Annotated in this window: 53 protein-coding genes (1 of these 53 cut by a window edge); 40 read left to right on the plus strand and 13 right to left on the minus strand. The window is 68.2% G+C overall.

What is annotated here, in order from left to right:
* From AC1DP3_RS15025 to AC1DP3_RS15040, 4 genes are all read left to right on the plus strand, one after another.
* On the plus strand, positions 1–1256 hold a 1256-nt coding region (locus AC1DP3_RS15025), incomplete at its 5' end, for a hypothetical protein (protein WP_477294641.1).
* A gap of 23 nt (positions 1257–1279) precedes the next feature.
* Positions 1280–1972, plus strand: coding sequence for a vWA domain-containing protein (locus AC1DP3_RS15030; protein WP_477294643.1), 693 nt, complete (start codon positions 1280–1282; stop codon positions 1970–1972).
* 116 nt (positions 1973–2088) lie between these two features.
* Positions 2089–2904, plus strand: coding sequence for a PP2C family serine/threonine-protein phosphatase (locus tag AC1DP3_RS15035; RefSeq protein WP_477294645.1), 816 nt, complete (start codon positions 2089–2091; stop codon positions 2902–2904).
* Positions 2905–3238: 334 nt separating this feature from the next.
* Positions 3239–4714 (plus strand): reverse transcriptase family protein, encoded by a 1476-nt coding sequence (locus AC1DP3_RS15040; protein ID WP_477294647.1) that lies wholly within the window; start codon positions 3239–3241, stop codon positions 4712–4714.
* Between the two features lie 834 nt (positions 4715–5548).
* Here AC1DP3_RS15040 and AC1DP3_RS15045 read toward each other — a convergent pair.
* Together AC1DP3_RS15045 and AC1DP3_RS15050 are read right to left on the minus strand one after the other, a co-directional pair.
* The gene (locus AC1DP3_RS15045) at positions 5549–5893 is read right to left on the minus strand and encodes a DUF7882 family protein (protein WP_477294649.1); all 345 of its coding nucleotides are present in this window, start codon (positions 5891–5893) and stop codon (positions 5549–5551) included.
* A gap of 250 nt (positions 5894–6143) precedes the next feature.
* Positions 6144–6491, minus strand: a complete 348-nt coding sequence (locus tag AC1DP3_RS15050) for a hypothetical protein (protein WP_477294651.1) — start codon at positions 6489–6491, stop codon at positions 6144–6146.
* Positions 6492–6757: 266 nt separating this feature from the next.
* On the opposite strand from AC1DP3_RS15050, the gene AC1DP3_RS15055 reads away from it, so the two are divergent.
* Positions 6758–7546 (plus strand): hypothetical protein, encoded by a 789-nt coding sequence (locus AC1DP3_RS15055; RefSeq protein WP_477294653.1) that lies wholly within the window; start codon positions 6758–6760, stop codon positions 7544–7546.
* Between the two features lie 127 nt (positions 7547–7673).
* Here AC1DP3_RS15055 and AC1DP3_RS15060 read toward each other — a convergent pair whose 3' ends face one another.
* From AC1DP3_RS15060 to AC1DP3_RS15070, 3 genes are all read right to left on the minus strand, one after another.
* The gene (locus AC1DP3_RS15060; RefSeq protein ID WP_477294764.1) at positions 7674–8618 is read right to left on the minus strand and encodes an aminoglycoside phosphotransferase family protein; all 945 of its coding nucleotides are present in this window, start codon (positions 8616–8618) and stop codon (positions 7674–7676) included.
* A gap of 15 nt (positions 8619–8633) precedes the next feature.
* Complete coding sequence (locus tag AC1DP3_RS15065; RefSeq protein ID WP_477294654.1) at positions 8634–9263, minus strand: AAA family ATPase; 630 nt, start codon at positions 9261–9263, stop codon at positions 8634–8636.
* A 282-nt stretch (positions 9264–9545) separates the two neighbouring features.
* Complete coding sequence (locus AC1DP3_RS15070) at positions 9546–9740, minus strand: hypothetical protein (RefSeq protein ID WP_477294656.1); 195 nt, start codon at positions 9738–9740, stop codon at positions 9546–9548.
* A gap of 320 nt (positions 9741–10060) precedes the next feature.
* On the opposite strand from AC1DP3_RS15070, the gene AC1DP3_RS15075 reads away from it, so the two are divergent.
* The 6 genes from AC1DP3_RS15075 to lacZ all read left to right on the plus strand — a co-directional run bounded on the left by AC1DP3_RS15075 (position 10061) and on the right by lacZ (position 20792).
* Positions 10061–11110: a LacI family DNA-binding transcriptional regulator gene (locus AC1DP3_RS15075; RefSeq protein ID WP_477294658.1), complete on the plus strand. Its 1050-nt coding sequence runs from the start codon at positions 10061–10063 to the stop codon at positions 11108–11110.
* A 106-nt stretch (positions 11111–11216) separates the two neighbouring features.
* Entirely contained in the window at positions 11217–14360 is a 3144-nt protein-coding gene (locus AC1DP3_RS15080; RefSeq protein ID WP_477294660.1) for a carbohydrate-binding protein, read from the plus strand.
* A 244-nt stretch (positions 14361–14604) separates the two neighbouring features.
* On the plus strand, positions 14605–15930 hold the full coding sequence (locus AC1DP3_RS15085; protein WP_477294662.1) for an ABC transporter substrate-binding protein: 1326 nt from the start codon (positions 14605–14607) through the stop codon (positions 15928–15930).
* A 74-nt stretch (positions 15931–16004) separates the two neighbouring features.
* Positions 16005–16970: a carbohydrate ABC transporter permease gene (locus AC1DP3_RS15090; protein WP_477294664.1), complete on the plus strand. Its 966-nt coding sequence runs from the start codon at positions 16005–16007 to the stop codon at positions 16968–16970.
* Positions 16954–17772 (plus strand): carbohydrate ABC transporter permease, encoded by an 819-nt coding sequence (locus AC1DP3_RS15095; RefSeq protein WP_477294666.1) that lies wholly within the window; start codon positions 16954–16956, stop codon positions 17770–17772. Before AC1DP3_RS15090 ends, AC1DP3_RS15095 begins: the two co-directional genes overlap by 17 nt.
* Complete coding sequence (gene lacZ / locus AC1DP3_RS15100) at positions 17769–20792, plus strand: beta-galactosidase, LacZ type (RefSeq protein WP_477294668.1); 3024 nt, start codon at positions 17769–17771, stop codon at positions 20790–20792. The genes AC1DP3_RS15095 and lacZ overlap by 4 nt, the downstream gene beginning before the upstream one ends.
* A 129-nt stretch (positions 20793–20921) precedes the next feature.
* Here lacZ and AC1DP3_RS15105 read toward each other — a convergent pair whose 3' ends face one another.
* Both AC1DP3_RS15105 and AC1DP3_RS15110 read right to left on the minus strand, forming a co-directional pair.
* Positions 20922–21731: an SRPBCC family protein gene (locus AC1DP3_RS15105; protein WP_477294670.1), complete on the minus strand. Its 810-nt coding sequence runs from the start codon at positions 21729–21731 to the stop codon at positions 20922–20924.
* A gap of 125 nt (positions 21732–21856) precedes the next feature.
* The gene (locus AC1DP3_RS15110) at positions 21857–22426 is read right to left on the minus strand and encodes a dihydrofolate reductase family protein (RefSeq protein ID WP_477294672.1); all 570 of its coding nucleotides are present in this window, start codon (positions 22424–22426) and stop codon (positions 21857–21859) included.
* A gap of 234 nt (positions 22427–22660) precedes the next feature.
* Between AC1DP3_RS15110 and AC1DP3_RS15115 the strand changes: the two genes are divergently transcribed.
* The 3 genes from AC1DP3_RS15115 to AC1DP3_RS15125 all read left to right on the plus strand — a co-directional run bounded on the left by AC1DP3_RS15115 (position 22661) and on the right by AC1DP3_RS15125 (position 24526).
* Positions 22661–23518, plus strand: coding sequence for an MBL fold metallo-hydrolase (locus AC1DP3_RS15115; RefSeq protein ID WP_477294674.1), 858 nt, complete (start codon positions 22661–22663; stop codon positions 23516–23518).
* Positions 23511–23906 carry a DUF2255 family protein gene (locus tag AC1DP3_RS15120; RefSeq protein WP_477294676.1) on the plus strand — a complete coding sequence of 132 codons (396 nt, stop codon included), beginning with the start codon at positions 23511–23513 and terminating at the stop codon, positions 23904–23906. Before AC1DP3_RS15115 ends, AC1DP3_RS15120 begins: the two co-directional genes overlap by 8 nt.
* 77 nt (positions 23907–23983) lie before the next feature.
* A complete protein-coding gene (locus AC1DP3_RS15125) occupies positions 23984–24526 on the plus strand; it encodes a TM2 domain-containing protein (protein WP_477294677.1) in 543 nt (180 codons plus the stop codon).
* A gap of 43 nt (positions 24527–24569) precedes the next feature.
* Here the strand turns inward: AC1DP3_RS15125 and AC1DP3_RS15130 are convergent, their stop codons facing one another.
* A complete protein-coding gene (locus AC1DP3_RS15130; RefSeq protein WP_477294679.1) occupies positions 24570–25100 on the minus strand; it encodes a hypothetical protein in 531 nt (176 codons plus the stop codon).
* A gap of 177 nt (positions 25101–25277) precedes the next feature.
* Here AC1DP3_RS15130 and AC1DP3_RS15135 point away from each other — a divergent pair, with 177 nt between their 5' ends.
* The 7 genes from AC1DP3_RS15135 to AC1DP3_RS15165 all read left to right on the plus strand — a co-directional run bounded on the left by AC1DP3_RS15135 (position 25278) and on the right by AC1DP3_RS15165 (position 30955).
* Positions 25278–25556, plus strand: coding sequence for a putative quinol monooxygenase (locus AC1DP3_RS15135; protein WP_477294681.1), 279 nt, complete (start codon positions 25278–25280; stop codon positions 25554–25556).
* A gap of 69 nt (positions 25557–25625) precedes the next feature.
* Positions 25626–26492: a hypothetical protein gene (locus AC1DP3_RS15140; protein ID WP_477294683.1), complete on the plus strand. Its 867-nt coding sequence runs from the start codon at positions 25626–25628 to the stop codon at positions 26490–26492.
* Positions 26493–26609: 117 nt separating this feature from the next.
* Complete coding sequence (locus AC1DP3_RS15145) at positions 26610–27407, plus strand: alpha/beta fold hydrolase (protein WP_477294684.1); 798 nt, start codon at positions 26610–26612, stop codon at positions 27405–27407.
* Positions 27408–27670: 263 nt separating this feature from the next.
* Positions 27671–28684: a pyridoxal-phosphate dependent enzyme gene (locus AC1DP3_RS15150; protein WP_477294686.1), complete on the plus strand. Its 1014-nt coding sequence runs from the start codon at positions 27671–27673 to the stop codon at positions 28682–28684.
* Positions 28681–29850, plus strand: coding sequence for a cystathionine gamma-synthase (locus AC1DP3_RS15155; protein WP_477294688.1), 1170 nt, complete (start codon positions 28681–28683; stop codon positions 29848–29850). The genes AC1DP3_RS15150 and AC1DP3_RS15155 overlap by 4 nt, the downstream gene beginning before the upstream one ends.
* Positions 29851–29990: 140 nt before the next feature.
* Positions 29991–30623: an acyl-CoA synthetase gene (locus AC1DP3_RS15160; protein WP_477294689.1), complete on the plus strand. Its 633-nt coding sequence runs from the start codon at positions 29991–29993 to the stop codon at positions 30621–30623.
* Entirely contained in the window at positions 30620–30955 is a 336-nt protein-coding gene (locus tag AC1DP3_RS15165; RefSeq protein ID WP_477294691.1) for an amino acid transporter, read from the plus strand. The genes AC1DP3_RS15160 and AC1DP3_RS15165 overlap by 4 nt, the downstream gene beginning before the upstream one ends.
* On the opposite strand, the gene purB is transcribed toward AC1DP3_RS15165, so the two are convergent.
* Complete coding sequence (gene purB / locus AC1DP3_RS15170; protein ID WP_477294692.1) at positions 30952–32361, minus strand: adenylosuccinate lyase; 1410 nt, start codon at positions 32359–32361, stop codon at positions 30952–30954. The two genes, AC1DP3_RS15165 and purB, sit on opposite strands and share 4 nt — an antisense overlap.
* A 40-nt stretch (positions 32362–32401) precedes the next feature.
* Entirely contained in the window at positions 32402–32908 is a 507-nt protein-coding gene (locus AC1DP3_RS15175) for a low molecular weight protein-tyrosine-phosphatase (protein ID WP_477294694.1), read from the minus strand.
* Positions 32909–33059: 151 nt separating this feature from the next.
* On the opposite strand from AC1DP3_RS15175, the gene AC1DP3_RS15180 reads away from it, so the two are divergent.
* The 3 genes from AC1DP3_RS15180 (at position 33060) to AC1DP3_RS15190 (ending at position 37482) form a co-directional block, all read left to right on the plus strand.
* Positions 33060–35795, plus strand: a complete 2736-nt coding sequence (locus AC1DP3_RS15180; RefSeq protein WP_477294695.1) for an ExeM/NucH family extracellular endonuclease — start codon at positions 33060–33062, stop codon at positions 35793–35795.
* 95 nt (positions 35796–35890) lie between these two features.
* On the plus strand, positions 35891–36142 hold the full coding sequence (locus tag AC1DP3_RS15185; RefSeq protein WP_477294697.1) for a hypothetical protein: 252 nt from the start codon (positions 35891–35893) through the stop codon (positions 36140–36142).
* On the plus strand, positions 36142–37482 hold the full coding sequence (locus tag AC1DP3_RS15190; RefSeq protein WP_477294699.1) for an alpha/beta fold hydrolase: 1341 nt from the start codon (positions 36142–36144) through the stop codon (positions 37480–37482). Before AC1DP3_RS15185 ends, AC1DP3_RS15190 begins: the two co-directional genes overlap by 1 nt.
* On the opposite strand, the gene AC1DP3_RS15195 is transcribed toward AC1DP3_RS15190, so the two are convergent.
* Complete coding sequence (locus AC1DP3_RS15195) at positions 37454–37846, minus strand: phage holin family protein (RefSeq protein ID WP_477294701.1); 393 nt, start codon at positions 37844–37846, stop codon at positions 37454–37456. The genes AC1DP3_RS15190 and AC1DP3_RS15195 overlap by 29 nt on opposite strands.
* A 63-nt stretch (positions 37847–37909) precedes the next feature.
* On the opposite strand from AC1DP3_RS15195, the gene AC1DP3_RS15200 reads away from it, so the two are divergent.
* From AC1DP3_RS15200 to AC1DP3_RS15215, 4 genes are all read left to right on the plus strand, one after another.
* A complete protein-coding gene (locus AC1DP3_RS15200; RefSeq protein ID WP_477294703.1) occupies positions 37910–39031 on the plus strand; it encodes a histidinol-phosphate transaminase in 1122 nt (373 codons plus the stop codon).
* Positions 39028–40191, plus strand: coding sequence for a thiamine pyrophosphate-dependent dehydrogenase E1 component subunit alpha (locus tag AC1DP3_RS15205; protein WP_477294705.1), 1164 nt, complete (start codon positions 39028–39030; stop codon positions 40189–40191). The genes AC1DP3_RS15200 and AC1DP3_RS15205 overlap by 4 nt, the downstream gene beginning before the upstream one ends.
* Before the next feature lie 95 nt (positions 40192–40286).
* Entirely contained in the window at positions 40287–41252 is a 966-nt protein-coding gene (locus tag AC1DP3_RS15210; RefSeq protein ID WP_477294766.1) for an alpha-ketoacid dehydrogenase subunit beta, read from the plus strand.
* A 15-nt stretch (positions 41253–41267) separates the two neighbouring features.
* The gene (locus AC1DP3_RS15215; protein WP_477294707.1) at positions 41268–42635 is read left to right on the plus strand and encodes a dihydrolipoamide acetyltransferase family protein; all 1368 of its coding nucleotides are present in this window, start codon (positions 41268–41270) and stop codon (positions 42633–42635) included.
* 159 nt (positions 42636–42794) lie between these two features.
* On the opposite strand, the gene AC1DP3_RS15220 is transcribed toward AC1DP3_RS15215, so the two are convergent.
* Positions 42795–43433, minus strand: coding sequence for a DUF2238 domain-containing protein (locus AC1DP3_RS15220; protein WP_477294709.1), 639 nt, complete (start codon positions 43431–43433; stop codon positions 42795–42797).
* Positions 43434–43553: 120 nt separating this feature from the next.
* Here AC1DP3_RS15220 and AC1DP3_RS15225 point away from each other — a divergent pair, with 120 nt between their 5' ends.
* From AC1DP3_RS15225 to AC1DP3_RS15260, 8 genes are read left to right on the plus strand one after another with little or no spacing between them, the layout of a single operon-like run.
* Entirely contained in the window at positions 43554–44507 is a 954-nt protein-coding gene (locus AC1DP3_RS15225) for a metal ABC transporter solute-binding protein, Zn/Mn family (RefSeq protein WP_477294711.1), read from the plus strand.
* Positions 44504–45331, plus strand: a complete 828-nt coding sequence (locus AC1DP3_RS15230; RefSeq protein ID WP_477294713.1) for a metal ABC transporter ATP-binding protein — start codon at positions 44504–44506, stop codon at positions 45329–45331. Before AC1DP3_RS15225 ends, AC1DP3_RS15230 begins: the two co-directional genes overlap by 4 nt.
* Positions 45328–46251 carry a metal ABC transporter permease gene (locus AC1DP3_RS15235; RefSeq protein WP_477294715.1) on the plus strand — a complete coding sequence of 308 codons (924 nt, stop codon included), beginning with the start codon at positions 45328–45330 and terminating at the stop codon, positions 46249–46251. The genes AC1DP3_RS15230 and AC1DP3_RS15235 overlap by 4 nt, the downstream gene beginning before the upstream one ends.
* Positions 46252–46261: 10 nt before the next feature.
* On the plus strand, positions 46262–46678 hold the full coding sequence (locus tag AC1DP3_RS15240) for a Fur family transcriptional regulator (protein WP_477294717.1): 417 nt from the start codon (positions 46262–46264) through the stop codon (positions 46676–46678).
* Positions 46665–47702 carry a permease gene (locus AC1DP3_RS15245; protein WP_477294718.1) on the plus strand — a complete coding sequence of 346 codons (1038 nt, stop codon included), beginning with the start codon at positions 46665–46667 and terminating at the stop codon, positions 47700–47702. The genes AC1DP3_RS15240 and AC1DP3_RS15245 overlap by 14 nt, the downstream gene beginning before the upstream one ends.
* Entirely contained in the window at positions 47695–48447 is a 753-nt protein-coding gene (locus tag AC1DP3_RS15250) for a TIGR03943 family putative permease subunit (RefSeq protein WP_477294720.1), read from the plus strand. Before AC1DP3_RS15245 ends, AC1DP3_RS15250 begins: the two co-directional genes overlap by 8 nt.
* Complete coding sequence (locus tag AC1DP3_RS15255) at positions 48437–49897, plus strand: hypothetical protein (RefSeq protein ID WP_477294721.1); 1461 nt, start codon at positions 48437–48439, stop codon at positions 49895–49897. The genes AC1DP3_RS15250 and AC1DP3_RS15255 overlap by 11 nt, the downstream gene beginning before the upstream one ends.
* Complete coding sequence (locus tag AC1DP3_RS15260; protein WP_477294723.1) at positions 49894–50565, plus strand: DNA-3-methyladenine glycosylase; 672 nt, start codon at positions 49894–49896, stop codon at positions 50563–50565. The genes AC1DP3_RS15255 and AC1DP3_RS15260 overlap by 4 nt, the downstream gene beginning before the upstream one ends.
* A gap of 15 nt (positions 50566–50580) precedes the next feature.
* On the opposite strand, the gene AC1DP3_RS15265 is transcribed toward AC1DP3_RS15260, so the two are convergent.
* Entirely contained in the window at positions 50581–55548 is a 4968-nt protein-coding gene (locus AC1DP3_RS15265; protein WP_477294725.1) for an SCO7613 C-terminal domain-containing membrane protein, read from the minus strand.
* A 326-nt stretch (positions 55549–55874) separates the two neighbouring features.
* On the opposite strand from AC1DP3_RS15265, the gene rpmB reads away from it, so the two are divergent.
* From rpmB to AC1DP3_RS15285, 4 genes are all read left to right on the plus strand, one after another.
* The gene (gene rpmB, locus AC1DP3_RS15270) at positions 55875–56111 is read left to right on the plus strand and encodes a 50S ribosomal protein L28 (RefSeq protein ID WP_477294726.1); all 237 of its coding nucleotides are present in this window, start codon (positions 55875–55877) and stop codon (positions 56109–56111) included.
* Positions 56111–56281: a 50S ribosomal protein L33 gene (gene rpmG, locus AC1DP3_RS15275; protein ID WP_005051772.1), complete on the plus strand. Its 171-nt coding sequence runs from the start codon at positions 56111–56113 to the stop codon at positions 56279–56281. Before rpmB ends, rpmG begins: the two co-directional genes overlap by 1 nt.
* A gap of 3 nt (positions 56282–56284) precedes the next feature.
* On the plus strand, positions 56285–56590 hold the full coding sequence (gene rpsN, locus AC1DP3_RS15280) for a 30S ribosomal protein S14 (protein ID WP_477294728.1): 306 nt from the start codon (positions 56285–56287) through the stop codon (positions 56588–56590).
* A gap of 150 nt (positions 56591–56740) precedes the next feature.
* Positions 56741–57448: the 5' portion of an alpha/beta hydrolase gene (locus AC1DP3_RS15285; RefSeq protein ID WP_477294730.1), read on the plus strand. 435 nt of this gene lie beyond the right edge of the window; 708 of the gene's 1143 nt are visible here — the first part of the coding sequence; it begins with the start codon at positions 56741–56743; its stop codon lies beyond the right edge, outside the window.

A 57448-nucleotide genomic window follows, 5' to 3' on the forward strand; every position in this document is an offset into this window, starting at 1 on the left:
GTTACAAGGGGATCTGTTTCCCCGAGGCGATCATCTACAACTCTGCGGACGAATTCGTCGGCTACCTGATGCCTGAGGCCAAGGGTGTGGAATTGAGCCGCTCGGTCTTCGTGCCTCAACTCCTATTGACAAAGTTCCCGAGATGGACTCGGAAGGACACCCTTCAACTCTGCCTCACGATCCTCGACAAGATCCAATACCTCAATAGTCGACGCGTGATCCTGGGAGACATCAACGCCGCAAACATCCTCGTCGTTTCTCCCACCGAGGTGTACTTCGTTGACTGCGACAGCTACCAGATCGAGGGCTACCCATGCCCGGTCGGCACGGCGCACTTTACGCCCCCGGAAGTGAGCGGCAAGGACTTCAAGACCTTCCTCCGCACGCAGGAGATGGAGAACTTCGCCATCGCAACGTTGCTCTTCATGATCATGCTCCCCGGCAAGGCCCCGTACTCGGCTGTTGGCGGAAGCACACCCGTCGAGAACATCAGAGCCGGCGCGTTCGCTTACGAAGGCGGGGACGATACGCTCCCTCCGGGACGGTGGGGCTTCATCTGGAACCACACGACGTTCAAGGTTCGGCGTGCCTTCTACGAGACCTTCAAGCGCGGCGAGCCGCACTTCGCACCCGCGAAGCGCTATTCCGCTGGCGAGTGGTCCGAGATGTTCTCCGCGTATCTGAAGAGCGCCAGCAAGATGCTGAGCAACGATGCCATGGCGATGCACATCTTCCCCACTCGGCGAAAGATGAAGATGTGCAAGGCCGACGGGTGTGAGCGACGATTCATCCCAACCGAGGAAAACCTCTACATCTTCTGCGATCAGCACCTCAAACGACCGGCGGGGTCGACCGCGTCCCGTTCGTATGGGTACCAGTCGTCTGTACCGGCGGGCTATCGAACCGTCAGCACGGCCCCACAAACTGTTCGGTGCAAAAATCCAACGTGCCAGCGAACGTTTACTCCGTCACGGAGCAGGGCCGAATATTGCAATGACTGCTGGCGGGACGTCGGGTGCCGAAAGTGCCGCTACGTCGCTGCGAAATGGATGCACGACGAGCGCAACGGTCTTTGCCGCCAATGTTATGAGGCCGAGCAGCGCCTCCCGCCGAAGCACCCGACGACCACTAAGAGCAAGGTTGCGACGCCGGCCGCGAAGAGCACCGTTGCATGGGGTGCCATTGCCGGTTGGGGTATTGCCATCACAATCGCAATCACGATCATTTCTGCCCTCGCCTCCGGCGGCGGTAACTGAACACTAGGAAGAAGGATCACCAAATGGCCGCTGAAAGCCTCATCGGGCTTGACGATCTCGTCGACAACCCAACCGCGCGCGTAGCGATCAGTCTCTGCCTCGACTGTTCCTACTCAATGTCTGGACCGTCAATCAAGGAGCTCAACGCGGGCGTCGCTTCGTTCTACAAGGCGATCAATGACGACGAGATCGCCAGGTACTCGGCCGAAATCAGCATCGTCACATTCGGCCCGGCACAGAAGGAGACCGACTTCCAGACGATCGCAACTCAGCCGCACGCGCCGGTGCTCCAGGCCGTCGGCGACACGCCTCTGGGAGAAGCGGTCCAGCTGTCTCTCGATCTGCTGGAGAATCGCAAGAAGGAATACAGAGACAACGGCATCGACTACTACCAGCCATGGCTCGTCCTGATGACGGATGGCCAACCGACTGGGTCCTCCGCCGTGTTGAACACGCAGATCCACCGGGTTCAGCAGCTCGCAGGCGACAGGAAGCTTGTTGTCTTCCCGATCGGCATCGGCGACGGCGCCGACATGTCGACGCTCAACCGGTTCGCCCCCGGCGGCCGACCTGCATTCAAGCTCCAGGGCCTCAACTTCCAGTCCTTCTTCTCCTGGCTGAGCGCCTCAGTGTCGCGCGTCTCCCAGTCGACACCGGGTGACGGCGTAGAGCTCGACGCGGCGGGAATCCAATCGTGGGCAACATTCAAGCTCTAGCAGTCGGCGAGGGCAGACCTGCGACACAAGATGTTCAACTGACGCGCGAAGGAAGCGATCTTCCGGTTGAACGCTCATGGCATGCCGCTTCGGCGCGACACCAAGGACGGTCGCACTTGGAATACGGCGTGCCCTGCCAGGACCAAGTGCTCTGCCTGCGGTTCCCGAACGGAACAGAGACTGGCGCTCTTGCCGACGGTGCGGGGTCGGTGCGGTTGTCTCACTACGGTGCGGCGGTGGTGGTCGAGGCCGCCTCTCAGCTCATCGCTCACGAATTCGACCGCATCTTCAAGGCCACCAACAACCTCGGGACTATTCGCGTCGAGATGGTCGGTCAGCTTCAGTCGKCCCTTTCGGAGGCCGCGACAACGGGTCTCGACCTGACAGACAGTGACCGCAAGCGACTAGGGTTTCCGCCCCGTGAGACCAATCCTCGCGTGGCGTGCGAAGTCCGCGACCTAGCCTCGACGCTCCTACTCGTCGCGGTGAAGGACGATCGATTTGTCGCGCTGCACTTGGGCGACGGCGTACTCGGCGCGGAGGTAATCCTGCCCAGTGGACGCAAGGTTGCACGTCCCCTCGGCCGGCCAGACAACGGCGAGTTCGCGAACGAGACGACGTTCATCACCTCGCGCAGCGCCGCAGGCGCTCTTCGCATCTACCGAGGCCGTCTTGAAACCAAGACGCGAACGATCTCCGGGTTCATCCTGATGTCCGATGGACCCGAAATGGTCCTCTATAAGAAACGCACTCGGACGCTGGCACCTGCATGCTCCAAGCTTCTTGAAGCCTGCCGGAGCCTGCCGAGCGAGGTGATGCACGAGCAGCTCGAGGTAACGCTCCGGGACGTGATTGTGCCAAGAACTCATGACGACTGCTCGCTCGTCCTTTTGGCCGCCCCRCACCCGGCAGCAGCCCACTCCGCKGCCTGAAGCGAGGGCGGGTCCCGGTGCGCTATCGTGGCCGCAACGAGGAGCACGCCTGGCTAGTCAATGTCCCTCGGCTTACGGGGGATGCGCGCATTCAGGCTGCAGACAGAGATGCATGTAGCGGGAGTAGCTACCCGTCGGGCACGACGGTTGTTCGTGCTTCGGTGTGATGGGCAATAGGAATCGAATGGAGCCCACAACGTAGCTGGGCGTGTTCCTCGCGAGAGGGAGAGGACGTGCGATGGGGGTGAATCCCGTCGTGGCTCGCCTCGCCGAGAGATCACACTCTGACGCGGAGTACCTCCGGTCAGTGGTCACCCGAGAAGCCGACCCCTATGTGACTCGACTGATCCCCAAACGGTCGGGTGGGATCCGACGCCTCGACGTTCCCGACGCGCGGATCCGAGCATTCTCCACTTGGTTTCTCCGCGAGCATCTGGAGCGCGGCACGGTGCACGACACCACMTTTGCGTTCGTGAAGGGGCGCTCCGCCCTCGCGGCGTCACGCGAACACCTCGACGCGAACACTGTCGTCCGTCTTGACTTGAGAACCTTTTTCGATTCGATCACTGAGCGATCGGTCTATTTTGTCGTCCGAGACCTCGGCTTCGAGCAGTTTGAAGCATTCTGCATTGCCCGGCTCTTGACGCGAGCATCATCGCCCGACATTCCATTCCTTCCCGGGAAATACGCACCCCAGACAGATCATGGGCGGTTCGGACCTCCCTATTTCCACCCGCACTTGGGCTTCCTTCCCCAGGGATTGCCTTCGAGTGGGATGGTCGCGAATCTCGCGTTCACCGGATTTGACTACCAGTTGCGGATGCTCGCCGCGCGCGCTGGGTTCAGGTACACCCGCTACGCCGACGACCTGATCTTCTCCTCACCGAGCTCGATCGCGAGAGAGTCCTGCGTCGGGCTCATCCGTGAGGTGGACGCGATCACGCGTTCAGGTGGATTTCGCCTCAACAAGAAGAAGACGACCATCTCTGGACGTGGATCGCGAAGGTTGGTCCTGGGCGTCGATGTCTCAGGTCCAAGCACCCGCGTTCGCTCGGGTATGCGGCAGCGGATCGAGCGCCACCTCTGGGCAATTGCTCGACACGGACTTCTCTCCCACTCGGAACACGAGGGGTTCGGCGACGCGCAAGGAATGGTGCATCACGTAAGTGGGCTGATCGAATACATCGTCGGAGTCGAGCCCCCGTACGGCTGGACATTGCGCCGCAGACTTTGGAATCTCCTCGAGCCGCACGAGGAACTGCGACGATATATTCCGTCCGGACTAGATGATCTCCCGCAGCATGCAGGTCAAGCTGGGGACGAGCGACCACCTGAGTCCGATGCTGGGACGGTTGTGTCCCGCACGACATCACGGAACTCGGTCGCTGACAACTGGGGACGCGTAGACCGGCCCTGGGATCACCGCGAGGACGCAGAACTCATTCGTCGTTATGACGAGGGGCAAGCGATCCCGGGGATCGCGGCGGCCATGGCGATCGATCAACTACAAATCGCGAGGAGGCTTATCCGGCTAACGCTTGATCCGCGCGGCGAACTCGAGGACGTCCCGAACGCAGCGCATCACGGTCGTCGGTACGCTGCGGGAGAGCGCGCCGAGATCCTGACTCGGTTCGATGCCGGACTCACGTTGCCGGTCATCGCGGGCCTATCCAAACGAACCCAGCTCGCCGTGGGCTGGCAAATCATCGAACGACGGCATCCTGAKATCCCTACACTTGCGCGCAATCGAATTCGCCGGGGCCTCGTTGGACTGAGCGCGGAGCACCTACTCCTACAAGGAGTTGGCTGAGTCGACTAGCCCACTCACCTGCGCACTGGTGGCAGTCCTCATGCTCCCGGCTCTCAGCTGCAGGGCTGGTTCTGAGTCAGACCAGCTTCCTATGGTCGATTAGAGCCGCCTGGGCCGCTGGTGGCCGTCGGGTCGAGAGAATGCAGGTCGGACAATCTAGTTGGCGGAAAACGCGGACAAACTGCTGGCGAAAGTCCTCAAAAGGCCCTCTCCTCGGACAAACTAATTGGCGGGCCGACAGGTAGCAGCTGTAGGTCTTTTGGAGTTGTCCATTTCTCAGGAGACTTGTCCGCTCGGTGTCCAATGGACATTTCGGACGCCGGCGGGAGGTCGTGGACACCGTCGAGGCAGGACCAATTGCCCGCGCATGCTGCTGCGTTTAGCGGGCCTTCATCGCGCATTCTTTCGGGCGGGCCCTACGAGATTGGCCATGGGAGAGGAGGACGACTGCCCGAGCAACGGTGTCGAGATCTGATTGCTGTCGCGTTAGACGACCGCTCAACGTCCGTCCCGAACACTAGAGAGGTGCAGCGCGGCCGGCGCCGGCACGGAGGCATATCGGGAAGCCGTTGCGCTCGCTGGGCGCGGTACGACCTCAGCTGGGGTCTGCGTTTGTCGACTCATCGTCGGCGAGACACCACGACATGCAATTGGCCGTCCGCATCCGCCAAGGCGATACCCGCCTGGACCGCTGCGGTGGATCGGACGGCGGACTGCGACGAGCAGATCCATCGTGTCGATCACGTCCCGACGCCGGTCGAGCGAATCGGCCAGTTGCACGAAGACGGCTCGCAGATCGTCGTCCGTCGACACTCCCATTCATCCATTGGTGAATTAGCCCGCCGTGACCGGGAGCCGCACCGGCTTGGAGATGTCGGCGTCTTCGGCGGGCTCGGGTACGACGTGCAGGCCGTTGAGTGAGTTGGCGGTGTACATCAGCGCCTGTATCCACGCCCTGTTGATGGCAGGCATCCTGCTGCCGTAGAACTTGTAGGTCAGTGAGACGTTCGGGTGCACCCACACCACGGTGCGACCACCGCCGACGCTGACGTCGTCCTTCCACGTGAAATAGAAGCTTTCGCCGCGACGCAACTTCGCACCGATGACCTGCTGCAGGTGCTCGAGCAGACGATCGTCGAAGTCCACCTTGATGATCGATTCGTACGTCAACTTGCCCATGCTGATCCTCCGGGTATCGGATCGGCGGGCTCCGGCCGAGGCGAGACCCAAGGGCGGATGGAGGCCGTCCTCTGAGTATCCGCCTGTTGTGCCCGGCGCGCGAGGGCTCCGCGTGCTCAATCGAACGGGCACAAGACAGGTGCGGCACGAAAGCCGTCGACACGGCCTCGCCAACAACGCTGGCGCCATCACCTTCGGGCGTCAGAGGACGGGGGCACGAGGTCCTCGCATGATCGGGGCTGACCGATCTCTAGTACCCGTCCGGCGTACCGAAGTCGTCGAGGTGGAGAATGTCGTCGGCGTCGTCCTCCGGTGTACTCCGCGGCCGAGTCAGGTGACCGATGCGTTCCTGCATGTACCGCACCGCCTCGTCATTCCCCGGCAGCTGCACCGTCCAGTTCGTCGACTCGACGACCATCGCACTGCTTCCGTTGAGCAGCAGAGCGGCGTCAACAGCATTTCCGTAGGGCCCGATCGCCCGGACGGTGACCGTATCGACGTGCGACGCTTCCCCCAGCAACCTCGCATACTCGAGTAACGAATCAGCAGCATCATCGCCCATCAGCAACGACCTCCCTGCATACGTCACGTGCTTCACGCTCAGAAGGTATTCCCCCAGCAGCGCTGCACGGTTGACCCTTGATACCTCCCAAAGGCGCGGGATGCGCAGAGCACTCACACCCAATCAGTCGGTCCAATTCGATCGGCGATCGTCCGTTCCGCGAGGGACTCAACCGACTGCCCGCACGTAATCGCCCTCGCGTGATCGCCGGTCGAGCACGCGACCGCAGACACCCGCCGGCTTCGGGCAGTGCTGCCGTCCTCGGGCTACCCGGGCGCCATGCGAGCGAGGAGAATCCACGCATGGACGATCGCATTCGTTCACGGTGGGCGGCAGCTGCCGTTACCTGCTGCGCGTTGGGGTGCGCCGGCTGCACTCCGACACCCGACGCGGTGGGCGGGCTGCCGCAGGGCGATGAGGTTGTCGAGCTGAATCCGGCCGACTTCACCGTGGACATCGACAACCCGTACTGGCCCATGAAGGCCGGCACGCGTTGGACCTACCGGGAGGTCGCGCCGGACGGAGAAGAGCTGCGCGTGACGGTGGTGGTGACAAGCGAGACCCGTGAGATCGCCAACGGGATCACGGCGCGGGTCGTGCGCGACACAGTTTTCGCCGGTGATGAGATCGTCGAGGACACCTTCGACTGGTACGCGCAGGACGCCGACGGGGCGATCTGGTACCTCGGCGAGGACACCGCAGAATTCGAGGACGGCGAGATCGTCTCACGCGAGGGCTCGTTCGAGGCGGGCGTCGACGGCGCACTGCCCGGCATCCTCATCCCCGCCACTCCGGAGCCCGGAATGACGTACCGCCAGGAGTACTACGCCGGCGAGGCGGAAGACAACGGCGAGGTCCTCACTACCCATGCGATGGCCGATGCCCCGATGGGCCACTTCACCGACGTCCTTCTCACGTGGGACACCAACGCACTCGAACCMGAGGTCGCCGAACTCAAGTTCTACGCGCCAGACGTCGGACCGGTGCTTGCCCTGGAAGCGGCCGGAGGACCAGGATCACGCGAAGAGCTGGTCGCGATCGACGAGGTCGCCGAGGGCACTGGTACGCGACCTCTAGGCGAGCCCGACTGACCCAGCGCACGCAACCTGACGGAAACCAGCGAATCTGCCCGCCTTAAGATCCCCACACGACCGCGCCTGGACCCCCAACCGAACGCCCAGCGCGGGCGGCGCAGGAGTCGGGCCGCTCGAGGGGTTTCTACTCCGAAGCGGCGTCGTTGAGGACGGTTCGGGCTATGGTGAGGCTGCTCGAGCATCGTCCGGGCATGGTTCGCCAGTAGTACGGAAAGGTCAGGACGGCGAGCGAGAGTGCCCAGGCTCGGCCGCGTAGCCATGACGGCTCGTCGACGTCCAAGGATCTGCGGAATGCGTCGCGTGCCGGGGCGTCGAGCACCCCCCACGCCGCGATGAGATCCACGGTGGGGTCGCCAACGCAGAGACCACCGAAATCGAGGACCGCGGCGAGGCGTCCCGCCCGGACGAGGAGATTCTCCGGAAGCAGGTCACCGTGGCACCAACGGGTTGCTGCTGATTCGTCGACACCGGGGAGGGCCATGGCCTGCTCCCACACCTGTAAGGCGGCATCGAGATCGAGGTCGAGCCCGGGGATCGTGCGGCATGCCTCGATGCCGCGGCGCGTGTCCACGTCTCGTGTCGCGAGCGGTTCAGCCCGGTACCAGCGGAGGACGGGATCTGCACGGGCGTCGCCGGGCACATCGACGCCTCGGAGGGCGGTGATGACATCCGCAAGGTCGAGCGCCAACTCGCGCCGGGCGGGATCGATGGGCGTCTGGGGAGCGACGACGGGTGCGAGGTCGCCGGCGATCCATCTCACTACGGACCATCGCTCGGGGTAGCCACAATCGGGCTCTCCGACCGCGACGATATCCGGCACCGTAACCGGCAGGAAAGGTCCGAGGCGCGGAAGCCACCGTGCCTCCTTGTCGATCGTGGTTGAACCTCCGCGTTGGCGCGGGAGCCTGACCAGCAGCTCATCCCCGAGCCGGAAGAGAGCGTTGCTCGAGCCCGAATGAGCCAGCCGGCGTACCGGAAGCCCCGAGAATGCCGGCACGGCGCGGTCGACGAGAGCCCGAACAAGAGGTAGGTCGATCGGGATCTCATCAGTGTGGAACGATTCGATCATTGTCACCAGTGAAGCTCACCCAGCCTGAGGACCGCCCGCTCGGCCATCCTCGGGAGCCGCTTGCAGCACGGGATGAGCGTGCTCCAACGGGGTTCGACGCGGTTCACTGGTCGCTGACGTCGCGCTCGACTCGAGTGAGCGCCAGCCGGCTTTCTCGATGACTTCGCGTGCTGTCGCAGCTATCGGCTTCTTATTCGTCGATACCAGGATGTGGCGGATGCGCTCAAGATCCGTGCGCGCGTGGTGGAGGTCCACGTAGTCGCGGAGGCGGGCACGCCAAAACTCGTTGGGCTCCCTGGCGGTGACTCGCGCCTTGAGCACGTCGATGGGCGCGGTCACTTCACACACGATGATCCTGGAACCCGGCATCGCGTCGCGAAGCTGGTGAAGCTCGTCCTGGTCTGCGACGACCGTGTCGATGATCATCTTCAGGCCGGGGAGGGCTGCATAGTTCGGCCAGATCGCTCGGAGGTTCGACATCGCGAAGTACCGCCCGGGGGAGGGGTCGATGAGGCTCAGCTGATCCATCTCGATCACGCCATGAGCGATACCCGACGCCCGCAAGTCCTCGGAAATGGCGCGAGCCAGCGTGCTCTTGCCGGAGCCTGGGGAGCCATGCAGTACCAGGACGTCGACAACGGTCATAGCTCGACGCTACTCACGGACCCCGGTACGGGAAACAGAACAACTGCAGGGAACACCGACGTGCTCGTTGAGGGATCGGTTGCGGGCGCCCGCAACGGTCCCGAATGCGTCCACTGCACGCATAGGGATCCCTTACGGGCAGTCAGGCTCTGGCTGGAGGACCGGCGACCTTTGTCGTTCCGACTTCGAGCTCTGCCTCAATGCCGGTCCCGCTGCGCGGGGTCATCGTCCTCAGATTTGCGCGACTGCATCCCAGTACGCCCCTTTTGTGTGGGTTCCTACTCACCCGACGTGGGACGGCACGAGCGACCAGAGGGACGGCGCCGCGCCAGCAGTCCGGCGCAAGATGACGTACTCGGTTTCGGGATGGTCTGCGATGAAGCGCCGCGCATCCTCGAGCGACATCGTCTCCTCGGGCACCTCGTCGCCATTCTTCTCCGACCAGGCGTTCGCGAACTGGACGCGGTATTCCATCACGGAGGCACCCTACGCCAGGGCAGCTGTCGAGGTCAGCGGACTCGGCGAACAGGGTCATCCGAGGGTCGCTCGCCGGGGTCGCGGGCTTCTTGCTGATGAGAGATGGGACGGCTCACGGCTCGATTGCAGACATCAGGCGCTGTAAGCCCGGCCGCACGCAGTGGACATTTCCCGTGTCGCATCACTGCGAGGACGTGAGTGCCATGCACAAGTCGGGTCCATTCCTCCAGTCGTCGTGATGACGCCGACCCCTATGGAACGTTGTCCATGGAGCGGTGGGGCCGCCGGTATGGTCGGACGGTGATCGAAGCGAGGATGCCATGGCCGAGCGCCGCCACCCGGTGACGCTGCAGTCTGTCGCTGAGCGGGCCGGAGTGTCGTTGAAGACAGCGTCCAACGCCGTCAACGGCACGGGCCGGATGGCGGACGACACCCGCGTCCGCGTCATGGCGGTCGTCGAGGAGCTCGGATACAAGGTCAACGTGGCCGCTCGCAACCTGACCCGCGGACGGACGAACGCCGTCTCGCTGGCCGTGCCGACGCTGAAGGCCGCGTATCTGGCCGAGCTCGCCGAAGAGGTCATCGAGGGCGCGCGGGGACTCGATCTGGTCGTCTACGTGACGACCTACCCCGACGACGGCCTACGAGGCTCTCGCACCTACCTCGAGCAGTTCAACAGCCAGCTCAGCGACGGGCTGCTCCTGTCGTTGTCCGAACACGAGGACCTGGACGCGGCAGACCTCGACGTCGACTTCCCGCTCGTGTGCCTCGGGTCTCGCAGCACCTTCGGGAATGCCGACAGGGTGAGCACTGACGAGGTCGTCGACGCCAGCACGGCGACGGAGTACCTGCAGGCCCGAGGCTCGCAGACGATCGCCGTCGTCGGCGCGCACGAGCCGTTCGACGCCGCGGTGATCTCCGCGGCCCGCGAGGGGAACGCCGAGCTGCGACTGCGCGGGATCCTCGATGCGATCACCGCCGCAGGCGGCGCCCTCGATCCCCGCCTCGTCGGAGTGACCGGCTACGACTGGAGCATCGGCTCCGGCTTCCGCGCCGCTCGAGGAATCGTCGCATCCGGCATCCCGTTCGATGGTCTGGTGTGCCTCAACGACGGTCTTGCAATCGGCGCGATCTCGGCGCTCCGCGAGAGCGGCATTCGTGTGCCCGAAGACGTTCAGGTCATCGGCTTCGACAACATCGAGGAGTCCGCGTTCCTCACGCCGCCACTCACCACCATGGACTCGCGCATCAGCTGGATCGCGCGCACAGCACTCGAGCGGCTTGTCGCTCGCATCGATGGGCACGTCCCGATCGAACCAGCTGACCTGCTCACACGGTCGCGCCTCATCGCGCGCGGCACGACACGCTGACGCGGTAGCGCTGTTGCCGTGTGGTGAGACGTCATGTATCTTGCTTGGTACAGCGCTGTACCACGGCCCGCACAAGCGAGCACCTGCGACGACGGAGGACCTCGGAATGACGACAACGGCACCCGCCATCCCGAGGATGAAGGCCGCTCTTGCGACGCTCCTCGTAGCCCTCCTGGCAATCGTCGGCCAGACGCCGGCGCCCGCCGCTGCGCTCACATCGACGACGACTGTCGCCTATACAGACAGCACCACGGTGCGCGGCACCCCGCTCAAGACCTGGTACCAGGGCGAGTGGGCGCGCAACAGCACGCACACCTGGGCGACGGGCGGTGCGCTGTTCGAGATCCCGTTCACGGGAGAGTCCTTCATTCTCTTCGGCCGCAAGGCCACCACGAACGGCACGGCCGACGTCTACGTCGACGACGTGAAGGTCGGATCCGCCAACTATCAGGGCGCCAAGTCGACCTCGACCGTCGAGATCTTCCGCTTCGCCGGGCTCGCTCCGGGGGCGCACGTGCTTCGGGTGGTCACTGTCGGCTACATCAACCACGCGAGCGTCGAGTTCACCGCGACGGTGGTGTCCGATGAGCGGCAGCTGCTTGCGGCGACGGTCGAGCGGTTCGCGGCATCCTCAGCCGAAGACTTCACCGCGGCATCCTGGGCGCCTTTCGCCAGTGCTCTGGCATCGGCCGTTGCGCTCCAAGCCGACAACGCCGCGACGAACGCGGCGCGCGCGTCTGCCCGCGCCGCGCTCGAGAGCGCGGCCGCGGCACGCGTCGAGATCGCCGGCCTCCGCGACCTCCTCACCCGCTACCAGACGCGCGTTCCGACGCAGTACACCGCTGAGTCGTGGGCACCGTTCGCGGCGGCGGTGACGTCGGCGAACGCGGTGCTCACCGATCCCGCCGCCACCCTTGCAAAGGTGGTCGCGGCGAAGAACGGACTCCAGGATGCCGCTGCCGCTCTCACCGGGATCGCCGACGTAGCCACGGGCACGATCACCAACGACCAGTTCTGGCACGACACGGCCGGCAACCCCATCTTCTCCCAGGGCGGCGGCATCTTCCGCTTCGGCGACCGCTACTACTGGTACGGGGTGCAGTACTCCGGATCGCAGAGCTACTACGACAGTCCGACGCGTACGTACACGCGTGAAGGCGAGGTCGACTTCGTCGCCGTGACGGCGTATTCGTCCGAGGACCTCGTGACCTGGACCTTCGAGAACAACGTCGCCACGAAAGACACTGCGCTCCACATCCCGACGTCGAAGAACGTGGTCGGCACCTACTTCTCCGACATGAAGACCCTCGCCGACTCAGTCTGGATCGGGCGTCTGGGCGTCGCCTACAACGAGCACACCGGGCGCTACGTCCTCTTGACCCAGTTCGAGAACCCCGACCCGAACCGCGTGAGCAACGCGGGGGTGCTCTTCCTGAGCGGTGACTCGCCCACCGATGACTTCACGTACGCCAATCTTCAGACCACCATCCCGGGCGTCTACAACAATCCGAGCAAGCCCGGATGGAACCAGGGCACGGGAGACCAGACGGTCTTCACGGACGACGACGGCGCCGACTACCTGGTCTTCTCCTACCGCGATGGCCGCAGTCGCACCTACGTCTCGCGGATCAGCGACGCGGACTCGCTGAGCCTCGAGCCGGCTGTCGAGGTGTACCGAGGAGCGGGCCGCGAAGGAAACGCGATGTTCAAGCTCGACGGGCAGTACTACATCGCCAGCTCCGACCTGCACGGATGGAACACCTCGCAGACCTACCTGATCCGCTCCCTCGAGGGGAAGATCCAAGGGTCGTACTCGGGCGTGTATGTCCTGCCCGGAACGGAGAAGGACTACAGCCACGTCACCCAGAGCGGCTTCTTCCTGACGGTGAAGGGCGCCGAGCAAGACACCGTCATCTATGCCGGTGATCGTTGGGCTGACTTCGCGTGGAATGGACTCGGTTACAACCAGTGGGTGCCACTCAGCGGCACAGGGGCAGATGTGGCGTTCAACTCACTCAGCCAATGGCAGCTGAACGCGACCACCGGCCGGTGGAACGTCGGTCCCGACAACAACTACATCCTGAACCCCGATTTCGCCGCTGACCGCGTGGCAGTGACCACCGTGACGGGTTGGACGCAGACGACGGATGCTTCCTCCTCAACCGCTGGGTTCGTCTCCAACCCGTCGCCGGGTGTCGACTCGAGCCGGTTCGCGCTGCGACTGGGGGCAGCCTCCGCCTTCTCGGGCGGCGTCTTCCAAGACAACGAGGTGCCTGCCGGGATCTATACGCTGAGCCTCCGGGTGCAGAATCCGGCGGGGCTGGATGCCGCCCAGGTCGTGGTGATGGGAGCCGACGGAGAGGCGCACGTTCTCGACCTCGCCTCCGCTTCAGGCTGGGCGAGCGCGGAACTGACCGACATCGCCCTGCCGTCCGGCACCGCGCGAGTCGAGATCCGCGCCACCGGCAGCGGGGGCCGCTCTCTCACCGTCGATGCGCTGTCGCTTCGAGCGCACCCGGTCGACACGGCAGCACTCAGCGGCGCGCTCGCGTCGGCCTCGCCACTGGCGGCAGCCGACTTCGCCGCGGCCGGATGGGTGGAGTTCGCTGCCGCCCGCGATCACGCCTCGGCGACGCTCGCCGCCCTCAGCACTCAGAGCGAGATCGACGCCGCGACGGCGAGACTCACTGCTGCACGCAGCGCGCTCGTCACGGCGATCCGCAGCATCTCAGCGGCGCCGGGGACAGTGCTCCTCCCCGTCGGGTCGGCTTTCGCTGCCGCGGGCGTAGTGGTGACCGGCAGCTTCGCCGACGGCTCGACTCGCGCGCTCCGCGTGGATGAGTTCGAGGTGCGCGGCTTCACGAGCGCTGCTCCCGGCGAACCCATCGTAACGCTGCGTGCGGCAGCGGGACTGCTGAACGCTCAGGCCGCCCCGGTCGAGGCGACCGTGAAAGTGACCGTCCTGCGCGCATGGGCCACTGGGGACACCTACCAGACCGGTGATGCGGTGGTCTTCGACGGCTCCCGCTGGGTGGCTTCATGGTGGACGCGCGCTCAGCGCCCGGGCGACGTCAACGGACCCTGGCAGCAGTACCTGAGCACGCCTGACGGAACCGCGGTGTGGACAGCATCCCGCATCTTCACCGCTGGTGACGTGGTCACACTCGGCGGCGCGACCTACCGCGCCAAGTGGTGGACGAGGGCGCAGGAGCCAGGAAGTCCCAACGGCCCGTGGCAACGGATCGGCTGAAACTACATCGCTCATGTTTCGCGAAGACATAGCGAGGATGACGTTCCACGTTGCTTGGTCGACGTGGCACTCGAGGGTGACTCACCGCAGAGACCGGGTGAAGAGCGCTGACGCTCCTCACCCCTCGAACCGAGGATTCGCCTATCGCGAATGCGACGAGCCGATGGTCACGGCCTCGTCGTCCACACGGCGCTGCTCTGCAACGCCGCACAGCACACTGACAGAGGGAAAGGTCCTCACCGAAATGAACCGCATCACCCCGTTGGGACGAATCACCCGACGCGCCACGCTCGCCGTGGCCATCGCACTGCCCATGACGCTCGTGCTGGGAGCCTGCTCCAGCGGCGGCGGCGACTCCGACTCGGGCGGCGGCGACGGCGACGAGACGCTCACGGTCTGGGCCTGGGACCCGGCGTTCAACATCTACGCGCTCGAAGAGGCCGAGAAGATCTACCAGGAGGATCACCCCGACTTCACGCTGGACATCGTCGAGACTCCCTGGGATGACCTGCAGCCGAAGCTCACCACGCTGGCGCAGTCGAGCCAGTACGACGAGCTTCCCGACATCTTCCTCATGCAGAACAACGCCTTCCAGAAGAACGCGCTGAACTACCCGGAGCTCTTCAGCGAGATCTCCGGTGACGCCGTCGACTTCTCCCAGTTCCCTGACGCCGTCACCGCGTACTCGACCGTCGAGGGCGCCAACTACGGCGTGCCGTTCGACTCGGGTACGGCTGTCACGGCGCTCCGCACCGACGTGCTCGAGCAGGCCGGCTACACGGTCGACGACTTCACCGACCTCACGTGGTCGGAGTACATCGAGAAGGCCAAGGATGTCCTCGCCAAGACGGGTCAGCCGCTGCTGTCCGGCCAGGCCGGCTCCGCGGACACGATCATGATGATCCTCCAGTCGGCAGGCGCGAGCCTGTTCGACGAAGAGGGCAACCCCACGATCACCGATAACGACGCACTCCTCGCGGCCATCGACGTCTACAAGCAGCTGGTGGACGCCGGCGTGCTCGTGGAGGTCAACTCCTGGGATGAGTACATCGGCACCTTCGTCAACGGTGCTGTCGGGGGCACGATCAACGGCATCTGGATCGTCGGATCGATCCAGTCCGCTGCCGACCAGTCCGGCAAGTGGGCGATCACCAACCTCCCCAAGCTGGAGGGTGTGCCGGACGCGACGAACTACTCGGCGAACGGCGGCTCCTCATGGGCCATCAGCTCGAACGCCGACGTCGACCTCGCGACCGACTTCCTGGCTTCGACCTTCGGCGGCTCGACCGAGCTCTACGACACGATCCTCCCGTCCTCGGGAGCCGTCGCGAACTGGATCCCCGCGGGTGACAGCGATGTCTACGCCGAGCCGCAGGACTTCTTCGGCGGCCAGGCGATCTTCGCCGACGTGGTGACCTATGGTGCCCAGGTGCCGAGCAACAACACCGGTGCCTACTACTACGAGGGGCGCGACGCGGTGAGCGCCGCGATCACCCAGATCCTCGGCGGCGCAGACCCCGAGACGGCCCTGGCCGAGGCGCAGGCCAACGTCGAGTTCGCGATGCAGTGACGCCCGTTCCGGTCGGGGAGGGASTCCCTCCCCGACCGGTCCGCGTCACCGCACCGAGGAAAGGCGAGACCCCCATGTCGACCACCGCCACGCGCGCCGAGAAGCGCGCGCTGAAGCAACCCCCGCCGCTGTACGACTACACCGGCCGGAAGAGGCCGTGGCTGTCGCAGGCCCGGCGCCGCAGCCTGACCGGATGGGCGTTCCTGCTTCCGGCATCCCTGCTCATCCTGGTGGTGAGCTTCATTCCGATGTTCCAGGCGTTCACCCTGTCGCTGCAGACGGGGCGAGGCGCGAACCTCGATTTCGCCGACCCCCTCTGGTACAACTACGAGCGCCTCCTGCAGGACGAGATCTTCTGGCTGACGCTCAAGACCACGTTCCTCTACCTGCTCATCCAGGTGCCCATCATGCTCGTGATGGCACTGGTGCTCGCGAACCTGCTCAACAACAAGAATCTGAGGTTCAAGGGCTTCTGGCGCACCGCGATCTTCCTGCCCTGCGCGGTATCGCTCGTCTCGTACTCGCTCGTCTTCCGCACGATGTTCGCGACCGACGGCTTCGTCAACGACCTGCTCCTCGGCACCGGGCTCATCGGCTCGCCGATCAACTGGCTCGGTCAGGCCGAGACGGCTCGCTTCGTGATCATCCTCGGACTGCTGTGGCGCTGGACCGGCTACAACATGGTCTTCTACCTCGCCGCCCTGCAGAACGTGGACTACTCCACGCTGGAAGCGGCCAAGATGGACGGCGCGAACGCGTACCAGTCGTTCTGGCACATCACGATTCCTCAGCTTCGCCCGATCATCGTGCTGACGGCGATCCTTTCGACCAACGGCACCCTGCAGATGTTCGACGAATCCTGGGCGCTCACCCGCGGCGGCCCTGCGTACACGAGCATGTCGGTCTCGCACTATCTCTACGAGGTGTCATTCCTGAAGAACCCCAACTTCGGCTATGCCGCAGCGATCTCGTTCGTGATCCTCATCCTCGTGGCCATTCTCGCGTTCGTTCAGATGAAGGTCGGTGACAAGCGTGATTAAGCGACTCCGGGGGCTGCCCGGCTATCTGTTCCTTTCTCTTTTCGCTCTGTTCTCCCTGTTCCCGCTGTACTTCATGGTGGTCTCCGCGACCAACACCAGTGCGGCAGTCCTCGATTCCACGCTTCTGCCCGGCGGTGAGCTCTTCTCCAACATCGCCAAGCTGTTCGAGGCGCAGGACATCGTCTCGGCCATGTCGAACTCGTTCCTGATCGCGATCGGCACCACGGTGCTCGCCCTCGCGGTCTGCTCGATCGCCGGCTACGGGTTCGAGGTCTTCCATTCGCGGGGCAAGGATGCCGTCATGGCCATCCTGCTGCTGGCCCTGATGATTCCGTTCGCGGCGACGATGATCCCCCTTTTCCGACTGTTCGCCGAGGCGGGCATGGTGAACTCCATCGTCGCGGTCATCATCCCGTCGATTTCGACGCCGTTCCTGATCCTGCTCTTCCGTCAGGCGTCGCGGTCGTTCCCGCACGAGATCATCGAGGYTGCCCGCATCGACGGCGTGAGCGAGTTCAGCATCTTCGCCCGCATCTACGTCCCCACGATGCGTTCCACCTTCGCGGCGGCGGCGGTGATCACGTTCATGATGGCCTGGAACAACTTTCTATGGCCGCGCGTGATCCTCGTCAACAACGAGGTGCAGACCATGCCCATGCTCATCTCCAACCTGAGTGCCGGCTACGTCACCGACTACGGCGTGCTGATGCTCGCGGTGCTGCTGGCGTCCCTGCCGACCATGATCATCTTTCTGATCCTTCAGCGCTCTTTCGCCGAGGGCATCACCGGAGCCATCAAGTGACATTCGACCCCACCCGACTTTCCGACCCCAGCTATTACGCCGAGAACCGACGACCCGCCCACTCCGACCATCGCTGGTTCGCCAGCGATGATGAGCTGGCCATCGGAGTGAGCCGCTATGAGCAGTCCCTGAACGGGCTGTGGAAGTTCCACTACGCCCGCAACATCGCCGGTGTCGTCGAGGGATTCGAGCAGCCCGATTTCGACACCGACACGTGGGACGACATCCCGGTGCCGGCGCACATCCAGCTGCACGGGTACGACCGACCGCAGTACGTCAACGTGCAGTATCCCTGGGACGGGCACGAGCAGCTCGCGCCGGGCGAGATACCGCAGCGCTTCAACCCGGTCGCCTCCTACGTCACGCGCTTCAGGCTCGACCGCCCCGCGGAGCCCGGTGAGCGGATCTGCGTCGATGTCAAGGGCGCCGAGAGCTCGATCGCGCTGTGGCTGAACGGCACCTACATCGGGTTCGCGACCGACAGCTTCACGCCGTCGGAGTTCGACCTCACCGATGCCCTTCTGCCGGGAGACAACGTCCTCGCCGCTCAGGTGTTCAAGTGGTCGAGTGGCTCATGGCTGGAAGACCAGGACTTCTACCGCTTCTCMGGTATCTTCCGGGATGTCGTCCTCACTCGCCGCCCGGCCGTGCACGTCGAGGATCTGAACGTCACCACGACAGTGGACGACGGGGGAGCGAGCATCGCCGTGGCGCTCAAGGTCGACGGCGCCGGGCATGTCGACGTGGAACTCGACGGCATGGGGATGCTGGAGGCCGGCGAGGACGGCATCCATCGCATCCGCCTGACAGATCCGCGGCTGTGGAGCCCGGAGGATCCCTACCTGTACCGACTCACGATCCGGGCGCATCACGCGGACGGCTCGCTCGCCGAGGTCATCGGCCAGGAGGTCGGCGTGCGGCGGTTTGCCATCGAGGACGGAGTGCTGTCCCTCAACGGCCGGCGCATCGTCTTCTTCGGAGTGAACCGGCACGAGTTCGGCCTGCAGGGTCGCGTGATGACCCGCGAGCAGACCGAGGCTGACCTGGCGATTCTGAAGTCCGCGGGCGTCAACGCGATTCGCACGAGCCACTATCCGAACAACACCTTCTTCTATGAGCTGGCCGATGAGTACGGCTTCCTGGTGATCGACGAGATGAACCTCGAGACCCACGGGGTCTGGGACCGCATCCGGCATCTCGACGCCCCCGAGGCCGAGGCTGTTCCCGGTGACGATCCGGTCTGGCGCGACCCGCTGCTCGACCGGGCAGCCAGTCTGTACGAGCGTGACAAGAACCACGCCAGTGTCGTGATGTGGTCGGTCGGCAACGAGTCGTACGGCGGCACCGTCATCCGCGACGTTGCCGACTACTTCCGTCGAGTCGATGATCGGCCCGTGCACTACGAGGGCATCCACTGGGACTCGCGCTACCCCGAGACCACTGACGTCGTGAGCCAGATGTACACCCCGGCCACAGAGGTCGAGGAGTACCTGCACGAGCACCGGGACAAGCCGTTCATCCTCTGCGAGTACGCCCACGCGATGGGCAACTCGTTCGGGGCAGTAGACCGCTACATCGACCTCGCTTATCGCGATCCGCTCTTCCAGGGCGGGTTCATCTGGGACTTCGCCGACCAGGCCATCCAGCTCGTCGACCGCTACGGGAACCGCTACTTCGGCTACGGCGGTGACGGCGGAGAGGCGCCGCACGACGACGACTTCTGCGCGAACGGCATCCTGTTCGCAGATCACAGCCCCACGCCGAAGATGCAGGAGGTGGCCTATCTCTACCAGCCCTTCCGGATCGCCGTGCACGCGGGCGAGGTCGAGATCGAGAGCCGGCTGCTCTTCACGTCCTCCTCGCAGTATGACGCCACGGTGACCCTGCGTCGGGAAGGCCGGACCCTCCGCACGGCGGATCTGCCGACGGACGTTCCGCCGGGTGCGACCGCCCGTCTTACGCTTCCGGTTTCGGTGCCCGACGTGCCGGGCGAGTACACGGTGGACGTCGCCCTTCGGCTGCGCGCGGCAACTCGCTGGGCGGATGCCGGCCATATCGTGGCGCGCGGGCAAGGCGTCTTCACGGTTGCCGACGAGAGTGCCCCGGCGACGAGACCGCCGCGACCTGAGCTCATCGAGGGCGTGCACAACGTCGGGGTGCGCGGACGGCACTTCAGCGTTCACTTCTCCCGCCTGTACGGCGGGCTTGCGTCGTACCGGTACGGGACGACCGTTGACGGCGGACGCGAACTGCTGACAACGATGCCGAAGCCGAGCTTCTGGCACGCGCCCACCTCGAACGAGCGCGGGTGGGAAGCGCCCTTCGAAGACGGGCAGTGGCTGTTGGCGAGCCGCTATGCCCGAGCTGCGGGGGAGAAGCTGCGCACCGCGCGCGTTGAGGTCGACGACGACGCGGTGACAGTGGGCTTCACCTACGAGCTGCCGACGGTGCCGGCATCCTTCTGCGATGTCGACTACCGGGTCACCGGTGACGGCCGCATCGAGGTCACCCTCTCGATGGACGTGCCGGCGGAGCTCCCCGACATGCCGGAGTTCGGCATGCAGCTGACCACGGATGCCGATCTGCATCGCCTCCGCTGGTACGGCGAGGGACCGGAGGAGTGCTACATCGATCGCCGACGGGGTGCACGACTCGACGTGTACGACAGTGACGTGAGGCGAGAGCTCACCCCGTACCTGCGCCCTCAGGAGGCGGGCAGTCGTACCGGTGTCCGGTGGGCGAGGGTGACCGACGACCGCGGATGGGGCATACAGGTGGACAGTGCTGACGGGATGGAGTTCTCAGCCTTGCCGTGGACGCCGTATGAGATCGAGAACGCCGCACATCCCCACGAACTGCCGCCGATCCACCGGACGGTGCTCCGCCCCGCGCTGATGCGACGCGGCGTGGCCGGGGACGACGCGTGGGGGGCGCGGGTCCATCCCGAGCACCAGATCCCGCGCGATAAGCCGCTGGTGTTTCGTTTCGGGCTGAAGGGGGTCGCGGGCGCTACCGGGTAGAAGCAGGCCTGACTGGGTCGAACGGTCCAAAGCCGTTTTGGACCAGCGGCTCGGGCTCGCCAACCGGGCACGCGAGGCCCGGGCCGGACGGCCCGGGCTCTCGTGTCATCCGCCGGCTGGCCCCGGGTCTCAGATGCGCCCGTCGTCGTCCATCAGCAGATCATCGCCGGATGCAGTCCGCGTCTGGCCGGGTCGTCCGGTGTAAAGGTCCGGGTCGTTCTCCTCCGCCGCGACCAGTGGGTCTGCCGCGCTCGATGTCACGACGATGTCATCCCCTGTCGTGTCATCGACCGGGGTGAGCGTCACGTCCGCGTCATCGAAGTCGACATCATCCTCGCGGCGCTTGCCGGCCGCGACTCCGGCCGCCGTGGCCGCTGCAGCAGCGAGGCCCGCGCCCGCGATGACTTTCGCCGACACCCCCGCCTTGCCGCTGTCGCCCCTCGAAGCCGCGGCATCCTCGATCCCGGGTTCCCCGACCGCGGTCCCGTCGCCGACCGACCCCCGCCACGCTCCAGTTGCATAGCCCTCGGACTCGATGAACTCCTTGAACCGGTCCAAGTCACCCTCCGCGCGGTTCTCGACCACGTGCAGCTTGTCACCCACCTTCTCGACGAGGCCTTCAGGCTCGTACTCGAGAGAAAGGTGAACCTGGGTCTGCCCACCTCCGACATCCTCGAAGGTCACCGACCCGGCGTTCGTGGCACCTTCGGTCGCTGCCCACGACACCTTCTTGTCGGGCACCTGCTCCACGATCGTGGCGTTCCACTGGCGGCGGACACCCGCGATCTCAACGACCCAGTTGAGGTTCCTGTCATCCAATTGAGTGACGGACTTGACCCCCTTCATGAAGTGGGGGAACTCTTCGAATTGCGTCCACTGGTTGTATGCAACGCTCAGCGGGACGTTGACGAGGATGCTCTTCTCAACCTTCGTGGTCATGGTGTCTCCTTCTGCTCCATGTGTCGCCTGCATGTGCGAACCTTGGAACACTAAGAAGCGCGTCTGGAATGGCGTACCCCCTTGCAATCGTCGGGGATATGCAGGAAGGTTCCGCCGCCGCCGACCTACCCCGCAGGCCGGGTGGGGCGGTACCGCATGGCAACCGCACCAGAGCGGAACTCGCGACGATCCACGAGCTCGAGCTGGATGCGCTCCCGCAGTCCGGCGAGCAGCGTCGGCCCGTGCCCGGCCAAGACCGGCTGCACCACGAACTCGTACTCGTCGATCAGTCCCAGATCTGCCAGCGCCAGGGGGAGCGTCACTCCGCCCAGCCACAGGCCCTCGCCAGGCTCCTGTTTGAGCAGCCGGATGGACTGCTCCAGGTCGCCGCGCACCAGCTCGGCGTTCCAATCCGCCTGACTCAGCGTGCTCGACACGACGAGCTTCTTCGCCCGGTCGATGGTCTCGGCGAAGGGGATCTCCCACTCCCGCATCCAGTCGGGCCAGGCGCCCGTGGTCGGCTTCCGCCACGCCGACTCCATCATCTCGTAGGTCACCCGGCCGTACAGCAGAGCATCGGCCCGTGCGATCTGGTCGGTCCAGTAGCGCATCGACTCCTCGTCCGGCGGGAGTCCTGCCTCGTGATGACAGCATCCGTCCAGCGTCACGTTGATCGAATAGCGAACCGGTCTCATCTCTGTGCTCTCCCTTGATGCGCGCGATGCGTCCATGCGTACGTCCGTGATGACGGTCGTCCGCGATTCTCCTCTCAATGGATTCGGGTGAGGATGCTGAAACTCGATCCCGCGATACCTCTCGTCGGAACWGGAACGGAGGCTCCATGACCCGCCTCGATGTCCCGTGGTGAAGGACCTGGCATCTTCGGGCCATCCACGATTGGCTGGTAGCCGGTCGAGGAGAGGAATCCGATGCTGACGCAGGTGGCGGAGGGCGTGCAGGTTCATCAGAGTGAGCTGCTCCAGAACAACACGGTCGTCGTGCAGGGCGAGTCCGGTGTGCTTCTCATCGACGCCGGACTCACAGGCTCGGAGATGACCTGCCTCGCGAATGACCTTCGCGAATCCGGTCAGCCGGTGGTGGCGGGATTCTCGACACATCCGCATTGGGACCACGTGCTGTGGCACGCCTCGCTCGGCGACCTACCCCGCTACGGCACAGCGCGCTGCGCGGCGGGGATGCGCGAACTGCGCTCGGACGGGAGGTGGAGGGCCCGGGTCGTGGAGGGGCTTCCACCGGAAATTGCCGACGACGTACCGCTGGAAGGCTTCGGCCTCATCACCGGTCTGCCGGCCGGAACGGCGGAGATCCCTTGGGACGGGCCGCGGGTCAAGATCATCGAGCAGCCGGCCCATTCGCCCGGTCATGCGGCGCTTCTGATTGAAGGATGCGGTGTCCTCGTCGCCGGCGACATGCTCTCTGACGTCTTCATCCCGATGCTCGACGACTTCGACGGCGCCAACGACCCGATTGGGGAATACCTCGTGGGACTGCGGATGCTGGAGGAGGCGGGGGACGTCGATGTCGTCATCCCGGGCCACGGTTCTGTCGGGAGAGCCGGCCAGGTGCGTGATCGGATCGAACGGGATCGCAGGTACATCGAGGCGCTGCGGGACGGGCGGGAGCCGGACGACCCTCGGATCGGTGCGTCGGCGGCCCCTGGGTGGGAATGGGTGACGGACATCCACGAAGGGCAAGTCCAGAAACTTCGCCGCAGAGCTGACCAGGCGCGACCCGGCACGAATGGAGGAGGCACACCTGATGTCTGAAACGCAGAGCGGCTGGACCCCCGACGAGCTCGAGCGAATCGGCCGCGCCGACGAACTCGAGATCTCTTCCCGTCGGCCGGATGGCACGGAGCGCCCGTTCGTCACCATCTGGGCGGTCCGGTTCGGCGACGAGCTGTACATCCGCTCCGCCCACGGCCCGGGCAACCCGTGGTTCCGACGCGCCCTGCGTGCCGGGACCGGGCGCGTCCGCGCCGGAGGCGTCAACCGTGCCGTCGCCTTCACCCGCATCGACCCGGCGGAGTCCGCCGTTCACGAAGCACTGGATGCGGCATACCACGCGAAGTACGACCGCTATCCGGCCCAGTACGTGAGCCCCGTCGTCGGACCGGCGTCGTACCAGGCCACCCTTCGCATCGACGCACGCTGACACCCTGACGCACCTCCCTCACGCGGAGGGGACGCAAGGCGCTAGGTTGAGCCGCAACCCGTTCGAGAGAGGGAAGCATGCCCAACTCCGTGCCTGCCGGCTGGTATCCCGTCCCCGGCGGAGGGAAGCGATTCTGGAACGGCAGGGAATGGACGTCCGACATCCTCGGCGCCCCCAGCCCGCAGGCGGAGTTCGCCGGCCTCTCCCCCACGCTCCCCGCGCCCGCTGCCATCGTGCCGGTGCCATCGCCGCAACCCGTCGCCTACTCGGCGCCGACCCACCCTGCCGGGTGGTATCCGGGCCCGTCTGGAATGGTGCAGTGGTGGGACGGGCGTGGCTGGGGTCCCTACGCCCCACAGCACGCACGTCCTGCGAAGGAAGTCGGCATCGCCTACGTGTTCCTCCTGCTGCTCGGCGGCTTCGGAGCGCATCGGTTCTACCTGGGCCGCCCAGGCTCGGCGATCGCACTGCTGCTGATCTGGTGGACAGGGTGGCTGCTCGCGTTCGCCGTCATCGGCATCCCGCTCATCATCGCCGGCGGCATCTGGCTGCTGGTCGACCTGTTCATCCTGCCGTCCATGGTGCGTGAGACGAACGCTCGGCGCCTCGCCCAGGTGTAGCGCGCCGCAGGCCACCGGCATCCCTCGTACCCGCGTGCTCTGATCAAGCGGGAAGTCGGATGCCCGCGTTCTCCAGCTCGATCGCGGCCAGTTTGCGCATCACCACCTCGTCACCTCGACGCCAGGCGCCCATGGCGTCGGGGTCCACCTTTGCGATGGTGGTGATCCTCTGATTGGTGAGGGCTCGAAGGGCGAGGAGATCCAGCCCGGCACCGGCGCGGAGAAGCGCCTTCGCGCGGCCGGCGCGACGTGCGAAGCGAAAACGAGTCAGCAGCCACACGACGACGATCATGAAGATCGGGAGGACCGCGATGCCGATGCCGAGCGTCAGTGCAAGCTGGTGAATGGCGTCCTGCTGACTCTGGCCCGCCTCCTCGAGGGCGTGTCCGGCTTCACCGGCTCCATCGAAGGGGACGCGGATGGCCGCACCGATCGCGAAGACATTGCCCAGCGCTTCACCGATCTCGGTCATGCGTTCGCTGAAATCCGCCCCCGCGACTTCCATGTGCTCGCCGAAAGCGGCCAGATCGTCAACCAGGCGATAGATCGTCGCACCGAACCACACCCACGCCACGATGAAAAGAACACAGGTGAGGTCGAAGAAGACCTGCCAGGCCCTGCGCGGCCCGAAGTCGGAATATAGCTTCACCGGCTCATGATTCCACGGCCGGGACGCCGCACGCGGCCGGCGGACGGGTCGTGAACCACCTCCTCTGACCGGCGGGTCTCCGTCATCGGCGAGGATGGAGGGGTGACCGCTGTTGTCCTGACCGGTGAGCTCGTCTGCGCCACCGATGACGAGGCGGCTGCCGTCGCCCGGCATCTTCCGCTCCACCTGTCGCTCACGCGCCGGGAGCAAGGATGCGAGTCCTTCGAAGTGACCCCGAGCGCCCAGCCACGCGTCTGGGTGGTGAGCGAGCGGTTCCGGGATGCCGCCTCGTTCCATGCGCATCAGGCCCGGGTCGCCGAGAGCGAGTGGGGCCGCGCTACGGCGGGAATCGAGCGTCGCTACGACATCCGAGGTCTCTGACGCGGCGGGATGCACCCGAGACCGATCTGAGCCGATCCACGCCACTCCGGGAGTGAGACGATTGGCGTGATGGACGAGCAGTTGGGGGATGAGCTGCGGTCGCTCCGACAACGGGCGTACGGGCCGAATGGCGACATCCAAGAAGATCCGATCGCACTGGAGCGACTGCGTGAGCTCGAGGCGCAAGCTGCGGCGCGCCCTTCCGTCGCGGCGGCACCGGGTCTGACTGCGGCCGCCGGCTCGGCACCGCCTGACCAGCGGTTCGCGGCAACGTACTCAGGCTCGGATGCGATGTCGGCCCACGACGGACGCGACATCGACGAGCGCAGCCTGAGCACTTTCCTGCCTGAGCAGCGGAACGAGCAGGGTGGGCACGTCGCGAGCCGTCCCGATGACGCGGGAGATACCGCCGAACCCGGCGGCTCCGACAATCCGGACGCCGCGCCAGCCGAGCCCGAGCAGGATGAACCGATGTCGATGCCCCAGCCCCGCCCGCGGCGTCGCGGCGCTCTCATCTGGGCGGGCGCCCTCACGGCGGCTCTCCTCGTCGGAGCGATCCTCTCGTATGTGGCGGTGGGCCTCACGCCGGGCAGCGTCGGCGTGCTCCAGGCCGACCCGGATGCCGCCTGGCCCGACGAATTCTCGCCCCGCGGAGCCGGTTCGGCGATCTTCGAGAAGTTCCACGGGCTGACGGTCGTGCTGGTCCCTCAGGACTGGAACGGCGGCGCTCCGTCACCGTGCCTGTTCATCCTGACCGACCCGACCAAGGGGCTCATCGGAGGAGCAGGGTGCGGCGCCGGCGACTTCGAACCGGTGACGGCGATCACGGTGACCGAGCAGATGCCGAAGTCCCTCCTCGAGGAGTTCCCGGTCGGCAGTTCACTGCAGTTCCAGCTTCGTGACGGCGAGGTGGTCGTCTTCGCCCACGGTCCGTGACCGCGAAGGCGGACGACCCGGGATGCCGGTGCTCGGGGGATGCGCCGGTCCCCCGCGCGCCTGTCAACCGCGCACCCGTATCCCCTCCCCAACGGACGACCCCGGCAGAATGGCCCTATGAGCTCGAGTGCGCTTCCCCTGACCGAGATGCCGTCCCCGCAGTACGTCATGTCGGCCGAAGGGCACCGGATCGCGACCTACACCTGGGGAGACGTCAACGCCGACACGGTCCTGTGCGTTCACGGCTTCGCATCCAGCACCCGTGACAACTGGGTCAACACGGGGTGGGTCCGCGACCTCACGCGCGCGGGCTTCCGGGTGCTCGCGGTCGATCAGCGCGGGCACGGTGCGAGCGACAAGCCGCACGATCCGCGCGACTATACGATGCCTGCGCTCGTGGGCGACCTCGTCGCCGTGCTCGACACCTACCTGCTCGACGAGGTGATGTACGCCGGATACTCGCTCGGGGGCCGCGTCGGATGGCAGCTGCTCGTCGACGTGCCGAACCGTGTCACGAGGGCTGTCCTCGGCGGCATCCCGGACGGTCGTCCGCTCGCACGGGTCGACATCGACCAGGCTCGCGCGTACGTGGAGCGCGGCATCCCGGTGCAGGACAAGGTCACCCAGAACTACGTCACCCTCGCCGAACGCGTGCCGGGCAACGACCTCGGCGTGCTCGTGGCGCTCGCCGAGGGGATGCGTCTGGGCGACGCCGACCCCGATCCGGCACGGCCCCCGCAGCAGCCGGTCCTGTTCGCGACGGGCAGCGAGGATGCGATTCTCGAGCGGTCCCGGATGCTGGCGGAGGCGACGCCGGGCGGGCGCTTCGTCGAGATTCCCGACCGGCACCACTTCAACACGCCCGGTTCTCGAGTGCTCCGGCAGGAGGCGCTCGCGTTCCTCGCCGAGTCGTGAGCGCCGGCCCCTCCCGCCGAGGCCCCGCAGCCGGCGTCAGAGCCCCGGCCGGGCTCCCGTATCCGGGCACCCCATCGACTCGGGCAACGCGGCGGCGTAGCGTGAATTCACGTAATACAAGGACCGCACCGCGCGGCCGCCCGTAGGCTGGCGATCGTGATGACCTGTCGCTGTTGCTGTCGCTGAATGCCCCCGGCATTCACTCCGACGACCAACGACAGCGTCCGCGCGTTCGATGCGCGGCCTCACCTCAAGGACACACCGTGCGATACGCGCAGAGCGTCGCCGATCTCGTCGGCAACACCCCTCTCGTCCGCCTGAACCGCGTCGCCGCCGGCATCGACGCGACAGTGCTGGCGAAGGTCGAGTACTTCAATCCCGGCGGCTCCTCGAAAGACCGCATCGCCGCCAACATCCTGGATGCGGCCGAGCGCGAGGGGCTTCTGAAACCGGGCGGGACCATCGTCGAGCCGACGAGCGGCAACACCGGCGTCGGGCTCGCGCTCGTCGCCCAGCAGCGCGGATACCGCTGCATCTTCGTCGTGCCCGACAAGGTCGCTGTCGACAAGCAGCGGGTCATGCGGGCGTACGGGGCCGACGTCGTCGTCACCCCGACCTCGGTCGAGCCCGACGACCCGCGCTCGTACTACAGCGTGTCAGACAGGCTCGTACGCGAGATCCCGGGCGCCTTCAAGCCCAACCAGTACGCGAACCAGAACGGCCCGCGCAGTCACTACGAGACGACAGGCCCCGAGATCTGGCGCGACACCGAGGGCCGCGTGACGCATTTCGTGGCGGGGGTCGGCACCGGCGGCACGATCACCGGAACAGGCCGCTTCCTCAAAGAAGCGTCGGCCGGAGAAGTGCGGATCGTGGCCGTCGACCCGGTCGGCTCTATCTATTCGGGCGGACCCGTGCACACGTACGACGTCGAAGGCGTCGGCGAGGACTTCTGGCCCGAGGCCTACGACCCCTCAGTCGTCGACGACATCCACCGTGTCAGCGACGCCGAGTCGTTCGCCATGACGAGGCGTCTCGCCCGGGAAGAGGGCCTGCTCGTCGGGGGCTCGAGCGGCATGGCGGTCGTCGGGGCGCTGCGCGCCGCGCGTGACCTCCCCGCCGATGCCGTCGTGGTGGTCCTCCTCCCCGACCACGGCCGGGGCTACCTCAGCAAGCTGTTCGACGACGAGTGGATGTCGGAGCACGGGTACTCGCCCGCTGCAGCCGCTCCGGAAGATGCGACCATGGCCGACAAGACTGCAAGGAGCACTGCGTGACCGAAGAGACGACCGCCCACCCCGCCCGCGGATTCGACAGCCTCGCCGTGCACGCCGGCCAGGCCTTCGATCCCACGACGGGTGCCGTCATTCCTCCTGTGCACTTCTCCACGACGTATGCGCAGGACGGCATAGGCGGGCTCCGCGGCGGCTACGAGTACGGACGCAGCGGCAATCCCACGCGCACGGCCCTCGAGCGCCAGCTCGCCGCGATCGAGGGCGGCCGTCACGCCTTCTCGTTCTCGTCGGGCCTCGCCGCCGAAGACGCCCTCCTCCGCGCAGCGCTCGTCCCCGGCGACGAGGTGCTCCTCGGCAGCGACGTCTACGGCGGCACCTACCGCCTGCTCACCCGGGTGCTCGGGCCGTGGGGCGTGGGCGTCCGCGTCGTCGACATGAGCGATCTGGATGCTGTCGCCGCCAGTCTCGCGGACCGCCCTGCCCGGATCGTCTGGGTCGAGACGCCGAGCAATCCGCTCCTCAAGATCACCGACATCGCGGGGCTCGCGCGGCTCGGCCACGAGAACGGGGCCCTCGTCGTCGTCGACAACACCTTCGCCTCGCCCGCCCTGCAGCAGCCCCTCGCGCTCGGAGCCGATGTCGTCGTGCACTCCGCGACCAAGTACCTCGGGGGTCATTCCGACGTGGTCGGCGGAGCCCTGGTGCTGAGCGACGACGAGCTCGCCGAGAAGGTCAAATTCCTGCAGTTCGCCGTCGGCGCGGTCTCGGGCCCGCTCGACGCGTGGCTCACCACGCGAGGCATCAAGACGCTGGGGATCCGGATGCAGCAGCACAGCCGGAACGCGGGTGCGGTGGCTGAATTCCTCTCGCGGCATGAACGAGTGGCGCGGGTGTTCTACCCCGGGCTTCCGGATCACCCGGGGCACGAGATCGCCGCCCGGCAGATGTCGGCGTTCGGCGGGATCGTCTCGCTCGCGCTCGCCGATGGTCCAGCTGCGCGCCGCTTCGTCGAGTCGACGCACCTGTTCCAGCTCGCCGAGTCGCTCGGCGGCGTCGAATCGCTCGTCAACTACCCGGACGCGATGACGCACGCGTCGGTGCGAGGCACCGAGCTGGCGGTTCCCGAGGAGGTGGTTCGCCTGTCGGTGGGCATCGAGTCGGCGGACGACCTCCTGCAGGACCTCGATTCGGCTCTCGGGGAACTCTGACCCAGGCGGAGGGGCTCGGAAGGGGCCCCGGCAGGCCCCTCGCGGGCACGACCTAGACTGGAGGCATCCCCTTCCGCTCCGTCCCGCCGAGGACAACCGTGTCGTCAACGCCTGCTCCGCGCACTTTCGAAGTGCGTCACGTGCAACTCGCGCGCGCCGTCTTCGCCGCGCTCGCGGCGATCATGATCACGTTCTCGCCCGACCACTCCGCCGCCGTCGGGATGGCGGTCTTCAGCGGCTGGGCGATCGCGAACGCCATCATCTTCTTCGTCGCGGTGTGGCTCGTGTATCCGGCGGGTGCACGCTGGCCGTCGGTGCTGCTCGGCATCGTCACGGCGATCGCCGGCATGCTGGGCGGCATCCCCTCGTGGCGCACGACCGCGCTGTTCTTCTCAGTCGTGATCGTGTGGGCCGTCCTCGCCGGGGTCATCGAGACGGCCGCCGGCATCCGTGGGCGACGCTCCGCGATCGAGGCGGACGACCCCCAGCGTCGGGGCGAAGCGCGCGATGCGCTGACCACCGGCATCCTGACCCTCGTCCTGGCTCTGAGCCTGCTCGTCGTGCCGACCCAGTACGCCCTCGAGTACTACATCCAGGACGCCGGCCAATCCTTCGTCCTCACGGGCATCACCATCGGGGTGGGGATCTTCGGCGGCTACGCGGCCATCGTCGCCGTCTACCTCGGCATCGCCGGCCTCTCGCCGCGCCGGGCGCCCGCCGACCTCACGAACACGTCGCCGGCTGCGGCATCCGATCAGGAGAAAGCGTCATGACCGACGACAAGCCCACCCGACGCGACCTCATGAAGCCCGTGCAGCTGCTCGGCCTCGCTTTCGGAGCGGCCGCATTCACGGGAATCGTGACGCTCGTGAGCATGGGCTTCTTCCAGGAGCGCACCGGTGAGGAGCTGCAGCACGTCGGCGTCATCGCGGCGATCGCGGCCGGCGTCGCCTTCATCGCGGTCCTGCTGATCGTTTCGCTGCTGCTGCTCGCGGTCGACCCTGCCCAGGTGCAGAAGCGCGTCGACAGTCCGGTGCTCCTGGACTCCGAGCCCGACGACGAGACACCGGATGCCGCGGCACCCGGTGACGGCATCCGCCCCTAGTCGCTCGGCTGCTCCGCCGAGAGCAGGTCGACGAGCTCCGCGGCGAGGCCGGTGTAGGTGGCCGGCGTGAACGCGAGCAGGCGGTCCTTCGCGGCGTCGCCGATGTCGAGACCCCGGACGAACTCCGCGAGCTCCGACGCGCCGACCCGGCGGCCCCGAGTGAGCTCCTTCAGGAGCGCGTACGGGTCGGTGATCTGCGAGCGGCCCTCGACGATCTCGGCGCGCACGACCGTCTGGATCGCCTCGCCGAGCACCTCCCAATTGCCGTCCAGGTCGGCCAGCAGCACATTCTCGGCGAGGGAGATCTCGCGAAGACCGCGCTGCAGGTTGTCGAGCGCGAGCAGCGAGTGACCGAGGGCGACGCCGATGTTGCGCTGCGTCGTGGAGTCGGTGAGGTCGCGCTGCAGGCGTGAGGTGACGAGCGTCTGCGAGAGCGTCCCGAGCAGCCCGCTCGAGATCTCGAGGTTCGCCTCGGCGTTCTCGAAGCGGATGGGATTGATCTTGTGCGGCATCGTCGAGGACCCCGTCGCGCCCTCCACCGGGATCTGCGAGAAGTAGCCGAGCGAGATGTAGGTCCAGGCATCCGTCGCCAGGTTGTGCAGGATGCCGTTCGCGTGCCGGATCCGGTCGTACAGCTCGACCTGCCAGTCGTGCGACTCGATCTGTGTGGTCAGCGGGTTGAAGCCGAGGTCGAGCGACTCGATGAATTCGCGCGACACCGCGGGCCAGTCCGCATCGGGCTCGGCGGCGAGATGGGCCGACCACGTGCCGGTGGCACCGGAGAACTTCGCAAGGAAATCGGATGCCTCGACCTGCGCCGCGATGCGCTCGAGGCGCCACGCGAAGACGGCGAGCTCCTTCCCCATCGTCGTGGGGGTCGCCGGCTGCCCGTGCGTCCGCGACAGCATCGCGGCATCCCGATGCGCCACCGACTGGGCGCTCAGCGCCGCGATGACCGCGCGGAGCTTCGGAAGCCAGACCTCCTCGACCGAGCGCTTCACCGTGAGTGYGTAGGCCGCCGAGTTGATGTCCTCGCTCGTGCAGGCGAAGTGGGTGAGCTCGGCGATGCCGTCGAGCCCGAGCTGCGAGAGCCGGTCGCGCACCAGGTACTCGATGGCTTTGACGTCGTGCCGGGTGATCGCCTCGCGCTCGGCGAGCCAGGCGATCTCGTCCGGTCCGAAGTCGAGGAAGAGCACCCGCAGGCGATCCTTGTCGGTCTCGCTGAGGGGCTGCGTGCCGAACAGCGATCGATCGGTCAGGGCGATGAGCCACTCCACCTCGACCTCCACGCGGGCGCGGTTGAGGCCCGCCTCCGAGAGGTAGTCGCCGAGGGCCTCGACGGCGGGGCGATACCGGCCGTCGAGGGGGCTGAGTGGCTGGATGCCGAGGGCCGAAGAGGTGGTCACGGGACTCCCGTCGCAACACGTCGCGTGCCGCCCTGCGCCGTCAGCCGGCGGGGCGGATCGCGGGTTCTAGCTGCCGGAAGAGCGCCCGGCTCGCGCTCTCGATCATACCGAGCACCTCGTCGAACATTCCCGGGCCCGCGTAGTACGGGTCGGGCACGTCGAGGGTGTGGGCGTTCGGGTCGAACGACATGAGGAGGGCGATCTTGTCGGCGTCCGCCTCGGTGCGCGCCCAGCCCCGGAGGATCCGCTCGTGGCTGCGGTCGAGAGCCACGACGAGGTCGTTGTGGGCGAAATCACCGTGCGTGAACTGCCGGGCGCGGTGCAGGTCTCCGTCGTAGCCGCGACGGGTGAGCGCCTCGATCGTGCGGAGATCCGCCTTCTCGCCGACATGCCAATCCCCCGTGCCCGCGCTCGTCGAGCCGACCCGGTCGCGCAGGCCCGAGGTCGCCGCGAACTCGCGGAACACGATCTCGGCCATGGGTGAACGGCAGATGTTGCCGGTGCAGACGAAGACGACGCGGAAGGGCTCCACGGCGCTGGCAGTCATGAGGACCATTCTTGCCCGTGGGATGCCGCAAGCGAAGCGCCGGGGGCGTCTATATCGTTCACACCCCGGCCACGACAAGGTCTGTTGCGGCTCACAGACTCCGCATAGCCTGGCCCGACGTGCCCGCCCCGCGGGCCAACCGGGAGGTACCGTGCGCCGTTCTGTCCGTCTGCCCGTCTTCGCCAGCGTGGGAGCCGTGGTCATCGCGTCGCTCGCGGCGGCATCCCCGGCTGCGGCAGCGGCCGCACCCGTCATCAACGAGTTCTCCGCCAGCACGGCGGGCACCGACGTCGAGTACATCGAGCTGCTGGCGGCCCCGGGCGCCGTTCTGTCCGGGTATCGCGTGCTGCAGATCGAGGGCGACGCGCCGACGCTCGGTGTCGTCGACAGCGTCCTGACACCAGGAGCGACGGACGATTCGGGGCGCGCGCTTCTCTCGCTGCCGGCGAACGCGCTGGAGAACGGCACCATCAGCCTCCTTCTCGTGACGGGGACGATTCCCGCCCTCGGAGCAGACATCGACGCGAACAACGACGGTGTCATCGACGCCGCCGGCCTCACGGTTCTCGATGCCGTCGCGATCAACGACGGAGGGGCAGGCGACCTGACCTACGGCGGTGTGACCCTCGGCGTCGCCTTTGACGGACTGGCGTTCGCACCGGGTGGTGCGTCCCGCATCCCGGACGGCACCGATACCGACACCACCGCGGACTGGGTCCGCAACGACTTCGACCTCGCCGGCATCCCGGGCAGCGCCGGCTCGCCCGCCTTCAAAGAGGCCTTCAACACGCCCGGCGCGACCAACAGCGCGGTGCCGAAGCCGGACGCGCCCGTCGGCGATGCGGACTGCACCTCGTCGGTCGTATCCATCGGCTCGGTGCAAGGAGCGGGCGCCGCTTCACCGCTGGCCGGGTCGGTCGTCCGCATCGAAGGCACCGTCGTCGCCGACTTCCAGACCACAGACCTCGACGGCTTCTACCTGCAGGACGCCGGGGACGGCAGCGCCGCCACATCGGACGGCATCTTCGTCTTCCAGCAGGACGGCGACAACGCCCCGGGCAACGGAGACGGCATCATCGACGTCTCGGTGGGCGACGTCGTCAACGTCGCGGGCGCAGTGAGCGAGTTCCAGGGCCTCACCGAGGTCACGGCCGCCGACACCGAGGTCTGCGACACGGGCACCGCCGGCCCGTCGCCTATGCCTCTGACGCTTCCGCTCGAGGACCCGGCCCGTGAAGCGGTCGAGGGGATGCTCGTCACCTTCGCGCAGCCGCTGAAGATCGCCGAGTACTTCGAGTTCGGCCGCTTCAACACGATCACCGTCGCGCCCGAGCGGCTCTTCCAGCCGACCGCGGTCGTCGAGCCGGGCTCGCCGGAGCAGCAAGCACTCGCGGCATCCAATGTCGCCGCGCAGCTCATCATCGACGACGCGCGCGGGCGCCAGAACCCCGATCCGCTCATCCACCCGAACGGACAGCCGTACTCGCTGGACAACCTCTTCCGCGGCGGCGACGTCCTCACCGGCGTCACGGGAGTGCTCGATCAGCGGGTGCGGACAGGTGACAGCCCACAGGTCTCCTCGTACGGCATCCAGCCCACCGTCGCTCCCGGCTACCAGGTCGTGAACCCGCGACCCGCGGTGCCCGAGGTGGGCGGCGACCTGAAGGTGTCGAGCTTCAACGTCCTGAACTACTTCACGACACTGGACTCCCGCGGCGCGAACTCCGCGTACGAGCTCGAGCGTCAGCAGGCGAAGATCGTCGCGGCGCTCGCAGCGATCGACGCGGACGTGTTCGGGCTGATGGAGATCGAGAACAACGGGGGCGCCGAGGTGCCGGCGGTGGCGACGCTCGCCGCGGCGCTGAACGCGCACCTCGGAGCAGACGTCTACTCGTACGTCGACACGGGTGAGGCGATCGGCACCGACGTCATCGCCACCGCCTTCCTGTACAAGACGGCGACGGTCTCGCCGCTCGGCGACCCGGCATGGAAGATCGACGACCCGAGGTGGGCGGCGAATCGCAACCGGCCCCCGCTGACCCAGACGTTCCAGGCGGCCGCGGGCGGGGAGCCGGTGACGATCAGCGTCAATCACCTCAAGTCGAAGGGATCCGGATGTGGCACAGCGGACCCCGACCTCGGCGACGGGCAGGGCGAGTGCAGCCTCACGCGGGAGAACGCCGCGGCCGCGCTGGTCGACTGGCTGGCGAAGGATCCCACCGGTCAGGGCACGGGCGACCGCACCCTCGTCATCGGCGACCTCAACTCGTACGACAAGGAGGACTCGATCGACGTCTTCACCGCAGCCGGCTACACCGACATGCTCCTGGCGTATCAGGGCGAGTACGCCTACTCGTACGTCTTCGACGGCCAGCTCGGCTACCTCGATCACGCACTCGCCGGGCCCGGCCTCGTCGCCGACGTGACGGGCGCATCGACGTGGGCGATCAACGCCGACGAGGCGCAGGTGCTCGACTACAACGTCGAGTTCAAGCCGGCATCACAGGTGACCGGCCTCTACGCGCCCGACCCGTTCCGCTCGAGCGATCACGACCCCGTCCTCGTCGGGATCGACCTCGACACCACGCCGCCGACGCTCTCGGTGACCGCGTCTCCGGAGGTCGTGTTCCCGCCCAACGGCAAGGAGCGCACCGTGACGGTCACGGTGGTCGCCGCGGATGACAGTGGCGAGGTCGCCGTCGAACTCGTCTCCGCCCAGGCATCCGGATCGAAGAAGGCAGCGGTGACCACGGTCGACGACACGACCTTCCGGGTGGTCGCGGCCAGCAAGTCGGTCTACGAGTTCACCTACCGGGCGACGGATGCCGCGGGCAACAGCACGACCGAGACGGTCCGGGTCGTCGTGGGTGCCGGGGCCGGCGGCTGACCCTTCGCTCCTCCCCATCCACTGCGAGCGGCGCGTTCTCCCGAGGTCTCGGGCGGACGCGCCGCTTCGCGGTTGGTGCCCGCCATTCTCGACGGATGGACATGCGATGGACAGGGCAGGAGATGGCCGGCGGGCTTCTCCCCGAGGCCCGGCATGCGCTCGGCGGGGTGGGCGGGGAGGTCGATCGACTGGCCGAGGAGACAGCCTGGGAGTGCCGCGCCGCGCGAGAGTTCCGCTCGGAACTTGCCGCCCTGCGCGCGCAGCTCGACAGCGTGGCGCGGACGGCCCGTGCCCTCGAGGACGAGCTGCGCGGCCTGTGGCAGCAGCTCGTGGTGGGGTCCGGCTGATGGGCGACCTCGAGATCCGCAGCGGCGGAGTCGTGGCCGTCGACACCGCGTCACTGGGCGCGGCATCCGATCGGCTCCACAGCCTCGGGAATGACCTCGACGGCGTCGCCGCGCTCTTCGGCCGGGCATCGCACCAGGTCGCCGCGATGCCGGGTTCCGACACCGTCTACGCGGAGTCGCGCGCGCTCTTCCTCGCCTCCCGGTGCTCAGCGCTCGCCGACGCCGCTCGCTCGCTGGGCGCCCGGCTTCGCGGCCTCGCCGCGGTCTACGAGGCGGTAGAGGTGCGCGCTCAGCGCGAGGCGGCGCAAGCGGCCGGTGATCTCGAAGCGGTCCAGCGCCTCGACCGGCAGCTCGTCCGGATGGAGCGCGCGCATCCTGGGGTCGGGTCGGGAGCAGCATGGGGCGAGTGGTCCCGGGGTGCCTGGTGGGCGGGAGATCTCGTTCTTCAGGCGGGCATGCTCGGGGTGGGCCTGGGTGCCCTCACCCTGGGCGGAACGACTGCCCTGCCGTCCGCGACGGCGGGCCTGGCGGGCACGATCCGCGAGCGGGAACTCGGACTCGTCCCCAGGGAGGCGCGCCTCAGCGGGATTGCGGATGCTGTGCACCTCCGCGAGCTCCCCGTGCCCGCGGCGCCGACCACGGCTCCGCCGTCGCTGGCCGTGGCTGCGGCCCGCATCCCTTCGACGGAGGCAGGCCGCATACGCGTCGAGCGCTACACGATGCCCGACGGCTCGCGGCAGTTCGCGGTCTACATCCGCGGCACGACGTCGAGCGGCTACGGCGAGCGCGACGCCTTCGACACCAAGTCGAACCTCGAGCTGTACCGGGGACAGCGGTCGGCCTCGTACGCGGCGACGCTCGCTGCTCTGAGTCAGGCCGGCGCGAAGCCCGGGGACGTCGTCCACGCGATCGGGCACTCGCAGGGGGGCATGATCGCGTCTCGGCTCGCCGTCGAGAGCGGCTACGACGTGAAGACCCTCGTGACCCTCGGCTCGCCCGTCGAGGCCGACGTCGGCGACGAGACGCTGAGCGTGGCGGTCCGCCACACGGATGACCCGGTCGCCGCGCTCCAGGGCGGGGGCTACGACACCGCGGTGGGTGCTCCGGGGAGCTTCGTCGCCGAGCGACTGGCCGATCCGCTGCCGAGCGGGGGCGATCTCACCCTCGGCGCCCACCACATCGAGACATACGAGGAGACGGCGGCCATGCTCGACGCGTCGGCCGACCCGCGCATGGATCAGGTGCGCGAGCGGTTCGCCGAACTCGACGCTGCAGTGGCTGTCGAGGTGACCGAGTACGGAGCGACCCGCGTCAGTCCGTCCGCTTCGGGCGGAGGATGATGCCGGCGGCCCAGTTGATGATCGAGATGATGATGGCCGCCACCACGCCCCACCAGAAGTCCTCCACGCGCAGGCCCCAGCTCCAGAAGCTGGTGAACCAGGCCGTCAGCCACAGCAGGAACGCGTTGATGATCAGGCCGATGAGGCCGAGCGTGAGGATGTAGAGCGGGAACGCGAGGATCTTGATGACCGTGCCGATGAACGTGTTCACGAGGGCGAAGATCGCGGCGACGATGAGGAGCGTCAGCACGTACTGCAGCGTGTCGCCAGGGGGGAAGGCGATGACGCTGACCTGCAGCGCGGGAACCAGGGTCACGACCCAGATGGCGAAGGCGTTGATGACGACGCGAATGAGGAAGCCCATAGTGCGGACAGTCTCGCACGGGCCGAGGGGGCCCCGCAGAAGCCGCGCTCGTAGACTCGGTGAGTGACCGACGCCACCGATATCCCCGTCCGCGTGCGCCCCGAGGTCGCGTCCCTGCCGCCGTACCGGCAGGGGCGCCAGGCCGGCGCCGACGCGTACAAGCTGTCGAGCAACGAGAACCCGTTCGATCCTCTGCCCGGCGTGCTCGCGAAGGTCAATGCGGCGACGGCGCTCAATCGGTATCCCGATGCCTCCGCCGCCCTGCTCCGCGCGCGTCTCGCCGAGCGCTTCGGGGTCTCGGACGACTCCGTCCACATCGGCGCGGGCAGCGTGTCGATCCTCGCCCAGCTGGTGCAGGCCACATCGGGCCCCGGCGACCAGGTCATCTACGCCTGGCGGTCCTTCGAGGCGTACCCCTGGCTCGCCGTGGTCGCAGGGGCGACCGCTGTGCAGGTGCCCCTCGCCGCGGGGGCTCGGCACGACCTCGACGCGATGGCCGCGGCCATCACCGACCGCACGCGCGCGGTCATCGTGTGCACGCCGAACAACCCGACCGGTCCGATAGTGACTCAGACCGAGTTCGACGCCTTCGTGGAGAAGGTGCCGTCGGATGTGCTGGTCATCCTCGACGAGGCCTACGCGGAGTTCGTGACCGACCCCGCCGCCGTCAACGGACTGCGCGCTCCGGGCGGACACCCGCGACCGAACGTCGTGGTCCTGCGCACCTTCTCGAAGGCCTTCGGCCTGGCAGGGCTCCGCGTCGGGTACGCCGTCGGCCATCCCCGCGTGCTCGACGCCGCACGATCGACGGCGATCCCGCTCTCCGTGACCGCTCAGGCGGAGGTCGCCGCACTCGCCAGCCTGGATGCCGAGCCCGAGCTGATCGAACGGGTGCGGGTCATCGCCGAGCGCCGCGACGCGCTCGTGGCGGGGCTGCGCGCGAGCGGCTGGAGGATTCCCGACGCGCAGGGCAACTTCGTGTGGCTGCCGGTCGGCGACGAGACGCTCGAGGTCGCGGAGCGCTTCGTCGAGGCGGGACTCGTGGTGCGACCGTTCGCGGGTGACGGCATCCGTATATCCGTCGGCGAGCATGAGTCTGTGGATAAAGTCCTAGGGATCGCGGCATCCGTTGTATCGGCCCTCCCCGAAGGGCATCCCGGACGAGTGGATAGCGTAGAAAAGTGACCCCGACCGAAGCTTCGGTTCCTCCCCGCGTCTCCACCACGGCTGAATCAGCCTTGGTGCGAGTCCTCGCGGCGGACGGGACGCTCGCACCGACTGCGGCCGCCGAGCCGTACCTCGACATCATCGACGCGCTGAGCGAAGCGGAGCTCGAAGGCTTCTACCGCGACATGTTCGTCATCCGCGCCTTCGACCAGCAGGCGACGAACCTGCAGCGCCAGGGCCAGCTGGCCCTGTGGCCTCCGAGCCTCGGCCAGGAAGCGGCGCAGGTCGGGTCGGCGCGCGCAGCCCGCCCACAGGACCACATCTTCCCGTCCTATCGCGAGCACGTCGTCGCGCGAATCCGCGGCGTCGATCCGCTCGACATCATCCGCGTCATGCGGGGCCTGACGCACGGCGGCTGGGACCCCACCGACCCGAGCAACGGCAACACCCATCCGTACACCCTCGTGCTCGGATCGCAGACCCTGCACGCGACGGGCGTCGGCATGGGACTCGTGTTCGACGGCCGCTGCGGCACCGGCGACCCCGAGCGCGACGAAGCCGTGATCGTCTACTACGGCGACGGCGCGTCCAGCCAGGGCGACGTCCACGAGGCGATGGTGTTCGCCGCGAGCTATCGCACCCCGCAGGTCTTCTTCCTGCAGAACAACCAGTGGGCCATCTCGGTGCCGGTCGCCACGCAGTCGCGCACACCGCTGTACAAGCGCGGTGAGGGCTATGGGATGCCGAGCATTCCGGTCGACGGCAACGACGTGCTCGCGAGCTACGCCGTCACGCGCCGCGCCCTCGAAGACGCGCGGAGCGGTGCCGGCCCGCGTGCGATCGAGGCGCTGACCTATCGCCTGGGCGCTCACACCACGAGCGACGACCCGACGAAGTACCGCACGTCGGACGAAGAGCAGTCCTGGATCCGCCGGGACCCGCTCGAGCGCATGCGCGCGTACCTGCGGTCGCGCGGCGCGTCGGACTCGTTCTTCGCCGATGTCGAGGCCGAGGCGCAGGACGTCGCCGAAGACACCCGGGTGCGGACGACTCAACTCGGCACGCTCACCAACGAGTCGATGTTCCAGCACGTGTACTCCGAGCCGCATCCCCTCATCGACGAGCAGCGCGCGTGGCTCGCCGAGTACGAGGCATCCTTCGAGGAGGGCGCATCGTGACCGATGCACAGACGGCATCCCTGACAGCGGTGAACGTCACCGGGCCCTCGCGCGCCGCCGGCGCGACCGCGACCGCCGAACCGGCCACCCAGACCATGCCCTTCAGCCGGGCCCTCAATGCGGGACTCCGCCGTGCGCTCGCGGAGAACGACCGCGTTCTGCTGATGGGCGAGGACATCGGACGCCTGGGCGGGGTGTTCCGGGTCACCGAGGGCCTGCAGGCGGAGTTCGGCGATCGTCGGGTGCTCGACACTCCGCTCGCCGAGTCGGGCATCGTCGGCACCGCGATCGGGCTGGCAATGGTCGGCTTCCGCTCGGTCATCGAGATCCAGTTCGACGGCTTCGTCTTCCCGGCATTCGACCAGATCACGTCGCAGCTGGCGAAGATCACCAACCGCCACGAGGGCGCTCTGTCGATGCCCATCGTCATCCGGATCCCCTACGGCGGGCACATCGGCGCCGTCGAGCATCACCAGGAGAGCCCCGAGGCGTACTTCGCGCACACGCCTGGTCTGCGGGTCGTGAGCCCCTCGACGCCCAACGACGCGTACTGGATGATCCAGGATGCGATCGCCTCGAACGACCCGGTGATCTTCCTCGAGCCGAAGGCGAAGTACTGGATGAAGGGCGAGGTCGACACGTCGGCTCGCGCCCTCCCGCTCCACGCGTCGCGGATCGTGCGCCGCGGCACCGACGTGACGCTGGTGGGCCACGGCGCCATGGTCACGACGCTCCTGCAGGCCGCGGCGCTCGCCGAGTCCGAGGGCACGAGCTGCGAGGTCGTCGATCTGCGGTCGCTGTCGCCCGTCGATTACGGCCCCATCCTCGACTCGGTGCGCCGAACCGGCCGCATGGTCTACGCGCAGGAGGCCCCCGGGTTCGTGAGCGTCGGCTCCGAAGTGGCGGCCACCGTCATGGAGCGGGCGTTCTACGCCCTCGAAGCCCCCGTGATTCGCGTGTCGGGCTTCGACACCCCGTTCCCTCCGGCCAAGCTCGAGGGAAAGTACCTCCCCGACGCCGACCGCATCCTCGAGGCCGTGGACCGCGCCCTCGCGTACTGACCCAGGAGCAACCGGATGAGCACTCAGACCTTCCTCCTCCCCGACGTCGGCGAGGGTCTCACCGAGGCCGAGATCGTGTCGTGGCGTGTCGCGCCCGGCGACGACGTGGCCGTGAACGACGTCCTCGTCGAGATCGAGACCGCCAAGTCGCTCGTCGAGCTCCCGTCGCCGTTCGCGGGCACCGTGGGTGACCTGCTGGCCGCCGAGGGCGACACCGTCAACGTCGGCACGCCCATCATCACGATCGCCGCCCCGATCGCGGGAGCGGATGCCGGGGCGCCGGCCGTCGTCGGCCAGAGCGAGCATGGGGCACCGGTCGAGCCGGAAGGCGGAGCCGTGCTCGTCGGCTACGGCACAGGCGGCCAGGTGCAGTCCCGTCGGAAGAAGCCCCCGGTCACCGCCCAGCAGCGGGTCGAGGCATCCGTCGGAGTGGTCGCGAAGCCCCCGATCCGCAAGCTCGCACGGGATCTGGGTGTCGACCTCGCGGATGTCACCCCCAGCGGTGCGGCCGGCGAGGTCACGCGCGAAGACGTCGTGCGGCACGCATCCCAGGCGAGCGTCTTCCGCAACATCGAGACGCCTGAGTGGCCGGCGGTCCGCGAGGAGACGATCCCCGTGGCGGCCCCCGCTGCCGCACCCGCCCCTGCCCTGACCAGTCCGCGCCCGGTCGAGCCGGCCGGCGAGCGCGAGGAGTCGATCCCTGTGCGGGGCGTTCGCAAGGCCGTCGCCTCGGGCATGGTGCAGTCGGCGTACACCGCGCCCCACGTCTCGGTCTGGACCGACGTCGACGCCACGCGCACGATGGAGCTCGTCCGCCGGCTGAAGACCTCATCGGACTTCGCCGACACCAAAGTGTCACCGCTGCTGATCATGGCGCGCGCCGTGATCTGGGCCGTCCGCCGCACGCCTATGGTCAACGCCGCATGGGTCGACACCGACCACGGCGCCGAGATCCGCGTGCGCCACTACGTCAACCTCGGCATCGCCGCGGCGACCCCGCGCGGACTGCTCGTGCCGAACATCAAGGACGCGCAGGACCTCTCGCTCCGCGAGCTGGCCCGAGCCCTCGAGAAGCTGACGTTCACCGCGCGCGAAGGCAAGTCGACGGTCGCCGATCAGCACGGCGGGACGATCACGATCACCAACATCGGGGTGTTCGGGATGGATGCGGGCACCCCCATCATCAACCCCGGTGAGGCGGGGATCGTGGCTCTCGGCACGATCCGCCAGAAGCCCTGGGTCGTCGACGGCGAGGTGCGCCCCCGCTATGTCACGACGGTCGCTGGCTCGTTCGACCACCGCGTGATCGACGGTGACGGGATGTCGCGCTTCATCGCCGACGTCGCGTCGATCCTCGAAGAGCCGGCACTGCTGCTCGACTGACGCTGAGCCTCCATCCGACCGACGAGAGCGCGGGTGGCGCCCACGTTCTCGTCGGTCCAGTGGAGGCTCACGGTCCCGGGCCCAGTGGCCATGGCCCCGGGGCTGCGGCCACGGCCCCGGGGCCGGGGCCGCTCTCGCTCCCGGCGAGGCGCCCGTGCGTCAGCTGCGCGGCAGGAGCGAACCCGGAGCCAGCGAACGCGGGCGACGTGTGATCAGCAGAAGGATGATCGCGAGCACGCCGCCCAGGGTGCCCGCGATGATGTCGGTCATCGAATCGCTCAGCCCGTGCTGCGACGCCGTGCCCAGGATGATGTCGCTGCCGAACTCGCAGATCTCCCACGCCGCGGCGAACGCCATGGGCGTGAGCAGCACGACGGTCAGCGAGAACCAGCGAGGCAGCGGGGCTCCGGTCTGCTCCTCGGCGTGACGGGCGATGAACAGCCCCAGCCAGGCCAGCATCACGCCCGAGTAGAAGTGCACGAGGACGTCCCAGAGCGGGAAGTACCAGTAGACGTGCAGAGCGCTGCCCGCGAATGACCCGGCGGCGATGAACGCCAGATAGCTCACCTGCAGCGGCCACGGCATCCGGGTGCGGAAGACGAGCTCGACGAACAGCGGCACCCAGTAGACGGGGATCAGCAGGAACGTCAGCGGCAGCTCGACCTCTGCCCCGAGCGCCGCGAGCACCAGAGCAAGGGCGACCGTCACGACCTGGAAGGGCAGCGCGATCAGCGCCGAGGTGCGCAGCCGCGCGACGATCGGGGGGACGGATGCTGTGCTCTTGGTGCTGCTCGTCATACGTCCGCTCCCCCGCGCCCGGGCGGTGCGCATCGCCGAAAGACTAGCCGCCTCGATCGGCGCGCGTTGCACGTTGCGAGCTGAGTTGAGAACGATTATCAGTAACGGTAGAGTCGGAGCATGCGCTCCCGCCGACTCTCCGCCCTCGCGGTGACCGCCGCCTCCGCCGTCCTGCTGAGCGGGTGCGCCGGAGCGCAGGCCCAGAGCACCGCAGACGACGGTCGCATCGACGTGGTGACGTCCACGAACGTCTACGGACAGCTCGTGCAGGAGATCGCCGGCGACACAGTCGATGTGACGTCGATCATCACCTCGAACGCGCAGGACCCGCACTCATTCGAGGCGAGCGCCCAGGACCAGCTGGCCGTGGCGGGTGCCGATCTCGTCATCGAGAACGGCGGCGGCTACGACCCGTTCATCGATGGTCTGATCGAGTCCTCGGGGAGCGACGCCGAAGTGATCACGGCGGTCGAGTTCTCGTCCGAGTGGTCCGGCACGGCCGCTCACGGCGGCGAGAGCTCAGGCGAGCACGCGCACGACCACGTCGACGGGTTCAACGAGCACGTCTGGTACGACCCCGCCACCATGGCCGACCTCGTCGTCGCCATCGCGTCGGAGCTCAGCATCCTGAGTCCCGGCGACGCGGATGCCTTCACCGCGGCAGCCGACGATGTCGCCGGGAAGATCACCGCACTCGAGACATCGCTCGGCGACATCGAGTCCGCCCACGCGGGCGACGACGTGTTCGTCACGGAGCCCATCCCGTATTACCTGATCACGGGCGCGGGCCTGGACGATGTCACCCCCGCCGCGTTCAGCGAAGCGGTCGAGGAGGGCCTGGACGTCGCGCCCGCCACCCTGCTCGAGTCGATCAAGCTGCTCGAGGGTGGCGACGTGCGGATCGTGTTCGTCAACGCGCAGACCGGGGGCCCCGAGACGACCCAGGTCATCGACAAGGCGTCGGCGAACAGCATCCCGATCGTGGAATTCACCGAGACGCTCCCCGAGGGCCAGACTTACCTCTCGTGGATGCAGGAGAACATCGCGTCGATTCAGGACGCGCTCGAGGAATGACGGACGCGCTGCTGCGGATCGAAGGCGCATCCCTGCGCCGAGGCGACCGCGAACTGTGGGCGGATCTCGACCTCGCGGTCGAGCCGGGGGAGTTCATCGCGGTCCTCGGCCCGAGCGGATCGGGCAAGACGACGCTGCTGCGCGCGATCCTGGGCCTCGAGCCGCTGACGTCGGGAACCATCACCGCGCTCGGCACGCCTGTGCTGACCAAGGGCAACCGCCGGATCGGCTACGTGCCCCAGTCGCGGCCGCTGCCGCGCGACACGTCGCTGCGCGGGCGCGACCTCGTCTCGCTCGGCGTCGACGGGCACAAGTGGGGCATCCCCTTCCCGCGGCGGTCCGATCGCGAACGCGTGGACGCGCTGGTCCGCTCCGTCGGCGCGGAGGGATTCGCGGACCGGCCGGTGGGACTGCTCTCGGGCGGCGAACAGCAGCGTCTCCGGATCGGGCAGGCGCTCGCCGACGATCCGCGCCTCCTCCTGTGCGACGAGCCCCTCACGAGCCTCGACCTGGCGAACCAGCAGGCGGTCGTCTCGCTGATCGACCGGCACCGTCGGACGACCGATGCCGCGGTGCTGTTCGTGACGCACGACACCAATCCCGTCCTCCGCAGCGTCGATCGCATCCTCTACCTCGCCGGCGGGCGCTTCATGCTCGGCAAGCCCGAGGAGGTGCTCGACTCGCAGGTGCTGACCGACCTCTACGGCGCGCCCGTGTACGTGCTGCGTGCGGGCGGGCGACTCGTGGTGGTCGGCGCTCCCGACGCCGAGGAGCCGCATCACCACCACGACGACGACGACCTCGAAGCGGGAGCGCACGCATGACGTGGAACGAGGTGTGGGAGGCGATGTTCGGCGGCCTGCCCGTCTACGGGGAGATCCTCGCTCTGGTGTCGAACTCCGTGTGGGCCGGTGCCGTGCTCGGGCTCGTCGGCGGACTGATCGGCGTGTTCATCATGCAGCGCGACATGGCGTTCGCCGTGCACGGCATCAGCGAGCTGTCGTTCGCCGGGGCGGCGGCCGCCCTCCTGTTCGGGTTCGACGTGGTGACGGGATCCCTCGTCGGCTCGGTCATCGCCGCCCTGCTCATCGGGTGGCTCGGTGCCCGCGCCCGCGACCGCAACTCGATCATCGGCGTACTGATGCCCTTCGGGCTCGGGCTCGGCATCCTGTTCCTGTCGCTCTATCAGGGCCGCTCGGCCAGCCAGTTCAGTCTGCTCACCGGGCAGATCGTCTCGGTGCAGAACGATCAGCTCGGCCTGCTGATCGCGATGAGCGCCATCGCCCTCATCGCCCTCGTGCTCATGTGGCGCCCGCTGCGCTTCGACTCCCTCGATCCGGTCTCGGCAGCGGCGCGGGGAGTGCCGACGACGGCCGTCTCGCTCGGCTTCCTGCTCGTCCTCGGGCTGATCGTCGCCGTCAGCGTGCACATCATCGGCGCTCTGCTCGTCATGGCGCTCCTCGTCACCCCCGCCGCCGCCGCCGTGCGCGTCGCCTCGGGACCCGTGTCGGTGCCGGTGCTGTCGGCGGTGTTCGGGTTCACGGCGGCCGTGGGCGGCATCCTGCTCGCGATCGCCGGCACGCTTCCGGTGAGCCCCTACATCACGACGTTCTCGTTCGCGATCTATGTCGTCTGCCGCCTCATCGGCGCGCGCCGTGGGCGCGTCGAGAAGGCGCGGCTGTCGGCATCCGCCCGGTCCCTCGACGCGGCCTCCACTCAGGCGGCTCCCGTGGGCCCCGCGTAGAATCGCCGCCATGGTCGTCCAGCGCAACACGTGGCAGCGGGAGCGCGTCCGCGAGGCGCTCGCCGATGCCCGCGGCTTCGTGAGCGCCCAGAGCCTCCATGCGACGCTCCGCGACGAGAACACCGGCATCGGCCTGGCGACCGTCTATCGCGCGCTCGCTGGGCTGGCGGCGCAGGGCGCCGCCGACTCGCTGCAGAGCCCCGAGGGCGAGAGCCTCTATCGTGCGTGCGCGACCCGCGGCCACCATCACCACCTCATCTGCCGGTCGTGCGGGCTCGCGGTCGAGATCGAGGCGACGGATGTCGAGCAGTGGGCTCGGCGGACGGCGGCCGCGAACGGCTTCATCGAGGCCGAGCACATCGTCGACATCTTCGGGCTGTGCGCGACCTGCGCCGCCGCCCGGGCGAGCGAGCGTGACGCGGACTGAGCCGCCGGCGATCGACGCACGCCCGAGAGCGGGCCGCGCGAGCGTCTGGGTGGTCGTCGGCGTGGCTCTCATCGGACTGCTGTTCGCGATCGACCTCTTCGCGCCGACGGTCTATCCGGTCGAGCTTCCGACGCGCGTGCAGGACGGACTGACACTGGCGCTCAGCGTCCTCATCGAGTCGCTGCCGTTCATCGTCCTCGGGGTGCTGCTGTCGATCGTCGTGCAGGTGTGGGTGCCACCGGGGGTTCTCGAGCGATGGATGCCGCGCCGGGCGTGGGCGCGCCGCGCCGTGCTGTCGCTGTTCGGCATGGTGGTGCCGGTGTGCGAGTGCGGCAACGTGCCGTTCGCGCGGGGACTGCTGATGCGCGGCTTCAGCGTTCCGGAGACGCTGACGTTCCTGATCGCGGCGCCGATCGTGAACCCGATCGTGATCATCACGACGCACCAGGCCTTCGGGTTCGCGGACGGCATCCTCGTCGCCCGGCTGCTGGGTGGGTACGCGATCGCCAACCTGATCGGATGGCTGTACAGCCGGCATCCCGATCCCGACGGCCTGCTGACCGAGCGCTTCCGCGACACCTGCGACCTGCAGCACGCGCAGGGGCCCGCGACCGGGGCGAGCGGCAAGTGGCAGCGCAGCGCCGGGCAGTTCGTGGTGGAACTGCGAGCCGTCCTCCCCGCGCTCGTGATCGGCTCGGCTCTCGCCGGCGCGGTGCAGGTGCTGATTCCGCGCGAGGCGCTGCTGGCGATCGGCTCCGACCCCACGCTCTCGATCATCGCGATGATCCTGCTCGCCATGGTCGTGTCGATCTGCTCCAACGTCGATGCCTTCTTCGCGCTCTCGTTCGCCTCGACCTTCACGCCCGGGTCTCTGGTCGCCTTCCTCCTGGTCGGTCCCCTGGTCGACGTCAAGATGCTCGCGCTCATGCGGACCACCTTCACGACGCGGGTGCTGGCGGGGCTCGTGGTGATCGTCGTGCTGTCGGCCTTCGCCATCGGGACGGCGGTGAATCTCCTTGCCTGACCGTCGTTCGCTCCTCGATCGCTGGCTTGGCGTCGGGCTCGCCGCGGCCCTCGCCGTCACGACCCTGAGCCTCGCGGCGACCGGTCGCCTCGGGCTGTACATCAACCCGGATGCGACGTGGTTCGCCGTCTCGATGGCCGTGGTCGTGCTGATCGGCGCGCTCGCCACGTTCGCGCTCCCGCTCGGCGCCGAGGACGACCACGGACATGCTCACGAAGCGGGCGAGGAGCACGCACACGCCCGCCACCCCCTCGCCGTCGCGGCGACCGTCGGCGGCGGGGTCGCGGCATCCCTCATCGTCATCGCCATGCTCGTCACCCCGCCCGCGTCGCTGTCGGCCGAACTCGCGATGTCACGAGACATCGACGCGCCGCCCCTCTTCGCCGGAGCGGACGCGGTCACCCTGGCGGCCACGGGCGACACCGCGGAGTTCGGGATCGGCGAGTGGTCCACCGTGTTCGCGACCTCGACGAGTCCCGACGCGTACGACGGAGATCCGGTGACCCTCACCGGCTTCGTCACGCCCGGGGACGGGAGCTTCGACCTCACGCGGCTCGTGATCACCCACTGCGTCATCGACGCGCAGGCCGCCAGCATCCCCGTGCTCGCCGGCGCGGCGGCCCCTGAGACCGGTCAGTGGGTGCGCGTCACCGGAACCGTGAAGGCCACCGCCGAAGGCGGGCTGTCGATCGATGCCGAAAGCGTCGAGCGCATCGACGAGCCGGGGGATCCGTATGAGTACTGAGGTCCCGGTGCGCCGGACTCGGGCGACAGCGCAACCCGATGCGGGCCCCACGCGGAGTGCTCGATCGCGCCGGCGGCGCGGTCGCTCGTTCCTCCTGGCATTCGCGGGCGTCGCCGTCCTGCTCGCCGTGGCCGGACTCGCCGGTGCTGCGCTGAGCACGGCGCAGGGCCCGCGCTTGACGGACGCACAGGTCGATCCGGTCGCGGCGGCCTCGGCCTCCGGAGCCCGCCTGATCATGACGACCTCACAGGCGCTGCAGGACGTCACGCCCGATCAGGTCACCATCACCCCCGCGACCCCATTCGCCGTGGACACGTCGGGGCGCAGCGTGGGGGTTCGCTTCGCCCTGCCCCTCTGGGATGACACCGAGTACACCGTGCGGATCTCGGATGTCGAGGGAGTGGGCGGTGGGCCGGCGACGACGATCGAGCAGACCTTCCGCACGGGGGCGGCCGAGTTCTTCCTGCTGCAGCGGGGCGAGGACGAAGACGCCATCTATCGCACCGATCTCACGGGCGAGCAGGCGGTGCCCGTGTTCCGGCACCCGCACATCGAGGACTACCGCGCGACGTCCTCGCATCTGGTCATGTCGGTCCGCGCCGGCGACGACTCGGGCGGGATGGGTCCGGCCGAGCTCATCGTGAGCGACCTCGACGGCTCGAATCGGCGCTCGCTGCCGCTCCCCGGGGAGGGGTCGATCACCAATCTGCAGAGCGCGGAACGCGGAGACCTCATCGGCTACACCTACACCGACGATTCGCTCGGCGCAGCAGGCGGACGCGAGAGCATGCTCTTCACGACCTCGCTTCGGGACCGCTCCGCCGAGCCGCAGGCCGTCGAAGTCGCCGGCGCCGACAGTCGCGTGGCGCAGTGGCGCTTCGTGCCGGCAACCGACAGCGTGCTGTTCGTCGGCTTCGACGGCACGCTGTGGCTGACGGATGCCGCCGGCGCCGACGCCACCTCGCTCGGCGCTGCGCTCGCGCTCGACGACGTCGCCGCGCAGGGCGCCGTGGTGGATCGCGCCGAGGGACTGGTGCTGCTCGACCTCACGGACGGGAGCGAAGCCGCCCTCCCCTCGTCCGACGCGGAGTACGGCCAGCTCCGGACGGTTCAGGCGGTGCCCGGGGGAGGAACGCTGCGGCTGTACGCCAAGCTCGACGACCGAGGGATCCCGAGAGAATCCGTGGTGGCGTGGGTCGCTGACGACGGCGCGTCGCACCCGGTCGCCGAGGTCGCCGACACCGACACGGTGATCCGCACGTGCGTCTCGCCGAGCGGGCGCTACGCCGTCCTCGCCATCGCTCCGGACATCATCGAGAACCGCTACGACACCTACCTCCTGCCCATGCCGACACGGATCGAATCCCACGTCGTCGAGATCGCCACCGGAGACGAGATCGTCGCCCTCAGCGGCCTCGACAGCTCGTGGTGCCGGGTGCCGCCCCAATGACCGCCGTGTTGCGCAGCGCGCGGCGTGAGGACCTCGTCGGGCTTCCGGCGGCGGTGGCCCCGCGGCTGCTGGGCGGCGTCCTCCGCACCGTCGTCGAGGGAGAGACGGTCGCCGTCCGGCTGACCGAGGTCGAGGCCTATCACGGGCTCGGCACCGGACCGATCGCCGATCCCGGCTCGCACGCGCGCATGGGGCAGACGGCCCGGAATGCGACGATGTGGGGCGAGCCGGGGCACCTCTACGTCTACCTCAGCCACGGCATCCACTCGTGCGTCAACGTCGTCTGCGGACCCGAGGGGTCGGCGGGGGGAATCCTCCTGCGCGGCGGCGAGATCGTGGAGGGGGCGGATGCCGCCCGCCGGCGTCGCCCGGCAGCGCGGGTCGACCGCGACCTCGCGCGCGGGCCGGGGCGGCTCGGCGACGCTCTCGGGCTGCGGCATCCGGTGCACGACGGCATCGACGCGATCACGGGCGAGCCCCGCCACGGGGCGGTCGCGTGCCTCGAGCTGCTCGAGGAGCCTCTGGCTGACGTCGCATCCGGACCGCGGGTCGGCGTCGCCGGGCATGCCGGCACGGCCGCCTTCCCGTGGCGCTTCTGGATCACCGGCGACCCGACGGTGTCGGCGTTCCGCTGGGGCCGGGGCGCGGCGGAAGCGGCGCGCGGCTGAGCGACCGACGTCCACTCAGCGCAGCGACGTCACCGCCACGAACCCGGCCTTCAGCTGGCGCACGCGCCGCTCGTAGTTGGCGGCGAGGAAGATCAGCAGCGCACCGCCGATCCCGAGCCACAGCCACCAGGGCACCACGTCGTATCCGGCCGTGATCCACGGCCACAGCTGGGCGATGCCGTGGGCGAGCACCACCATCGAGCCGAGGACGAGAGGCGCCTGGAGCTTCAGGACCGCGCCCGCCACGACGAGCCCGATCGCGACGACACCCAGTGCGACGACGCGCCACAGGTCGAACTCGCCGACGTCGTAAACCAGCGACGGCACGGTGAGGAGCACGAGCCAGGGGCCGAGCGCGGGCCAGCTGCGGGTGCTCGGCTCTCGCACCAGGCGGCGGGCGCCGTAGAGCAGCCCGCCGATCGCCGGAGGGACGGTGACGAGCTCGACCGGGCGAACACCGAAGCCCACCGTGGCGACCAGCGCGAACACGGCGGCTCCGATCCCCGCGGCGATCAGGAGGGTCCACTGCAGCCGCGCGCGCCAGAGCGCGCCGGCGAGCCCCGCGAGGGTGAGGACCGACATGGTGAGCACGGTGCGGACCTCTTCGACGCCTTCCGCGCCCCCGAGCCCGTACTGCGTCTGCAGGGCGAGGAACTCCGCCCACGCGTACAGGAGGGCTGCCGCGCCCAGGACGGCACCGCCGGCGCGGCCCATGCCCCCGGCGGGCACAGCGCGGAGTGCCATGAGGACGATCCCGACCGTGATGCCGCCGCCTGCCAGGAGCCAGAAGTCGGGCTCGAGGCCCTGCTGCCCGATGATCGCCGTGAACCGCACGGCGCATGCCGACACCGCGACGACGAGGCCCGAGATGGTGAGAACGGCGGCGATCCCCCGCCACCGCCGGACGCCGAGCCCGACGGCGCCGGTGACGCCGACCACGCCGCCGAGAAGGGCGACCACGGCAGAGCTCGCGAGCTCGCCGTCCGAGCGGTCGACGACGATGAAGACGAGCAGTGCGGCTGCGAGCGCGGCGATCAGCGTCGGCGGCCAGGTCGGCCGCTCGCTCGGCGTCGTCGCCACGAGGAGCACCGCGACGGCGATGGCACCCGCCGCAGCCGTGATTGCGGCCGGCTCCGCACTCGCGAGGAGGGGCTCGGCGAGTGATCGCGCGCCCATCCCGACGGCGGCGAGGGCGAGCACGAGGGCGCTGGGCACCCGCACGCCCCACTCATCCGGCATCCGGGACAGCGTGATCCCGGCGGCCGCGACAAGGGTCGCTCCGATGACGGTCCAGACCCGGACCGGCTCGGCGGGGGCGATGATGCTCGGCAGGGTCGCGATCACGAGGCTCGCGACCCACGCGATCGCCTCAAGCCCTGGCCAGGCCCTCCCCTCGCGCCGAAGGCGCAGCACGGCAGCGACCGCGCCGACGAGGAGCATCCCCGCCACCGGGAGGGCGACCAGCTCGACTTCCGAGGCTCCGCCCCAGACGATCGCTCCACCGGCCGTCGTGACTGCGCCGGCGAACGCGGTCCAGCGGGTGGCCGATGACAGCGGCAGGCGGTCGAGTGCCGCGGCGCCGACGTGCAGCAGGGCGAGCACGGCCACCGCCGCCGCCACGACCGTCCCGTCGTCCGTCGACGGCAGGGTGGCGACAGCCGAGAGGGCGACAGCGAGCGGCGGCACGATGAGGGCGTACACGCGGCACGCCGGCGGCAGAGGCCGCGCCCCCGCCATCCCGGCAGCAGAGACGTACGCGGTGCCCACCAGGAGCAGGAGCCAGGCCGGCCCGCTCGCCGAGCCGGAGAGCGCCCGCTCGACGGTCACCAGTCCGACCGCCGCGAGCGCGACGAGGGCACCGGCGATCGCCGGGGGGCGGATGCCGCGCAGGGGTCGCAGGGAGAGCGCCACGCAGACGAGCGCCGCCGTGATCGCGACGATCGTGCCGCGCAGCTCGTCTCCGCCCCACCCGGCGATGGCGGAGGGCCACAGAGCCAGCGCGAGACCGGCCGCCAGTGCGATCGTCGCCTCCACGCGCCGCCGAAGCCAGACGAGGAGCGCCGCGAAGCCGATGAGGACGAGGCCCGCGGGAACGGACTGGACTTCGACATCGGTGATCGGCCGCGCCGAGGCGCTCTCGAGGAGAGACCACCAGCCGAGGATCAGCGCGGTCACGGCAGGCCACATGAGCAGCCGTCGCGGCGCGGCGGCCAGTGGCACACCAACGGCCCGCGTGGCGAAGGCGTCCCCCTCGGGTGTCGTCGCCGGAGCCGCCCAGCCGTCGGTCGCCGCGAGCGCAGCGAACCCGAGCGCCAGAAGGAACCAGACCTGCCACACGTGCGCCTCGCCGATCGGCCACACCACCACCAGGACCGTGCCGGCGACACCGAGATCGGCGGCGAGCCTCGTCATCCGCAGTTCGGGAGTCACCTCTCTGACGAGCTCGGCCCAGGCGCCCAGGCCCGCGATCGCCACTGCCCCGGCGATCGGGATGAGGGGAACCGCCTCGATGTTGCGCACCCCGAGGATGCCGAGCGTTTCGTGGATCGCATAGGCGAGAGATGGCGCCACGAGCGCAGCCGCGGCATAGACGGAGGCCCCGCGCAGACGCGTGCGCGCCAGCGCGACGGCCGTCAGCGCGCCGAGCAGCGCGACGCCCCGGACAACGGCGAGCGCGGGATCGCCGATCGCGCCGCGGAAGGCGTCCGGAGCGGCTGACCCGTCGACGAGGAAGGAGTATCCCGCGGCCGTCCACAGGAGTGCGACGGCGATGAGCACGTAGGCCGCGAAGGCCACCGCCACCCCGCTGCGCCTCTCGAGGGGAACGGCGACGGCGACAAGGAGTGCGGCGAGAGCGATCCATTGGAGGAGTCCGACCGTGATCTGCCAGTCCTCGCCGGCCAGCCCGGTGGCTGCGGCGAGTGCTCCGGGCGCGATGAAGGCCGACAGGACCGCCACGGCGATGGGCGCGAGCGCAAGCGCGACCTCCCCATCCTCGCCGGGACGGACGACGAATCCCCACGCGATCGGAAGTGCGATCGCGACCGCCACGCCGATGAGCCACAGCCAGGGAGTGGCAAGGCCGCCGGCATAGGCGGTGGCAGCGCCCAGGATCGCGACGATGACCCACCCCACCCGCTGCCGTGAGCGTGCGAACGCGACCGCGGCAGCCGTGAGGGCTACGGTGAGCGACACCAGGAGGACGGGCACGCCGGTCTGGGCGCCGGCTGCCAGCAGCAGCACGGCTGCGATGACGATGCGCAGCTCGCGCAGCCGCGGGCGCGAAAGCGATGGTGCCAGCAGCAGGAGGAAGCCGATCGCGACCGCGGTGGCGATCGGAAGATACGGCGCGGGGAGGAACGGCGGCGGCGGGGTGAAGGCATCCGTCTGCCAGATCGTCCACGACGACAGGGTGGAGAAGAGGGCCTGCGAGCAGGACGAGACGAGCACGGCCGTGACGCTGAGGGCGGCGATCACCCACCCGGTGATGTACCCGGCGGTGAGCCCGCCGCGTCGCGCGCGGATGAGGTCCACGGCGAGCGCGGTCGCGACCGCCAGCACCGGCGCGATGAACTCGGCGTACACGAGGTCGTACAGGCGGAACGACAGCTGCCACCCGGCGATCGCGACCGTCGCGACGGCGACGGCGGAGGCGAGCCCGGCGAGCCCTCTCGCGACGGGCAGCGGCTCCTCGCCCGCGCGCGGCCGCAGCAGGAGGGCGTGCGCAGTGCCGAGGACGGGCACGAGGACGCTCGACCACACCAGGACGGGCACGTCAAAGGTCATGAACGCGGCGACCACCGCGGCGGCAGTGAGCGCGACGACCCCGATGATCGCGAGCACGAGCCGCTCGGGGACGGCGTCACGTCCCGACCGGGCGGACGACCACGGTGCGGGGAGCGTGTGAAGGAGCCCGCCGGCCGCTGCGCCGAGGAGCCCGGCCACCGCGGCCTCGACCGGCGGAAGCGCGAGCGCGCCCCCGATGACCAGGCCCAGTCCGGCGGGGAGCGCGACCGCCGCAGTGACATCGGGTCCTCGCAGCTTCGCGAACCTCGCCCAGACGCGGCAGGCCACTCCGATCACGAGCGCCGACACTCCCGCGTAGAGCGCCGGGTCGCTGTCGCCCGTGCCGAAGAAGTCGTTCGCGCGGACGGCCCACGCATCCAGGGCGAGCAGGATGATGCCGAGGACCGCGATCCCCTCCGCAGTCGCCGTCAGCCCGCGCCGGCGCAGCAGCGAAGCGCCGACGACGGCGGCGAGGGTGACGCCGCCGATGATCAGCGCCCGCACCGTGATGCCCCAGACGAACCAGGCGAACACCAGGAAGAAGACGGCCGCGATCCCGACGAGCGTCACGCCGACCATCAGCAGGAGCACAGGCACCGACAGATGCCGTCGCGGCGTGCGGGGAACGGATGCCGCGACCTGCGGCACGAGCGGAGGGGCGCCGGGGGCGTCCGAACCGGGCCCCGAGGTCGGCACGCGGAACGGCACGAGCGGAGGCGCGGCGGGGGCGTCTGACCCGGGCGCGGAGGTCGGCACGTCGAACGGCACAGAGGCGATCTCGGACTCGCGGAGGAGCACCTCGATCGCCGTCGCCGGGGCGGCGTCCGCATCAGCGCCGCGCGCGGCCTCGATCACCGGCGCTTCTGCGAGCGGCTCGAGCGTCACCACCCGCTCCTCGGGCGTCACGACCTCGGCGGCGGCAGCCACCGTCTGCCGCGCGGGCGGTGCCATTGCGGCGGCCGCCTCCCACTGCGTGAGACGGATGGAATCCATGGTGGACTGGCGAATCACCTCGAGCGCGAGGATCTGCCCGCCCAGTTCGACCACACGGGCCGTGCGCGGATCGTCCAGGCGCAGACCGCAGTGAGGGCACACCGACTGCGATGCCACCTCGAAGCACGCCGGGCATCGGCTGTCGTCAGCCAGCTGGTAAGGAGAGGGCGGCCACAGCCGCACCGGCTCGGGAGAATCGGTCATTGGTCCTCGCATCCCGCAGAACTCTGTCCATCCCCCCGGAAGAACCCCATGATGGCACCGGCAGGTCCCTTTGCCCCGGAAAGTTTGTGGCTTGGGGATAAGTGCGCCCCACGACTGCCTGTGGGGATAGTCAATAGATGACGGATCGCACCGGAAAGGTCCGACACGCCGACCGTGCTAGACTGACTCTTTGTCTGCGCGCACTCCTGCACGCAGTTCGTGCCCACTCCCTCTTCTCAGACCGGCAACGGTCGGACGAGTGGTGGGTGCAGACAAGGGATCTTGGGTGAGGCCGTCCGGCCTCACGGTACTAAGGAGACATCACTATGGCAGCAGTGTGCCAGGTGACTGGAGCAATTCCCGGCTTCGGTCACAGCATCTCGCACTCGCACCGCCGGACGAAGCGCCGCTTCGACCCGAACGTGCAGAAGAAGACCTACTTCGTTCCGTCGCTGGGTCGCAACATCAAGCTCAACGTCTCGGCGAAGGGCATCAAGGTCATTGACGCACGCGGCATCGAGTCGGTCGTCAAGGACCTCATCGCGAAGGGTGTGAAGCTCTGATGGCGAAGAAGGCTCAGGACGTACGTCCGATCATCAAGCTCCGTTCGACCGCCGGCACGGGTTACACCTACGTGACGCGCAAGAACCGTCGCAACAACCCCGACCGCATCGTGCTCAAGAAGTACGACCCGGTCATCCGCAAGCACGTCGAATTCCGAGAGGAGCGTTGATCCATGGCTAAGAAGAGCAAGATCGCGCGCAACGAGCAGCGCAAGGTGATCGTTGACCGCAACGCGGCCAAGCGCGCCGAGCTGAAGAAGGCGCTCGTTTCGCCCGACTCCACCGACGAGCAGCGCGAAGCCGCCCGTCTCGGCCTGCAGAAGCTTCCGCGCAACGCGTCGCCGGTGCGTCTGCGCAACCGCGATGTCATCGACGGTCGCCCCCGCGGCCACCTCTCGAAGTTCGGCATCTCGCGTGTCCGCTTCCGCGACATGGCGCACCGTGGCGAGCTGCCCGGCGTGACCAAGTCGTCCTGGTAAGCCGCAGCTGACCTGAAGAAGGCCCGGAGTTCCTCGGAACTCCGGGCCTTCCGTCATCCCCGGCTACTCCCGCTCCCGGTGTCCGTCAAGAGCGGTGGCTGCACGGAGACCCGGAGCTAGACTCGCCACGCTGGTGAGGAGGAACAACCCATGCCGCTCGACCCGTTCTTCGCCGACCGGCTGCGGGTGCACCGTCGGCATCTCTACGAGCGAGCGCTCAAGGCGGCCAAGGCCCGCCTGATCGCGATGGTCCCCTTCGGGCATTCCGGACTGCCGGCCGCCGCGACATCTCCTTCCGAGGCGTCGAAGGCGACGGGTGCGCAGAGCGACTCCCGAAGCGCGCGGGCCCTCGCTCGCGCTCGGCACCGCAAATCGGCCTTCAACTGGGATCGCGCCCAGTTCACGACCGTCGGAACGGCCGGCCCCGACCTCAGGATCGCCGAGCACAGCGTGTCAGCCGAGGGCGTGCCGTCCTTCCGGGTGCGCATCTACTACCCGCCCGAGTCCGAGGGGACGCTCGTTCCGGGCTGCCTCGCGCTGTTCGGGGGCGCCTTCCGCATCGGGGGGATCGACTATCCCACGACGGATGCCGGCTACCGCCGCCGTGCCGCGGACTCCGGTGTGGCGATCGTCGCGGCGGACTATTCGCTCGCCCCTGAGCACCGCTATCCGACCCAGGTGAATCAGGCCTACGCCGCGCTCCGGTGGCTCTTCGATCACGCGGCCGAGGTCGGCATCGATGCCGAGCGGATCGGCATCATGGGGACCTCCGCCGGCGGCAACATCGCCGCGGCCGTCACGCTGCTCAACCGGGACGGCGCCCGACTGCCGCTGAGGCTCCAGGTGCTCGAGGTGCCG

The sequence above is a fragment of the Microbacterium sp. P5_B6 genome, assembly GCF_056400345.1.

Bases quoted from the DNA above. Each gene is read 5' to 3' on its own strand.
- AC1DP3_RS15030 (WP_477294643.1), top strand. From the start codon at position 1,280: ATGGCCGCTGAAAGCCTCATCGGGCTTGACGATCTCGTCGACAACCCA.
- AC1DP3_RS15045 (WP_477294649.1), bottom strand. From the start codon at position 5,893: ATGGGCAAGTTGACGTACGAATCGATCATCAAGGTGGACTTCGACGAT.
- AC1DP3_RS15060 (WP_477294764.1), bottom strand. From the start codon at position 8,618: ATGATCGAATCGTTCCACACTGATGAGATCCCGATCGACCTACCTCTT.
- AC1DP3_RS15065 (WP_477294654.1), bottom strand. From the start codon at position 9,263: ATGACCGTTGTCGACGTCCTGGTACTGCATGGCTCCCCAGGCTCCGGC.
- AC1DP3_RS15075 (WP_477294658.1), top strand. From the start codon at position 10,061: ATGGCCGAGCGCCGCCACCCGGTGACGCTGCAGTCTGTCGCTGAGCGG.
- AC1DP3_RS15080 (WP_477294660.1), top strand. From the start codon at position 11,217: ATGACGACAACGGCACCCGCCATCCCGAGGATGAAGGCCGCTCTTGCG.
- AC1DP3_RS15085 (WP_477294662.1), top strand. From the start codon at position 14,605: ATGAACCGCATCACCCCGTTGGGACGAATCACCCGACGCGCCACGCTC.
- AC1DP3_RS15090 (WP_477294664.1), top strand. From the start codon at position 16,005: ATGTCGACCACCGCCACGCGCGCCGAGAAGCGCGCGCTGAAGCAACCC.
- AC1DP3_RS15105 (WP_477294670.1), bottom strand. From the start codon at position 21,731: ATGACCACGAAGGTTGAGAAGAGCATCCTCGTCAACGTCCCGCTGAGC.
- AC1DP3_RS15110 (WP_477294672.1), bottom strand. From the start codon at position 22,426: ATGAGACCGGTTCGCTATTCGATCAACGTGACGCTGGACGGATGCTGT.
- AC1DP3_RS15115 (WP_477294674.1), top strand. From the start codon at position 22,661: ATGCTGACGCAGGTGGCGGAGGGCGTGCAGGTTCATCAGAGTGAGCTG.
- AC1DP3_RS15120 (WP_477294676.1), top strand. From the start codon at position 23,511: ATGTCTGAAACGCAGAGCGGCTGGACCCCCGACGAGCTCGAGCGAATC.
- AC1DP3_RS15125 (WP_477294677.1), top strand. From the start codon at position 23,984: ATGCCCAACTCCGTGCCTGCCGGCTGGTATCCCGTCCCCGGCGGAGGG.
- AC1DP3_RS15140 (WP_477294683.1), top strand. From the start codon at position 25,626: ATGGACGAGCAGTTGGGGGATGAGCTGCGGTCGCTCCGACAACGGGCG.
- AC1DP3_RS15145 (WP_477294684.1), top strand. From the start codon at position 26,610: ATGAGCTCGAGTGCGCTTCCCCTGACCGAGATGCCGTCCCCGCAGTAC.
- AC1DP3_RS15165 (WP_477294691.1), top strand. From the start codon at position 30,620: ATGACCGACGACAAGCCCACCCGACGCGACCTCATGAAGCCCGTGCAG.
- AC1DP3_RS15175 (WP_477294694.1), bottom strand. From the start codon at position 32,908: ATGACTGCCAGCGCCGTGGAGCCCTTCCGCGTCGTCTTCGTCTGCACC.
- AC1DP3_RS15185 (WP_477294697.1), top strand. From the start codon at position 35,891: ATGGACATGCGATGGACAGGGCAGGAGATGGCCGGCGGGCTTCTCCCC.
- AC1DP3_RS15190 (WP_477294699.1), top strand. From the start codon at position 36,142: ATGGGCGACCTCGAGATCCGCAGCGGCGGAGTCGTGGCCGTCGACACC.
- AC1DP3_RS15195 (WP_477294701.1), bottom strand. From the start codon at position 37,846: ATGGGCTTCCTCATTCGCGTCGTCATCAACGCCTTCGCCATCTGGGTC.
- AC1DP3_RS15210 (WP_477294766.1), top strand. From the start codon at position 40,287: ATGCCCTTCAGCCGGGCCCTCAATGCGGGACTCCGCCGTGCGCTCGCG.
- AC1DP3_RS15215 (WP_477294707.1), top strand. From the start codon at position 41,268: ATGAGCACTCAGACCTTCCTCCTCCCCGACGTCGGCGAGGGTCTCACC.
- AC1DP3_RS15220 (WP_477294709.1), bottom strand. From the start codon at position 43,433: ATGACGAGCAGCACCAAGAGCACAGCATCCGTCCCCCCGATCGTCGCG.
- AC1DP3_RS15225 (WP_477294711.1), top strand. From the start codon at position 43,554: ATGCGCTCCCGCCGACTCTCCGCCCTCGCGGTGACCGCCGCCTCCGCC.
- AC1DP3_RS15230 (WP_477294713.1), top strand. From the start codon at position 44,504: ATGACGGACGCGCTGCTGCGGATCGAAGGCGCATCCCTGCGCCGAGGC.
- AC1DP3_RS15235 (WP_477294715.1), top strand. From the start codon at position 45,328: ATGACGTGGAACGAGGTGTGGGAGGCGATGTTCGGCGGCCTGCCCGTC.
- AC1DP3_RS15240 (WP_477294717.1), top strand. From the start codon at position 46,262: ATGGTCGTCCAGCGCAACACGTGGCAGCGGGAGCGCGTCCGCGAGGCG.
- AC1DP3_RS15255 (WP_477294721.1), top strand. From the start codon at position 48,437: ATGAGTACTGAGGTCCCGGTGCGCCGGACTCGGGCGACAGCGCAACCC.
- AC1DP3_RS15260 (WP_477294723.1), top strand. From the start codon at position 49,894: ATGACCGCCGTGTTGCGCAGCGCGCGGCGTGAGGACCTCGTCGGGCTT.
- AC1DP3_RS15265 (WP_477294725.1), bottom strand. From the start codon at position 55,548: ATGACCGATTCTCCCGAGCCGGTGCGGCTGTGGCCGCCCTCTCCTTAC.
- rpmB (WP_477294726.1), top strand. From the start codon at position 55,875: ATGGCAGCAGTGTGCCAGGTGACTGGAGCAATTCCCGGCTTCGGTCAC.
- rpmG (WP_005051772.1), top strand. From the start codon at position 56,111: ATGGCGAAGAAGGCTCAGGACGTACGTCCGATCATCAAGCTCCGTTCG.
- rpsN (WP_477294728.1), top strand. From the start codon at position 56,285: ATGGCTAAGAAGAGCAAGATCGCGCGCAACGAGCAGCGCAAGGTGATC.